This is a genomic window from Streptomyces sp. NPDC047085, assembly GCF_040643735.1.
Lineage (GTDB): Bacteria > Actinomycetota > Actinomycetes > Streptomycetales > Streptomycetaceae > Streptomyces.
The window spans coordinates 110989-168244 of sequence record NZ_JBEYUW010000013.1 but is presented as its reverse complement, the minus strand read 5'-3'; the positions used below and the strand labels follow the sequence as shown (position 1 = coordinate 168244).

Annotated in this window: 47 protein-coding genes and 6 pseudogenes (2 of these 53 running past the window's edge); 29 read left to right on the top strand and 24 right to left on the bottom strand. The window is 69.9% G+C overall.

Annotation, left to right across the window (positions count from 1 at the left end):
• From fabG to ABZ865_RS34200, 6 genes are all read left to right on the top strand, one after another.
• Positions 1-531, top strand: the 3' portion of a protein-coding gene (gene fabG / locus ABZ865_RS34225) for a 3-oxoacyl-ACP reductase FabG (protein ID WP_361239168.1). The gene continues 231 nt to the left of window position 1, outside the view; the window shows 531 of its 762 coding nt (coding positions 232-762); its start codon lies beyond the left edge, outside the window; the stop codon is at positions 529-531.
• Between the two features lie 322 nt (positions 532-853).
• Positions 854-2806: a long-chain fatty acid--CoA ligase gene (locus ABZ865_RS34220; protein WP_361239166.1), complete on the top strand. Its 1953-nt coding sequence runs from the start codon at positions 854-856 to the stop codon at positions 2804-2806.
• Between the two features lie 70 nt (positions 2807-2876).
• Positions 2877-4034 (top strand): acyl-CoA dehydrogenase family protein, encoded by a 1158-nt coding sequence (locus ABZ865_RS34215; protein WP_361239164.1) that lies wholly within the window; start codon positions 2877-2879, stop codon positions 4032-4034.
• Positions 4035-4104: 70 nt separating this feature from the next.
• Positions 4105-4557, top strand: a complete 453-nt coding sequence (locus ABZ865_RS34210) for a MaoC family dehydratase (RefSeq protein WP_361239162.1) — start codon at positions 4105-4107, stop codon at positions 4555-4557.
• 213 nt (positions 4558-4770) lie between these two features.
• Positions 4771-5919: a serine hydrolase domain-containing protein gene (locus ABZ865_RS34205; RefSeq protein ID WP_361239160.1), complete on the top strand. Its 1149-nt coding sequence runs from the start codon at positions 4771-4773 to the stop codon at positions 5917-5919.
• Positions 5920-6146: 227 nt separating this feature from the next.
• Positions 6147-6575: an ATP-binding protein gene (locus tag ABZ865_RS34200; RefSeq protein WP_361239158.1), complete on the top strand. Its 429-nt coding sequence runs from the start codon at positions 6147-6149 to the stop codon at positions 6573-6575.
• 131 nt (positions 6576-6706) lie between these two features.
• Here the strand turns inward: ABZ865_RS34200 and ABZ865_RS34195 are convergent, their stop codons facing one another.
• Positions 6707-7852 carry a serine hydrolase domain-containing protein gene (locus ABZ865_RS34195; RefSeq protein WP_361239156.1) on the bottom strand — a complete coding sequence of 382 codons (1146 nt, stop codon included), beginning with the start codon at positions 7850-7852 and terminating at the stop codon, positions 6707-6709.
• Between the two features lie 423 nt (positions 7853-8275).
• Here ABZ865_RS34195 and ABZ865_RS34190 point away from each other — a divergent pair, with 423 nt between their 5' ends.
• From ABZ865_RS34190 to ABZ865_RS34180, 3 genes are read left to right on the top strand one after another with little or no spacing between them, the layout of a single operon-like run.
• Positions 8276-9508, top strand: coding sequence for an acyl-CoA dehydrogenase family protein (locus ABZ865_RS34190; RefSeq protein WP_361239154.1), 1233 nt, complete (start codon positions 8276-8278; stop codon positions 9506-9508).
• Complete coding sequence (locus tag ABZ865_RS34185; protein ID WP_361239152.1) at positions 9487-10656, top strand: acyl-CoA dehydrogenase family protein; 1170 nt, start codon at positions 9487-9489, stop codon at positions 10654-10656. Before ABZ865_RS34190 ends, ABZ865_RS34185 begins: the two co-directional genes overlap by 22 nt.
• Entirely contained in the window at positions 10653-10796 is a 144-nt protein-coding gene (locus ABZ865_RS34180) for a hypothetical protein (protein WP_361239150.1), read from the top strand. The genes ABZ865_RS34185 and ABZ865_RS34180 overlap by 4 nt, the downstream gene beginning before the upstream one ends.
• 68 nt (positions 10797-10864) lie before the next feature.
• Here the strand turns inward: ABZ865_RS34180 and ABZ865_RS34175 are convergent, their stop codons facing one another.
• The 6 genes from ABZ865_RS34175 to ABZ865_RS34150 form a co-directional block, all read right to left on the bottom strand.
• Complete coding sequence (locus ABZ865_RS34175; RefSeq protein WP_361239148.1) at positions 10865-13699, bottom strand: AAA family ATPase; 2835 nt, start codon at positions 13697-13699, stop codon at positions 10865-10867.
• A gap of 245 nt (positions 13700-13944) precedes the next feature.
• Positions 13945-14715 (bottom strand): ABC transporter ATP-binding protein, encoded by a 771-nt coding sequence (locus ABZ865_RS34170; protein ID WP_361239146.1) that lies wholly within the window; start codon positions 14713-14715, stop codon positions 13945-13947.
• A complete protein-coding gene (locus ABZ865_RS34165) occupies positions 14712-15557 on the bottom strand; it encodes an ABC transporter ATP-binding protein (protein WP_361239144.1) in 846 nt (281 codons plus the stop codon). Before ABZ865_RS34165 ends, ABZ865_RS34170 begins: the two co-directional genes overlap by 4 nt.
• Entirely contained in the window at positions 15557-17551 is a 1995-nt protein-coding gene (locus ABZ865_RS34160) for an ABC transporter permease (protein WP_361239142.1), read from the bottom strand. The genes ABZ865_RS34165 and ABZ865_RS34160 overlap by 1 nt, the downstream gene beginning before the upstream one ends.
• A gap of 18 nt (positions 17552-17569) precedes the next feature.
• Complete coding sequence (locus ABZ865_RS34155) at positions 17570-18805, bottom strand: ABC transporter substrate-binding protein (protein ID WP_361239140.1); 1236 nt, start codon at positions 18803-18805, stop codon at positions 17570-17572.
• A 538-nt stretch (positions 18806-19343) separates the two neighbouring features.
• Positions 19344-20429: a dispase autolysis-inducing protein gene (locus ABZ865_RS34150; protein WP_361239138.1), complete on the bottom strand. Its 1086-nt coding sequence runs from the start codon at positions 20427-20429 to the stop codon at positions 19344-19346.
• A gap of 871 nt (positions 20430-21300) precedes the next feature.
• Between ABZ865_RS34150 and ABZ865_RS34145 the strand changes: the two genes are divergently transcribed.
• The 4 genes from ABZ865_RS34145 (at position 21301) to ABZ865_RS34130 (ending at position 23485) form a co-directional block, all read left to right on the top strand.
• Positions 21301-21495, top strand: coding sequence for a hypothetical protein (locus ABZ865_RS34145; protein ID WP_361239136.1), 195 nt, complete (start codon positions 21301-21303; stop codon positions 21493-21495).
• A 104-nt stretch (positions 21496-21599) separates the two neighbouring features.
• The gene (locus ABZ865_RS34140) at positions 21600-22028 is read left to right on the top strand and encodes a MaoC/PaaZ C-terminal domain-containing protein (RefSeq protein ID WP_361239134.1); all 429 of its coding nucleotides are present in this window, start codon (positions 21600-21602) and stop codon (positions 22026-22028) included.
• A gap of 222 nt (positions 22029-22250) precedes the next feature.
• Positions 22251-23282 (top strand): NAD(P)-dependent oxidoreductase, encoded by a 1032-nt coding sequence (locus tag ABZ865_RS34135; RefSeq protein ID WP_361239132.1) that lies wholly within the window; start codon positions 22251-22253, stop codon positions 23280-23282.
• A 59-nt stretch (positions 23283-23341) separates the two neighbouring features.
• Complete coding sequence (locus tag ABZ865_RS34130; protein ID WP_361239130.1) at positions 23342-23485, top strand: hypothetical protein; 144 nt, start codon at positions 23342-23344, stop codon at positions 23483-23485.
• A 55-nt stretch (positions 23486-23540) separates the two neighbouring features.
• Here ABZ865_RS34130 and ABZ865_RS34125 read toward each other — a convergent pair whose 3' ends face one another.
• Positions 23541-24173, bottom strand: a complete 633-nt coding sequence (locus ABZ865_RS34125) for a LysE family transporter (protein WP_361239128.1) — start codon at positions 24171-24173, stop codon at positions 23541-23543.
• Positions 24174-24655: 482 nt separating this feature from the next.
• On the opposite strand from ABZ865_RS34125, the gene ABZ865_RS34120 reads away from it, so the two are divergent.
• Entirely contained in the window at positions 24656-25252 is a 597-nt protein-coding gene (locus ABZ865_RS34120) for a hypothetical protein (protein WP_361239126.1), read from the top strand.
• Between the two features lie 358 nt (positions 25253-25610).
• Positions 25611-26174 carry a dihydrofolate reductase family protein gene (locus ABZ865_RS34115; protein WP_361239124.1) on the top strand — a complete coding sequence of 188 codons (564 nt, stop codon included), beginning with the start codon at positions 25611-25613 and terminating at the stop codon, positions 26172-26174.
• 207 nt (positions 26175-26381) lie between these two features.
• On the opposite strand, the gene ABZ865_RS34110 is transcribed toward ABZ865_RS34115, so the two are convergent.
• Positions 26382-27176 (bottom strand): dienelactone hydrolase family protein, encoded by a 795-nt coding sequence (locus ABZ865_RS34110; protein WP_361239122.1) that lies wholly within the window; start codon positions 27174-27176, stop codon positions 26382-26384.
• A gap of 130 nt (positions 27177-27306) precedes the next feature.
• On the opposite strand from ABZ865_RS34110, the gene ABZ865_RS34105 reads away from it, so the two are divergent.
• Positions 27307-28305: a helix-turn-helix domain-containing protein gene (locus ABZ865_RS34105; protein ID WP_361239120.1), complete on the top strand. Its 999-nt coding sequence runs from the start codon at positions 27307-27309 to the stop codon at positions 28303-28305.
• Positions 28306-28341: 36 nt separating this feature from the next.
• On the opposite strand, the pseudogene ABZ865_RS34100 reads toward ABZ865_RS34105, so the two are convergent.
• Positions 28342-28524 (bottom strand): annotated as a pseudogene (locus tag ABZ865_RS34100) (transposase); the annotation flags it as partial.
• Positions 28525-28554: 30 nt separating this feature from the next.
• Complete coding sequence (locus ABZ865_RS34095) at positions 28555-29280, bottom strand: SDR family NAD(P)-dependent oxidoreductase (protein ID WP_361239118.1); 726 nt, start codon at positions 29278-29280, stop codon at positions 28555-28557.
• Positions 29281-29385: 105 nt separating this feature from the next.
• Between ABZ865_RS34095 and ABZ865_RS34090 the strand changes: the two genes are divergently transcribed.
• Positions 29386-30225, top strand: coding sequence for a LysR family transcriptional regulator (locus ABZ865_RS34090; RefSeq protein WP_361239116.1), 840 nt, complete (start codon positions 29386-29388; stop codon positions 30223-30225).
• Positions 30226-30271: 46 nt separating this feature from the next.
• Here the strand turns inward: ABZ865_RS34090 and ABZ865_RS34085 are convergent, their stop codons facing one another.
• On the bottom strand, positions 30272-31264 hold the full coding sequence (locus ABZ865_RS34085) for a GNAT family N-acetyltransferase (RefSeq protein ID WP_361239114.1): 993 nt from the start codon (positions 31262-31264) through the stop codon (positions 30272-30274).
• 241 nt (positions 31265-31505) lie between these two features.
• On the opposite strand from ABZ865_RS34085, the gene pepN reads away from it, so the two are divergent.
• Positions 31506-34265: an aminopeptidase N gene (gene pepN, locus ABZ865_RS34080; protein ID WP_361239112.1), complete on the top strand. Its 2760-nt coding sequence runs from the start codon at positions 31506-31508 to the stop codon at positions 34263-34265.
• On the opposite strand, the gene ABZ865_RS34075 is transcribed toward pepN, so the two are convergent.
• Together ABZ865_RS34075 and ABZ865_RS34070 are read right to left on the bottom strand one after the other, a co-directional pair.
• Positions 34240-34923 (bottom strand): ABC transporter ATP-binding protein, encoded by a 684-nt coding sequence (locus ABZ865_RS34075; RefSeq protein ID WP_361239110.1) that lies wholly within the window; start codon positions 34921-34923, stop codon positions 34240-34242. The two genes, pepN and ABZ865_RS34075, sit on opposite strands and share 26 nt — an antisense overlap.
• Positions 34920-35577: pseudogene (locus ABZ865_RS34070) on the bottom strand (ABC transporter permease); the annotation flags it as partial. The pseudogene ABZ865_RS34070 and the gene ABZ865_RS34075, both read right to left, overlap by 4 nt.
• On the opposite strand from ABZ865_RS34070, the pseudogene ABZ865_RS34065 reads away from it, so the two are divergent.
• From ABZ865_RS34065 to ABZ865_RS34050, 4 genes and pseudogenes are all read left to right on the top strand, one after another.
• Positions 35569-36303: pseudogene (locus ABZ865_RS34065) on the top strand (sensor histidine kinase); the annotation flags it as partial. The pseudogenes ABZ865_RS34070 and ABZ865_RS34065 overlap by 9 nt on opposite strands.
• Positions 36300-36469, top strand: a pseudogene (locus ABZ865_RS34060) (response regulator); the annotation flags it as partial. The pseudogenes ABZ865_RS34065 and ABZ865_RS34060, both read left to right, overlap by 4 nt.
• 154 nt (positions 36470-36623) lie before the next feature.
• Positions 36624-37820 carry an RNA-guided endonuclease TnpB family protein gene (locus ABZ865_RS34055; RefSeq protein WP_361239108.1) on the top strand — a complete coding sequence of 399 codons (1197 nt, stop codon included), beginning with the start codon at positions 36624-36626 and terminating at the stop codon, positions 37818-37820.
• Between the two features lie 2 nt (positions 37821-37822).
• The gene (locus tag ABZ865_RS34050; protein WP_361239336.1) at positions 37823-38320 is read left to right on the top strand and encodes a response regulator transcription factor; all 498 of its coding nucleotides are present in this window, start codon (positions 37823-37825) and stop codon (positions 38318-38320) included.
• Between the two features lie 181 nt (positions 38321-38501).
• Here ABZ865_RS34050 and ABZ865_RS34045 read toward each other — a convergent pair whose 3' ends face one another.
• Positions 38502-39905: an MFS transporter gene (locus ABZ865_RS34045; protein WP_361239106.1), complete on the bottom strand. Its 1404-nt coding sequence runs from the start codon at positions 39903-39905 to the stop codon at positions 38502-38504.
• Positions 39906-40034: 129 nt separating this feature from the next.
• Here ABZ865_RS34045 and ABZ865_RS34040 point away from each other — a divergent pair, with 129 nt between their 5' ends.
• Together ABZ865_RS34040 and ABZ865_RS34035 are read left to right on the top strand one after the other, a co-directional pair.
• Positions 40035-40640 (top strand): XRE family transcriptional regulator, encoded by a 606-nt coding sequence (locus ABZ865_RS34040; RefSeq protein WP_361239104.1) that lies wholly within the window; start codon positions 40035-40037, stop codon positions 40638-40640.
• A gap of 86 nt (positions 40641-40726) precedes the next feature.
• On the top strand, positions 40727-41428 hold the full coding sequence (locus tag ABZ865_RS34035; protein WP_361239102.1) for a hypothetical protein: 702 nt from the start codon (positions 40727-40729) through the stop codon (positions 41426-41428).
• Positions 41429-41611: 183 nt separating this feature from the next.
• Here the strand turns inward: ABZ865_RS34035 and infA are convergent, their stop codons facing one another.
• The 3 genes from infA to ABZ865_RS34020 all read right to left on the bottom strand — a co-directional run bounded on the left by infA (position 41612) and on the right by ABZ865_RS34020 (position 44255).
• Positions 41612-41836 (bottom strand): translation initiation factor IF-1, encoded by a 225-nt coding sequence (infA, locus tag ABZ865_RS34030; protein WP_275773170.1) that lies wholly within the window; start codon positions 41834-41836, stop codon positions 41612-41614.
• A 64-nt stretch (positions 41837-41900) separates the two neighbouring features.
• Positions 41901-42707 (bottom strand): GNAT family N-acetyltransferase, encoded by an 807-nt coding sequence (locus ABZ865_RS34025; protein ID WP_361239100.1) that lies wholly within the window; start codon positions 42705-42707, stop codon positions 41901-41903.
• A gap of 321 nt (positions 42708-43028) precedes the next feature.
• Positions 43029-44255, bottom strand: a complete 1227-nt coding sequence (locus ABZ865_RS34020; protein ID WP_361239098.1) for a PP2C family protein-serine/threonine phosphatase — start codon at positions 44253-44255, stop codon at positions 43029-43031.
• Positions 44256-44516: 261 nt separating this feature from the next.
• On the opposite strand from ABZ865_RS34020, the gene ABZ865_RS34015 reads away from it, so the two are divergent.
• Positions 44517-45365 (top strand): GNAT family N-acetyltransferase, encoded by an 849-nt coding sequence (locus ABZ865_RS34015; protein WP_361239096.1) that lies wholly within the window; start codon positions 44517-44519, stop codon positions 45363-45365.
• Between the two features lie 194 nt (positions 45366-45559).
• On the opposite strand, the gene ABZ865_RS34010 is transcribed toward ABZ865_RS34015, so the two are convergent.
• The 3 genes from ABZ865_RS34010 to ABZ865_RS34000 all read right to left on the bottom strand — a co-directional run bounded on the left by ABZ865_RS34010 (position 45560) and on the right by ABZ865_RS34000 (position 51752).
• Complete coding sequence (locus ABZ865_RS34010; RefSeq protein WP_361239094.1) at positions 45560-50074, bottom strand: hypothetical protein; 4515 nt, start codon at positions 50072-50074, stop codon at positions 45560-45562.
• Positions 50071-50481: a hypothetical protein gene (locus ABZ865_RS34005; protein ID WP_361239092.1), complete on the bottom strand. Its 411-nt coding sequence runs from the start codon at positions 50479-50481 to the stop codon at positions 50071-50073. Before ABZ865_RS34005 ends, ABZ865_RS34010 begins: the two co-directional genes overlap by 4 nt.
• An 854-nt stretch (positions 50482-51335) precedes the next feature.
• Complete coding sequence (locus ABZ865_RS34000; protein ID WP_361239090.1) at positions 51336-51752, bottom strand: hypothetical protein; 417 nt, start codon at positions 51750-51752, stop codon at positions 51336-51338.
• 166 nt (positions 51753-51918) lie between these two features.
• On the opposite strand from ABZ865_RS34000, the gene ABZ865_RS33995 reads away from it, so the two are divergent.
• The 3 genes and pseudogenes from ABZ865_RS33995 to ABZ865_RS33985 all read left to right on the top strand — a co-directional run bounded on the left by ABZ865_RS33995 (position 51919) and on the right by ABZ865_RS33985 (position 53563).
• Positions 51919-52386, top strand: a complete 468-nt coding sequence (locus ABZ865_RS33995) for a pyridoxamine 5'-phosphate oxidase family protein (protein WP_361239088.1) — start codon at positions 51919-51921, stop codon at positions 52384-52386.
• 107 nt (positions 52387-52493) lie between these two features.
• Positions 52494-53000: pseudogene (locus ABZ865_RS33990) on the top strand (transposase); the annotation flags it as partial.
• Positions 53001-53011: 11 nt separating this feature from the next.
• Complete coding sequence (locus ABZ865_RS33985) at positions 53012-53563, top strand: hypothetical protein (RefSeq protein WP_361239086.1); 552 nt, start codon at positions 53012-53014, stop codon at positions 53561-53563.
• Between the two features lie 91 nt (positions 53564-53654).
• Here ABZ865_RS33985 and ABZ865_RS33980 read toward each other — a convergent pair whose 3' ends face one another.
• On the bottom strand, positions 53655-54320 hold the full coding sequence (locus tag ABZ865_RS33980) for a response regulator transcription factor (RefSeq protein ID WP_361239085.1): 666 nt from the start codon (positions 54318-54320) through the stop codon (positions 53655-53657).
• The gene (locus ABZ865_RS33975; protein ID WP_361239083.1) at positions 54311-55567 is read right to left on the bottom strand and encodes a histidine kinase; all 1257 of its coding nucleotides are present in this window, start codon (positions 55565-55567) and stop codon (positions 54311-54313) included. Before ABZ865_RS33975 ends, ABZ865_RS33980 begins: the two co-directional genes overlap by 10 nt.
• Before the next feature lie 66 nt (positions 55568-55633).
• Here ABZ865_RS33975 and ABZ865_RS33970 point away from each other — a divergent pair, with 66 nt between their 5' ends.
• Complete coding sequence (locus tag ABZ865_RS33970; RefSeq protein WP_361239081.1) at positions 55634-56890, top strand: serine hydrolase domain-containing protein; 1257 nt, start codon at positions 55634-55636, stop codon at positions 56888-56890.
• Between the two features lie 111 nt (positions 56891-57001).
• Here ABZ865_RS33970 and ABZ865_RS33965 read toward each other — a convergent pair.
• A pseudogene (locus ABZ865_RS33965) lies at positions 57002-57256 on the bottom strand (hypothetical protein) (its annotated part continues 111 nt past the right edge of the window); the annotation flags it as partial.

Here is a 57256-nt window from a genome sequence, read left to right as displayed (position 1 = left end):
GCCGCCGAACTGGGTCCGCCCACCGTCCTGGTCAACAACGCCGGCGTGCTGCGCGACAACCTGCTGTTCAAGATGAGCGAGTCGGACTGGGACACGGTCATGGACGTGCACCTGCGCGGGGCGTTCCTGATGAGCAAGGCCGTCCAGGCTCACATGACCGCCCAGCGTTTCGGCCGCATCGTCAACCTGTCCTCCACCTCCGCCCTCGGCAACCGCGGCCAGGCCAACTACTCGGCGGCCAAGGCGGGCCTGCAGGGCTTCACCAAGACCCTCGCCATCGAACTCGGCCCGTTCGGTGTCACCGTCAACGCGATCGGCCCCGGCTTCATCGTCACCGAGATGACCAAGACGACCGCGGAGCGGGTGGGTGTCGACTTCGAGCAGGCCAAGGCCCAGATCGCCGCGGAGATCCCGGTCCGTCGGCCGGGCATGCCCGAGGACATCGCGCACACGGTGTCGTTCCTGGCGAGCGAAGGCGCCGGCTATGTCTCGGGGCAGGTGATCTACGTGGCAGGCGGCCCGAAGGCCTGACCGCCGCCGCGGCCGCCCCCGGGAAGCCGCGCCCTGGCCCGCTCTGGCGGTCCGGGTGCCGACTCGCTCTGCCGGTCCGTGTGCCGACTCGCCCTCGTGGCCCGTGCGCCGGCCCGCCCCATGCGACCGGCGCCTCGGCCTACCCCAGCGACTGGCGCCTCGGCTCGCCCGGCAGCCCGGCGCGCCGCACGCTCCGCGGCCCATCTCCCGACCCCCGGAGGGAGACGGGCCGCGGGCACCACGAACCGGCCTCCGGGCCGCACCACCGGCCCGCGCCCCGAGGCCGGCCGACCTGTCCGCTGCTCGGCTTCCAGAGGTAACCGTGACCCATGCTCAGCCCTCGACCTCCGCGACCTCCTCGACCTCTGCGATCCCCTCGGTCGACGACCGCCCGGCGTCCGTGGCGCACCTGCTCCTGGACCGGGTGCGTTCGACGCCCGATGCCGAGGCCTACCGATTTCCCGTGCCCTCCGGTGCGGACACCGACGAGTGGCGCTCGCTGTCCTGGGCGCAGGCGGGAGAGCGGGTCAAGGCCCTGGCCGCCGGACTGATGGCGCTGGGCGTGCGCCCGGAGCAACGGGTCGCGATCGCCTCGGGCACCCGGGTGGAGTGGGTCCTCGCCGACCTCGGCATCATGTGCGCCGGCGCCGCCACCACCACCGTCTATCCCTCGACCGACGTCGACGAGACGGCGTACATCCTCGCCGACTCCGGCAGCCGGGTGCTGTTCGCCGAGGACGCCGGCCAGGTGGCCAAGGTCGCCGAGCGGCGTGGCAGTCTCCCCGAACTGACCGCCGTGGTCACCTTCGAACCGGTTCCCCCACAGGCATCGGACGACGGCTGGGTGATGTCCCTGGCCAGGCTGGAACAGCTCGGTGAGGAGGAGCTGCGGCGCCGCCCCGACTGCGTCGACAAGACGGTGGAGAACATCGACCGGGAACACCTGGCCACCCTCATCTACACCTCCGGCACCACCGGCCGCCCCAAAGGCGTACGGCTCGTCCACGACTGTTGGTCGTTCCAGGCCATGAGCTCGCTCCACCTGGACAAGGCCGGGCCCGACGGCCAGGACAGAATGGGACCCGACGGCCTGGAGTACCTGTGGCTGCCGCTGGCCCACGCCTTCGGCAAGAACCAGATCTCCGGCCAGATCGCGATCGGCCACACCCTGGCGATCGACGGCCGCATGGACCGCGTCGCCGCCAACATGCGGCTCCTCGAGCCCTCCCTCATGGCGGCGGTGCCGCGGCTCTTCGAGAAGATCTACACCGCGATCGCCGCCGACGCCCGCAGCCGCGGCGCGCTGCGCCACCGCGTCTTCCGCTGGGCCGAACAGGTAGCGCGCGAGTACACCCGCGTCGCCCAGGCCAAGGGCGCCGAGCTGGGCGCCGGCATGGAGACCGGCAAGTCCCGCGTCCCGCGCGGCCTGGCCGTCCGGCACGCGATCGCCGACCGGCTGGTCTACAGGGGCGTCCGGGCCGCGTTCGGCGGCCGGATCCTGGGCTGCCTGTCCGGGGGTGCCCCACTGGCCCCGGACATCGGCCAGTTCTTCAGCGGTGCCGGCGTGCCCGTCCTGGAGGGCTACGGCCTGACCGAGACCGCCTCCGGAGCGGTGATCACCCTCGAGGAGTTCCGCACCGGCAGCGTGGGCAGGCCGATGCCCGGTGTCGAGGTACGCATCGCCGACAACGGCGAAGTGCTGCTGCGCGGCCCGAACATCATGCGTGGCTACCACAACCTGCCCGAGCAGACCGCGGCCGTCCTGGAACCCGACGGCTGGTTCCACACCGGTGATCTCGGCGAGCTGACCGAGGACGGCTATCTGCGGATCACCGGCCGGATCAAGGAGCTGATCAAGACCTCCGGCGGGAAGTACGTCGCCCCGCTGGAGATCGAGAGCCGCTTCAAGGGCGCCTGTCCCTTCGCCGCCAACATCGTCGTCATCGGCGACGGCCGCAGCTACTGCACCGCCCTGATCACCCTGGACGAGCCCGCCGTCATGGCCTGGGCCGCCGGCAACCCGGCCCTGGCCGGCCGGTCGTACGCCGAGGTGTGCGCCGCTCCCGAGACGCGGCGGCTCGTCGCCGGCTACGTCGACCAGGTCAACGAGGGCCTGCAGCGCTGGCAGACCATCAAGAAATTCGCCGTACTCACGCGGGACTTCGACCTCGCCCACGGCGAGGTGACCCCCAGTCTGAAGGTCAAGCGCCCGGTGATCCAGCAGGCGTACGCCGAGCTGATCGAGTCCCTCTACGAGGGCACCCGCGAGCAGTAGGCCGCCGATCCCCACCCCACTTCTTCGACACCCACGCGCGGATGCCCCGCACCGAGAAAGCGAGACCACCATGCGCCGCAGCCTGTTCACCGAGGACCACGAGACCTTCCGGGCCATGATCCGCGACTTCATCGCCAAGGAGGTCGCCCCCGTCTGCCACGAGTGGGAGAGGGACGGCCACCCACCGCGCGACTTCTACCGCCGCCTGGGCGAGCTGGGAGTGCTCGGCATCCAGGTGCCCGAGGAGTACGGCGGCGCCGGCGAGACCAGCTTCACGTACAGCCTCGTCATCGACGAGGAACTCGCCCACGCCGGCGCCACCTTCGGCAACGCCGCCGTGCACACCGGCCTGATCCTGCCCTACCTGCTGAAGTACGGCACCGAGGAGCAGAAGAAGCGCTGGCTGCCGGGCTTCGTCACCGGCGACATCATGACCGCCATCGCCATGACCGAGCCGGGCACCGGCTCCGACCTGGCGGGCATCACCACCACCGCCGGGCTCTCGGAGGACGGCACCCACTACGTCCTCAACGGCGCCAAGACCTTCATCTCCGGCGGCGCCCTGGCCGACCTCGTGCTCGTCGTCTGCCGCACCTCCCCGCCCGACGAGCAGGACCGCCGCGCGGGCCTGACCATCCTGTGCGTGGACGCGGCCGCCGAGGGCTTCGCGGTGGGCCGCAAGCTGGAGAAGATCGGCCTGAAGAGCAGCGACACGGTCGAACTGTCCTTCACCGACGTCAAGGTGCCGGTGGAGAACCTGCTCGGAGAGGAAGGCCGGGCGTTCGAGTACCTCACCCACAACCTGGCCAAGGAGCGCATGACCATCGCCTCCAGCAGCTGTGCGATGGCCGCGGGCGCGCTGAAGTTCACCGTCGACTACGTCAGGGAACGCAAGGTCTTCGGCCGGCCCGTCGCGTCCTTCCAGAACACCAAGTTCGTGCTCGCCGAGTGCGCCACCGAGGTCGAGGCCGCCCAGATCATGGTGGACCGGGCCGTCGAACTCCTCGACGCGGGCGAACTCACCGTCGCCGACGCCGCGAAGGTCAAGCTGTTCACCACCGAGACCGCGAGCCGCGTCATCGACAAGTGCCTGCAGCTGCACGGCGGTTACGGCTACATGATGGAGTACCCCATCGCCCAGCTGTACACGGCCATCCGCGTCGCCCGGATCTACGGCGGCACGTCCGAGGTCATGAAGACCATCATCGCCAAGTCCGTGGGCCTGTGAGCCGCACCCGCACCGCGCCCCCACCGCACCCGCACCGCACGGCCGCACCGGACGACAAGGACATGAAGCCATGAAGATCTTCTCCACTCCCGCCGAGCTGGCCGCTTACGCCGGCGGCCACGTCGGCACCAGCCAGTGGCACACCCTCGACCAGAAGCACATCGACCTGTTCGCCGAGGCCACCGGCGACCACCAGTGGATACACACCGACCCCGAGCGTGCCGCCGACGGCCCATACGGGGCGACGATCGCCCACGGGTATCTGACGCTCTCGCTGGTGGCCTCCCTGACCGGTCAGGCCTACTACGTCGACGGCACACGGATGATCATCAACTACGGCCTGAACAAGGTCCGTTTCCCCTCCGCCGTGACGTCAGGCTCACAGATCCGCGCCTCGGTCGACTTCGTCACCGTCGAGGAGATCACCGGGGGATACCAACTCGTCTCCGCGGTCACCGTCGAGGTCGCCGGATCCGACAAGCCCGCCTGCGTCGCCGAGACCGTGCTGCGCTTCTACCTGTGACGCATCCGTCCGGACCAGAAGAAATACGCCGTGAAATCCGTCCGGAAATTCACCGGGTGCGCACCGCGATGGAGCAGCGACTACTCGAATACCGGAGAATCGGTGCATTCTGGATTTCGGTCTTCTAGATTCGGTCATATCGGCGGACGGTTCTGATCGGTCAGCACCGGACCGGCCGTCCCCCCATTTTCCAACGGAAGGCCTTATCCCCCCATGGCTGAGATCCAGGGCACGTACAGCGAACAGTTCAGCGCGGTCCGCGACCTCCTCGCGTCCTCCCTCGACAGTGGCACCGACCTCGGCGCGTCGGTCGCCGTCTACATCGACGGCAAGCCGGTCGTGGACATCTGGGGCGGCCATGCCGACGCCGCCCGCACCCGGCCCTGGGAGCGGGACACGATCGTCAACGTCTATTCCTTCACCAAGACGATGACGGCGCTGTGTGCGCTCATCCTCATCGACCGCGGCCTGCTCGACCTGGACGCCCCGGTCGCCCGCTACTGGCCGGAGTTCGCCCAGAACGGCAAGGACGGCGTCACGGTCCGGCACGTCCTGCAGCACACCTCCGGGCTGCCCGCCTGGACGGAGCGGATCACCGCGCAGGACATGTGCGACCTGGAGAAGTCCACGGACCTGCTGGCCCGCCAGGCCCCCTGGTGGGCCCCCGGCACCGTCCTCGCCTACCACACCTACACCACCGGCCACATGGTCAATGTGCTCACCCAGCGCGTCACCGGCCTCACCCTGGGCCGGTTCCTCGCCCAGGAGGTGTGCGCCCCCCTCGGGCCCGACGCCGACTTCCACATCGGCACCGGCCCCGAGTGCGACGACCGCGTGGCGCTCCTGACGCCGGGAGGCCCCGTTCCGGCGCTGGACGAGGACATGTCGCCCGTCGGTGCCAGGATCACCCGCCACCCGTACGTCACCCCCGACGTCTCCCACCACCTGTGGTGGCGCCGCGCCGAGGTCGGCGGCGCCAACGGGCACGGCAACGCCCGCGCCGGAGCACTCCTGCAGTCCGTCCTGGCCTGCGGCGGCGAGGTCGGAGGCGTCCGGCTGCTGTCGGAGGAAGGCTGCCGCCGGGTGCTGGACCGGCCCTTCTCCGGCATAGATGTCGCGATGTCCCTCCCGTTCACCTGGGGCAACGGCTACTGCCTGAACAGCGACCTCGCCACGGTCATGTTCGGCCCCGGCGCCAAGGACCACCGCCTCGCGTTCTGGGGAGGCAACGGCGGCTCCCTCGTCCTCGCCGACCTCGACGCCCGGATGACCGTCGCCTACGTCCCGAACCTGTGGAAGGGCGGCGTCGACGACCGCGCGTACCCCTTCGTCCAGGCCGCGTACGCCTCGCTCACGGCCTGACCGTCCTGCGGCGGTGCGACGGCCGGCTCCACCGGACCACTCCGGCGGAGCCGGCCGTCGCGCTGCCCGCGTCCGGTGCCCCGGTGACAGGGGCGGCTCGAGACCGGACCGGATCCAGGGGGGCGCCCCCAGTCCCGCAGCGCGGCTGGTCCATGTCACTGGAAAAGAACAGGACTTGCGCCCTCGAACCGACCGGATCCCGTCTCTCATCGACATGAGGACTTGAGATGTGCACCGCCCGCTCTCCACTCTTCAAGACGCTCGTCCGCGCCACCGCGGTGCGGGAACTCCCCACGTCCGCGGCCGCGGCCAAGATGGCCCGTGACGACGTCGCCGTCCGGCTTCAGAACTGGGGGCTGGGTGCTCTCAACGACGCGGCCGCCCTGGTCGTTTCCGAACTGGTGACCAACGCGGTCCGCGCCGGCGGCCCCGTCCGCCTGGCACTGTGCGTCGTCCTCGGCGCCGGGCGCCGGGTCCTGCGCATCGAGGTGGCCGACCAGGGGCCGGGCATGCCGCCGGTCACGACGGACCGCCCCCTGCCCGACACCGCCGCCACCAGCGGCCGCGGCCTGCCCCTGATCGACATCCTGGCCCGGCGCTGGGGAAACGAGCGGTGTTGCGGAGTGCACCGGGTGTGGGTGCACCTGGCCACATGACCTGCCGTCGCCCGCCGTCGGCACGGCCCGGCACACACATGCGGCCCACCCCGCGGCCGGGACCGCGCGTCACATGCGCGCAGTCCCGGCCGCGGGGTGGGCCGGAGCTTTCCCTCCTCGCCGGGCGGACGTCAGCCGATGGCCTCGTACGCGGCCTGGACGATGCCGCAGGAGCGAGCGTCGAAGGAGCCGGCCAGCCAGCGGTTCATCACATAGGCGACGGTCATCCGGGCGTCGAGGTCGGCGACGACCATGGAACCGCCCCCGCCTCCCCAGAACGCGATGCGGTGGCCCACGATCCGCGGGCCGAAGAGCTGTTCCAGCAGGGGGCTTCCGGTGCAGTAGCCCATCCCCCAGCTCAGCGGGGCATCCATGATCAGGTCCATGCCGCTGCCCTGCTCCTGAACGGCCAGCGCACACGTCTTCTCCGACAGCAGCCGTACGCCGCCGACCTCGCCTCCGTTGGCCACGACCGACTGGATCAGGGCGGCCGCGCGGGCGTTGCCGTGCCCGTTGGCGCCGCCGATCTCGGCGCGCCGCCACGGGACGGTCCGTGAGATCACCGGCGTGATCAGGGGGTTGAACAGCGCCATCCGGGCGAGGTCGTTGTGCTGCGAGGGGTCGGCCGCCGGATTTCCCATGATCAGCGGGGAGATGCGGTCGTCGCACTCGGGTCCGGTGCCGATGTGGAAGTCGGCGTCCGGGCCCAGAGGGGCGCAGATCTCCTCGGCGAAGAACTGCCCCAGGGTCCGGCCGGTGATCCGTGAGGTGAGGGCGTTGACCATGTGGCCGGTGGAGAAGGCGTGGTAACCCAGCGCGGTGCCCGGCTTCCACCACGGGGCCTGCCGGGCGAGCATCGCGGTGGACTTCTCCAGGTCGCACAGGTCCTCGACGGACAGCGGCTCGCTCCACCCCGCGACACCGGAGGTGTGCCCGAGGACATGCCGGACCAGGACGTCCTCCTTGCCGTTCTGGGCGAATTCCGGCCAGTAGCGGGCGACGGGCGCGTCCGGGTCGAGTTCGCCGCGGTCGATGAGGACCAGCGCGCTGATCGCGGTCATCGTCTTGGTCAGGGAGAAGACATGGGTGATGGTGTCGCGCTCCCACGGCTTGGTGAAGTCCGGGTCGGCGAAGCCTCCCCAGATGTCCACCACGGGCTCGCCCTCGACGAACACCGCCGCGGACGCCCCGATGTCGGCACCGGAGTCGAGGTACTGGGACAGGACGTCGCGCACTCCGCTGAACCGGTCGGAGCAGGTGCCGTGGATCTCGGCCATGTCGGAAAGCCTTTCTCGTCGGACGGAAAACGCGCGGGAGTGTTGCCCGAGCTGGACGGCCGGACGATGCCCGGCCATTCCGTGGCCATATGGTCGAGAGTAGAACGACCCACACCGCGGAAAAGCTCCTCCGTACGCCAGAACTCGCGGAATTGAGTAATCGTTACTCAACCGGTCCGGCGTCCGTCGAAAACATCGCAGGTCGGCCCGTGAGTGTTCACTGCGTCACCTGGCCGGACCGGATTCCGTGCCACTAAGGTGAATTCCACCCCGCCGGTGCACACTGCCCAGCGGAAATTCCCGCACGAATGCGTGGCAGAGCAGACGCCGGCTCCCACCGCACCACGCCTGGCACCGCCGCCCGCACCGCGCACGCCGCCCACGGCGAGCCGCGAGCAGACCCCACCCCGAGAGGCAGTCCGCATGGCACAGGCACAACCCGGGCTCCGCCCGGCAGCCGCGACGCCCTGGACGGCGGACGCGATACGCGCCCGCGTCCGCGCGTTCCTCGCCGAGCACGCCCCCGCGTCGCTCGACCCGGCCGTGTTCTGGGGCGCCCGTTACGACGCCGGGCTGGCGTGGATCCACTTCCCGCCCGGCTACGGCGGACTGGGCGCACCGCGCGCCCTGCAGGCCGTCGCCGACGCCGAGCTGGCCGCTGCCGGCGCCCCCGCCCACAGCATGGCCCGCTTCACCATCGGCCTGGGCATGGCCGCGCCCACCGTCCTCGCCTTCGGCACCGAGGAGCAGAAGAGGCGGTGGCTGCGCCCGATGTTCACCGGTGAGCAGGTGTGGTGCCAGCTGTTCAGCGAGCCCGGCGCCGGATCCGACCTCGCCGCCCTGGCCACCCGCGCCGTCCTCGACCCCGCGAGCAACGAATGGGTCGTCAACGGGCAGAAGGTGTGGACCTCCATCGCCCACGAGGCCCACTGGGCCATCCTCGTCGCCCGCACCGACCCGGCGGCACCCAAGCACAAGGGCCTGTCCTACTTCGCGGTCGACATGACCGGCCCCGGCGTCGAGGTCCGGCCGCTGCGCCAGGTCACCGGCGAGGCGGAGTTCAACGAGGTCTTCCTCACCGACGTACGCATCCCCGACGCGCAGCGCATCGGCGCCGTCGGCGACGGCTGGAAGGTCGCCAACGCCACACTGATGAACGAGCGCGTCGCCATCGGCGCTCACGCCCTGCCCCGCGAGGGTGGCGTGATCGGCGCGGTGGCCCGCCTGTGGCGCGACCGCCCCGAGCTGCGCACCCCCGGAAGCCACGAGACACTGCTGCGCCTGTGGGTGGAGGCCGAGGCGCTGCGCCTGACCGCCGAACGGCTCCGCCAGCAACTCGCCGCAGGACAACCCGGGCCCGAAGGCTCGGCAGCCAAGGTCGTCTTCGGCCACCTCAACCAGGCCGCCTCCGGCTTCGCGCTCGACCTGCTCGCGGAAGAAGGCCTGCGCTACGACGACTGGACCTTCCGCCGCCCCGACCTCGACACGGACCCCGTCACCCGCCCGCTCGGCTTCCACTACCTGCGGGCCAAGGGCAACACCATCGAAGGCGGCACCTCGGAGGTCCTGCGCAACATCATCGCCGAGCGGGTCCTCGGCCTGCCGCAGGAGATCCGCACCGACAAGGACACTCCGTGGAAGGACCTCCCCAGGTGACCACCCACCCCGCACCCCGCCCCGACGCCACCGACGCGAACCTGCTCTACAGCGACATCGAGGAAGAGCTGCGCACCCAGGTGCGTGCCCTGCTCGCCGACCGCTGCCCGCCCCAGCACCTCCTCGCCCGTGTCGAGACCGACCAGGTCCACGACCCGAAACTGTGGCACGCCCTCGCGAAAGAACTGGGCGTGACCGCCCTGAGCGTGCCCGAGGAACTCGGCGGAGCGGGCGCCACCTGGCGGGAGACCGCCCTGGTCCTGGAGGAACTCGGCCGCGCCGCCGCCCCCGTGCCCTACCTCGGCAGCAGCGTCCTGGCCACCGCCGCACTGCTCGCCGCCCAGGACACCGAACTGCTTCCGGCCATCGCCTCCGGCGAACGCACAGCCACGCTCGCCGTGCCCTTCTCCACCTGGCCCCAGGCCGCCTACCCGGGCACCGTCCACATCACCCGAGACGGGCTGCTCAACGGCACGGTCACCAGCGTCGCCGACGCGCTGTCCGCCGACACCCTCCTCGTCCCGGCCACCGGACCGGACGGCCCCGCCCTCCACGCCGTCGACCTCACCGCCGCCGGCGACACCGTCACCCGGCGGGCCGTGGTCTCACTGGACCTCACCCGGCCGCTGGCCGACCTCGATCTGCGGTCCGCACCGGGCACCGTGCTGGCCACCGGTGAGGACGCCGAGCGGGTGCTGCGACAGGCGCTCACCGCAGGGGCCGCGCTGCTGGCCTCCGAGCAGCTGGGTGTCGCGGAGTGGTGCCTCGCCACGACCACCGCCTATGTGAAGGACCGCCACCAGTTCGGGCGGCCGGTCGGCTCCTTCCAGGCGGTCAAGCACCGCCTGGCCGACATGTGGATCGCCGTCACACAGGCACGCGCCATGGCCCGCAACGCCGTCGCCGCGCTGGCCGACGCCTCCCCGCAGCAGGCACTGGAGACCGCGCTGGCCCAGGCGTACGCCTCCGAGACGGTCGTCATGGTCGCCGAGGCCGCGCTGCAGTTGCACGGCGGCATCGGTTTCACCTGGGAGCACCCGGTCCACCTCTACCTCAAGCGGGCCAAGAGCACCTCGATCGCGCTGGGCACCGCGGACCGGCACCGCGCGGCCCTGGCCCGCCTCGCGGACCTGCCTTCCACGCAGTGACAGAGCTGGCCCATGTCGTCGGCGCCAGGCCCACGGAAGGGCGCGCCGGCGCACAGGTCCGCTTCGAGACCTTCCGGGGCGACGGCGAGACGCTGCCCGTCTTCCGACTGGACACCGCCCTGGCTCCGCTGCCGTACTGACTCCGCGTCAGGCAGGCCGGGAGGCCCGGTCGGGCGGCCGCTCAGCCGGTTCCGGTACGGACGGCTGCTCAGCCCGTGCCGGTGCGGGCGGCCGACAGCTGGGTGCGCCGGGTGATGCCGAGTTTGCGGTAGGCGGCGGAGAGGTGGACCTCGACGGTCTTGACGGTGACATAGAGCCGCTGGGCGATCTGACGGTTGGTCAGCCCTTGTGCGGCGAGGTCGGCGACACGGGCTTCGCTGGGGGTCAGGGATTCGGGCCCGGTCATCCGGGGGCTGCGGATCCTGGTGCCGGTCGCCTGGAGTTCGGTGCGGGCGTGCGCGACGAGCGGCATGGCGCCGCACTGCATGGCGAGTTCCAGGCCGCGGGTGAGCGCGGGGCGCGCCTCGCTGCGCGCGTTGGCGCGGCGCAGCGCGGCCCCCAGGTCGATGAGTGCCTTGGCGTGCTCCAGACGGGCGGACGAACCCTCCAAGATGTCCACGGCCTCCCGCAGGGCGTCGATGCCCGCGGGGCCGGGGGTGAGCAACCCGGTCAGGCGCAGGCCGCGGCCCAGGGTGTACGGGGCACCCCATCGGCGGGCCAGAGCGAGGTTTTCGTCCGCGTACCGGCGGGCCTCGGCGGTCCGGCCGAGTGCGTGCAGGCTCGTTGCGGCGAGGTAGCGCCACGGGATGATCGCGGGATTGGTGCTGCCGACGGCGGCCGCCCGCCGTCCGGCGGCCAGCACGGTCTCCAGGGCCTGCTCGTGGTCGCCTTGGGCGCTCGACACCGCGGCGCGTGCCACCAGTACGTCCCCGACGGGTCCGGTGTCGCGTTCCGGGTCCTGTGGGCCGCCCTCGTCCAGAACGGCACCGGCCTCTCGCACCCGGCCCTGCTCGAGCAGGGCCGCGGCCAGATTGGCCAGCGCGGTGGGCCTTACCAGGGGCACCCGGATCGTGGTCATCAGTCTCAGGGACTCGCGCAGGTCGCTCTCGGCGTCGGCGAGGGCACCATGCAGCAGCCAGCCCCAGCCGCGGTAGGCGTACAGGCTGCCCAGCGACAGCGCGGAGCCGGTGGCGCGGGCGTGGGCCATGAGCGCGTCGCACACCGTGATGCCGTCGTCCGGGTCGGCTGAGAAAAGGACGAAACAGGCGCTGGAGAGCAGGAAGGCGGTGTGGGCGGGGGCTCTGCGCACGGCGGTTCCGGTCAGGACCCGGCGGGCGCGTTCCAGGCAGCCGCGGTCGCCGGTCAGGGCGTCGCACATGGCGATCACGCCGTCGAGCGATGCCGCGCCGGGGGAATCGGCGGGCGGCAGGTTCCGCAGCTCGGGAAGCCTGGCGCGCACCTCGTCGACGCCGGGCGTGAGCAGCGCTACGGACAGCAGGATCGCTTCCAGGCCGCGCCGCAGGTCGTCGTGGCCGTCCGGGAGACCGTCCAGGGCCCGGGTGAGGCCCGCGACCGCGTGGTCGGCGTCCTTGCCGAGCAGATGCGCCGTCTCGCACATGCCGGCCAGGCGGGCCCGCTCCACGGGGTCCTCGGCGAGTTCGGTGGCGGCGTCGAGGTAACCGATGGCGGCCGGGCCGTCGATGAGAAAGGCCGCGGCGCCGGCCTCGGCGAGCACGGCGGCTCTGTCCGGCGCGTCGGGCGGCTCCGCGGCGGCCCGCCGCAGGTAGGCCAGGGCCGCCTCGGCGGCGCCGGAGGCCATGGCCTGGGCGGCGGCCCGGCGCAGGACGTCCACGGTTTCCTGATCACCGGTCGGCGGCAGGTGCAGCAGGTGCGCGGCGACCTGTTCCAGCCGGGCTCCGCCGTTCAGCAGAAGGCCGGCGGCCCGCCGGTGCAGTGCGGCCTGCCGCCCGGGGTCGATGCCCCGGTACACGGTGGCGCGCACCAGCGGGTGGACGTAGTCCAGCTCCCCGTCGGGCGGTCCGTCGGCCGCGGGTCGCAGCAGATGGGCGGCCCGCAGCTCGGCGGCATGCCGCCCCGCCGACTCCACATCCAGGCCGGCCAGCGCCGCCGCCGGGGCGAGGCCGGCACCGGGGCCGAGCACGGCGGCCGCCTGCGCCAGGTGCATGGCACCGGGCTCCAGCCGCCGTAGTTCCACGGCCACCCGCCGGGCCATCGCAGCCGAGCCCAGCCTCTCCACCTGCGTCACGGTGTCCGCTGCCGGCTCGACTCCCTCGGCCACCAGCGCCCGCGCGAGCTCGCTCAGCAGCAGCGGGTTGCCGCCGGTGGCCTGGTGGCAGGCCCTGACGAACACGGCGTCGACATCGTCCCTGCCCAGCCACGCCCCCAGCGCCTGTGCGGTCGCCGCGACGCTCAGCGGGGGTGGCAGCAGCGTGTGCACCTGCCGGTCCGACAGCAGAAGGTCCAACAGCTGTGTCGCGGCCATGGGCTCCTCGGGCCGCATCGACGCGACCACCAGCAGCCGCAGGTCCTCCAGCCGGGGCAGCAGATAGGTCAGGAAACGCAGCGAGGGCTCGTCCGCCCAGTGCAGATCGTCCATCAGCAGGGCCAGCGGCCCGTCGTGGCAGAGGTTCGACGTCAGCCAGAACAGCGCGTGCAGCATGGCGAACTCGCCCGGCGCCTGATCCTGCGCCACGTCCTTCAGACCCAGGGTGGCGCCCGCCGCGTCCGCGGCACCGCCCAGCCACCGCTCCCGCTCCTCCGGGGAGGCGGAACGCAGCAGGGACTCGAACAGCTGCCGCACCAGCCCGGAGGCGTACTCCCGCTCCAGCTCGGACCCGCGCGCGGTGAGCACCCGCAGCCCCGCCGCACCGGCCCGTCGGCCGGCTTCCGCCAGCAGCCGGGTCTTGCCCACGCCCGCCGGCCCGTACACGACCGCGAACCAGCTGCCCCCCTCCCGCACCCGCGTCACACCCGCCCCGATCCGTTCCAGTTCCCCCTCCCGGTTCAGCAGCAGGTCACTCATACCGGACATTTTCGTACAGGGAGGGGGAACGAGGGAGGCGGCGCCGGAAACGATCAAGACCGGACCAGAGGTCTGCCGGCCAAAGGACCCACCCGACGTCCGGCCGTAGCGATACGGGCCGGGAGAGAGGGGGGACGGACGTAGCCGTCACGAGCCGCGCCGGCTGCAGGGACCGTACCCGGCAATGTGCCGGCGGCCGGGATCCAGCCCGGCCGACGGCACATCAGATGGACAGCACCCGGCGGTCAGTCCAGGGCCGAACCGCCCAGGTAGGTGCTGGCCAGCACCTCGCGGCGCCCGGCCAGGTCGGCGGCCGCGCCTTCCATCACCAGGGCGCCGTGGCTGAGCACATAGCCGCGGTCGGCGACACCGAGCGCCATGTGGACGTGCTGTTCCACGAGAAGGACCGCCAGGTCCTGCTCGACGGCGATCTGCCGCAGCACCTCCAGCAGCCGCTCGACGATCTTCGGCGCGAGTCCCAGGCTCATCTCGTCGACCATCAGCACCCTCGGCGAGGTCACCAGCGCCCGGCACACGGCCATGATCTGCTGCTCGCCACCCGAGAGCAGCCCGCACCGGCGTCCCATGAGCCGCTTGAGCTCGGGGAAGTAGCCCAGGGCCCGCTCCAGGGCCTCGCCCTGCGCCTCGCCCTCCCGGCGCCGGGCGAGCCGGAAGTGCTCGGCCACGGTCAGACCGGGGAACAGCCCGCGGCCTTCGGGTACGAGTGCCACGCCCCTGCGCGCCAGGGTGTGCACCTTGCGGCCGTGCACCGGCTCGCCCAGCAGCGTCACCTCGCCGGCGATGGGGGGCAGCAGACCCGCCAGGGTCATCAGCGTCGTCGTCTTGCCGGCACCGTTGGGTCCGAGCAGAGCCACGATCTCGCCGGCCGCGACGTGCAGCGTGAGATCCCGTACCACCGGCAGCCCCCGGTACCCGGCGACCAGGCCCCGCGTCGCGACGACCGGCCCGCTCCTCTGCTGTGCGGGGACGGCCCCCGCCGTGCTCTCCAGGCTCACCTGTGGCCTTCCTTCTGCCGCCCGGCGGCCTCCGCGGCCGGCCGCGGCCCCTCGACCGCGCCCTCGGCGACTTCGGTGTTGTGCGGCTTGGCGCTGTCGCCCAGGTAGGCGGCGACGACCTGCTCGTCGGCGCGGATCTCGGCGGGCGTGCCGTGCGCGATCACCCGACCGAACTCCAGGACGTACACGTCGTCGCAGACGTCCAGCACCAGGCCCATGTCATGGTCGATGAGCAGGATGCCGGTGCCCTGGTCGGCGATGCCCCGCAGTCGTCGGCCGAGCTCCTCGCTCTCGCCGGTGTCCAGGCCCGCCGCTGGTTCGTCCAGCAGCAGCACCTGAGGCCCGGCGGCGAGCGCCCGGGCGACCCCGAGCAGCTTGCGCCGGCCCAGCGGCAACTCGCCCGGACGACGGTCCGCGACATCGCCGAGACCGACCCGGTCCAAAGCGGTGGCCACCGCCGGTTCCGCCGCGGAGCGCCGGGGGCGCCACAGGTCGGCGAAGACCGAGCCGACGGTCAGCCGGCGGGCCGCCACCAGCACGTTCTGGGCGACCGTCAGATCGTCGAACAGCTCGAGCGACTGCCAGGTGCGGGCCAGGCCCGCACGGGAGCGGCGGTGCGCGGGCCACCGGTGCGCGGGCGCACCGCCCAGCAGCACTTCGCCGCTGCTGGGCGTGAAGCCGGTGACCGCGTCCACGAGGCTGGTCTTGCCCGCCCCGTTGGGGCCGATCAGTCCGGTGATCCGGCCCTTCGACACCCGCAGCGAGGCGTCGTCGACCGCGAGCACCCCTCCATAGCGGACCGTCAGGCCCCTCGTCTCCAACAGGATGTCGTCGGCGGGCATCAGGAGTCTCCCTCGTGCGAGGCGGGCATGAGCGGTGCGCCCACCGCGGCGTTGGGCCTCGGCCTTGCGACCAGGCGCCGCACGGGCTTCGGCAGCGGTCCCGGCCGCAGCTTGTCGGCGATGCCGTTCGGGTTGAGCACGGCTGTCAGGACCAGACCCAGTCCGGACACCAGCAGGTAGTACTCGCCCATGTCGACGGCGCGGTCGAAGAACACGAAGAACAACCCGCCCGGGGCCAGCAGCCCGGCCACGACGGCGCCGCTGATGCTGGTGATACCGCCGAGATAGGCGAAGGCGAGGAAGGCCAGCCCGGAGGTCACACCGAAGGACTCCACCGACAACTGCCCGCGGCTGTAGCCGATCAGGCAGCCGCCGATTCCGGCGAGGAACGAGGCGATCGCGAAGGCCAGCAGCTTCGTCGCGGCCACGTTCACGCCCGCCGCGGCAGCGGCCCGCTCGTTGGAGCGCACCGCCAGGAACGCCCGCCCGGTGTCACCGCGGACCAGGTTGCCCACCGCGAGGACCACCAGCAGCAGTACGACGAGCACCATCACCGCGAACGGCAGGCGCAGCAGGTCCTCCCCCTTGCGCACGGCCAGGTCCAGGCCGAACAGCGAGGCGTCCTGGACGGGTTCGCCGCCGGGCGCCGAGAAGGACGGGTTGCGGAACAGGAACCGCTCGATCGTCAGGGCCCCGGCGAGGGTCACCAGCGCCAGCTGCGCCCCGCGGATGCGCAGGGCCGGCAGGCCGACGAGCACCCCGAGGACAGCTGCGACGAGTCCGGCGAGCAACAGCGACAGCGGAAAGGGGACATGGGCGTTCGTGCTCAGCTTCGAGAGTGCGAAGCCTGCGGCGCCGGCGAACGCCGCCTGGGCGAGCGAGATCTGCCCGACCAGACCGGTCAGCACCACCAGGGACAGCGCGACCACCGCCATGATCATGGTGGTGACCACGCCGAACCGGTAGCTTCCGCTGGTCACCAGGAGCAGTGCCAGGCCCACCCCCGTCCACAGTGCGACCACCACGGGCCGCATCCGCGGCAGTCGGACCTCGGGCAGGGAGTCCGTCTCACCGCCTCCTCGACCGGGGATGCTCCGGCCGAAGACGAACAGGCAGACGACGATGACCACGAACGGCAGGGTGTCGGCCGCGCCGGAGCGTGCCCACTGCGGCCACCACGTCTGCGAGGAGAGGAAGACGATCTCGGACTGGACGGCGCCGAGCGCGAGGCCCGCCGCACAGGCCGCTCCGAGCGACTGCAGCCGGGCCATGAGCGCCACCGCGAGAGCCGGCACGACGTACAGCGTGTAGTTGGTCGGGTTCAGGCCCGTGGTCGGCGCCGCCATGATCGCCGCGAACGCGGTGACCGTGCCGGCCAGCGCCCAGGTGATGCCCGCCAGCAGGTCGGGGGAGTACCCGAACAGTGCAGCCGCGGTCTCGTTCTCCGAGGCCGCACGGGTGGCCAGGCCGATCCGGGTGAACCGGTAGTAGGCCCACACCGCCACTGCGGCCAGCCCCGCGATCGCCGACAGGTACAGGCGATCGCGGGAGAAGGCCACGCCACCCCACCTCAGCGCGTCGCTGGGCAGCAGGGCGGCCACCGTGCGCGGCTGGGAGGAGAACCGGAGCACGACCAGCGCCTGCATCGAGATCATGATGCCGATCGTGGCCACGACCTTCGCCAGCTGAGGCGCGTGCCGCAGCGGGCGGAAGACCAGCACGTGCACCAGTCCGCCCAGCCCGGCGGCGGACAGCAGCGCCACGGTCAGGGCCGTGGCGAACGCGTCCCCGACCGGGACGCTGCCCACCGGCAGGATCCAGGTGCCGGTCTTGCGGATCTCGTCGAAGGTGTAGACGCTCCACATCGCCATCGCCCCCTGGGCGAAGTTGACGATGCCCGTGCCCTTGTGGATCGCCACGAGCCCGGTCGCCAGGGCCGCGTAGACCGCGCCGACACCCAGCCCCACGACGAGCATGCTGAGGTAGGAGTTCATCGCCGGATCCCTCGGCGTCTACTTGGCCGGGGCCAGGTCGGCCGGCGTCAGCCGCAGGTATCCGTCGGAGACGACCTTCACTCCGCCCTCGGGCTGGTTCTCGTAGAAGAGGATGGAGTTGCCGCAGTTGCTCTGCCCCGGCCAGGCCGTGCCGTCGCACGTGACGACCGGGCCCAGGAACAGGTCGAAGTCCTTGGTCTTCTTCAGCGCGTCGAGGACCGCGGGGCCGGTGATCTCACCCTTGATCGTCGACAGGATCCGCGCGAGGTTCACGGCGTCGGAGAACGGCGCCTCGGCGAAGACATTGAGCGTGTCCGGCTTGCCGGCGGCCTTCATGCCCTTCTCGAAGACCTTGATCTCCTTCTGCTTGGCCGCCGGAGCGGACTCCGCCCCGTCGGCCCGCCACATGTCGGAGAACGTCACCACCCCGGCGGCGGCCTCGTTCCCGATCGCCTTGGCGAAGGCGGAGGTGCAGGTCCCGCCGAAGACCTTCCCCCTGTAGCCGGCGTTCTTCAGCGCCCCGACGAAACCGGCACACTGCTCGTCCGTCAGCACCGGCCCGCCGATCATGTCCGGCTTCCCGGCCATGGCCGTGGCGACCAGGGAACTCCAGTCCGGGTTCGCCGCATCGGTGAACAGCACCTTGGGCTTCATCCCCAGGGCCGCCGACGCCGGCTTGAGGACCTTGTCGGCGATCGCATGACCCCACGGCGCCTCCGGCAGCACGAAGGCGTACGACCGGACACCCTGCTGCGAGTAGAACTTGAGCGGCGCACTCAGGCTCGCCGGAGCCGCCGTACCGAACGCCATCGCGTTCGCGTCGGCCTGCTGCCCGGGCGCGTCGGCGCTGTGCCCGGTGATCGGTATGCCGGCCGACTTCAGGATCGGCAGCATCGCGTCCACGCCCGGGTCGATGCCCTGGAACACGAAGGCCACCTTGGCCTCGACGAACTTGTTGGCACAGTCGATCGACTTCTCGGGCGTGCCGTCCACATCGCAGCGCATCAGCTTGAGCGGGCGGCCGTTCACGCCGTTCAGCTCGGTGTTGACGTAGCGGACACCTGCCTCCGCCCCGATACGGACATCGGGGAACGACAGGGCACCGCCTTCCATGTTGACGTACCCCACGGTGATCGGCTTGCCGCTCGCGCCGGCCGCGGGGGCATCCGACGTGGAGTCACTCCCACTGCTGCCACACGCGGTCATGGTCAGCGCGAGTGCGGAGAGGGCCGCACCCATCAAAGGCCTGCGCAAGGTGAACCTCCAGGAGGGAATCTGAATATGAGTTCGGTGCGTGGATCGGCGCGGACCGCCCGCGGGTGCAGGCCGCCATGGCCGGGAGCCGGCCGGCGGTCTCGGCAGCACCCGGCCGTCCGTCGGCGCCTGCCATCGCTGGATGCGGGACTGGGGGCCGACTCCACGCCCGAGTCAGCCTGAGGGACCGGGCGCATCAGTTACAGGAGGGCACGCCCTACTAATAAGCGCCTGCGCCCATGCCACCGCCCCGGCCCCACGCAGGGCCGTGTCCGTCACCCGCACCCACCGAGTACGTCCTACTCATGCCGGTGCCACCACGGCTCAGGTGCAATGGCCGCAGGTCACCCCCGGGCCTGGCCCACCCTCGGGCAACCGAGGGTGGGTCTTTCTCACCAGGGCGCCGCCGGCGGACCCGGAGGGGAGGCACCCACACGCGGGGCACCTACCTGCTCGGCCGCCGAGGAGGCGACCGCACCGGCGCCGACCGGCCCGGGCCCGGGTCGTGAAGGCCGGGCCCGGGAACGGGCACACCCGCTCAGCCCTCCTCGGCCAGGCCGAGGTACATCACCGAGTCGCCGGCGGGGTTGAACGCGATCGACATGACCCGGTCGTTGGAGTTGTGGGTCGTCGCCACTGTCCCCTTGCCCGCGTCGTATCGGTAGATGTCCGTGCCGAACTGCTGGAAATACGTGCCGTACACGAAGTAGGCCACGTTCGGGTCGCTCGGATGGGGGACCAGGACCGGACCGTTCTGGAGAATCACCGAAGGACTCTGGTCCACGACCGGGGCGAACGTGAGTCCGCCGTCCGTCGAGCGGTAGATGTGCCGGCCCTGGGACGCCGCTCCGGAATCCATCTCGGCGATGTCCAGGCCCATGGCCCACACCACGTCCGGCGTGGTCGGCGAGACCGCGAGACTGAAGGCGTTCACCTTGCCGCCCTTGACCTGGCTCAGCCCGTCGGACGCGGTCCAGGACCGCCCGCCGTCGAAGGTCACGCGCGCACCGGTGGTCATGCCGCCGAGGACGATGTGGTCCGGGTCGGAGGGGTCGAAGGCGGCCGCGTATCCGGCGGTCAGGGAGCCCGCCGGGGTACCGGACTTCATCCAGGTACGGCCACCGTCACGCGAGTCGTACACGCCGCCGGAGCTGTTCACCAGCCGCACGTGCAGCGGGTCGTCCGGGTCGGTGCCCAGCCCGGCGATCTGAGCCGTCGGCGAGACCAACGGCTTGACGCCGGTCGGCGTGACGATGGCGAGGGCGCCGCCCTCCAGGTCCCACGCGTAGGCGGCCCCGCCGGCGGCCTTGGTGAGCTGGATGAAGTGACCGTTCACGGTCCCCACCGCCGCCCACGTGCACCCCGCGTCGCCCGACGTGAGCAGCGTGTTGTTCGACACGGCGAGCAGCGTGTCCGGCTGATCGAGTGCGATCAGGGCGGTCGTGTACGCGACCGGCTGCAGTCGCTGGGCGGTGGGCACCAGCCGCTTGCCCTCGTCACGGGTGAACGTCACCGACCCGTCACCGGCGACCGTGTGACACTTCGGCACCGTCCAGCCGGACGCGTCGTGTCGGCCGCCATCGGCGGCCACGGCGGGAGCAGTGGTGAGTGCGAGCAGTCCCACCGCCGCCGCGATTCCAACGGTGAATGGCTTCCGCAAAGATGCCTCCTCGATGTCATGCCTCCTGGGCATGCAGGGCTTCAGCGCTTTCCGGGTCACCTGAACGTGCAGGTCCGCATCCGGAGGAGCGCACAGGACTTCGGCTGCCATGTGGCGTCAGGACCGCTCTTGCCAAAGAGTCGTTACTGGCGGCAGCCGCGGTCATTCAACATCGTTTGCGCCGTCGGGCTGATGAGCAGTTCCTACTCTGCCGCCGCATACCGGCAGGGCAGGTGGCGTGCACGAGCGCGTGCCCTCGCCCGGCGCCGTGGTTCCGCGGGCGGACTCTTCTAAGCTGTGACCTGCGGCCGCTGTCTGATCGTCTGAGTTCGTGGTTTCCCTCGACCGACTCGGATCCCGCGAGACATCCGGAACCGCCGACGACTACACCGTCGGCCAATTCATCACCGACTGGGATGCTGCTCGGCGACTGGCCCGCGCCCGACGCGTCATCAGAGAACGCCGAGATCGACGTCATATGCGATCAGGGCCGCTTCTACGGCACGGAGAACGCCATCGGCCCCTCCACCGACCAGTCCACCTCAGGCGGCGAGCGAATCGGATGGGGATCAGTTGGGCCCGGGACCTACTGCCCGACGTCCTCGTCGGCACAACATTCGGGCCCCGCATTGGGGTGACCCCTCATGCCCGCACGCATCGAGCGCAGTGCACTGGTGACGGCAGAAAGACTGCCACCAGCACACGGGAAGAGGACCCGATGGACACTGCTCGCAAAGCCGCCGCCAGTCATCGACAGGACGAACAGACCTTTCTTGCACGCACGCCCCAGGAATGGCGCGAGATAGGAGTGCCGGACCACAGGATTCCGGCACTGATGATGGTGCCGGCGCTCAGCGGAGCCGTACTCGCGCTTCGTAGCGCGCTCTCCGACAGTGAACTCGCCGAGCTGCGCCGTATAGCACGGGGAAACGGTCTGCGCCTGCGGATCCGGCCGCAGCAGGCGGCCAAGATGGTGAAGGTCCAGCTGCGTCGGTCCGGACCGGCCCGCATCACGTGCGCGGACAAGTAGCTGCTACTCATGCGCGAAAACAAGTCCCGTCGTTACGGTGGGCCGGTTTCCGTAACAGCCGACACCCGATGCGTGCCGGCGCGGCCGTCGGGAAGGACAGGCACATGCGCAGATATGAAGACTTCTTCATCGGCCAGGTGTTCAACCTGGAGAAGGCTTCGCTGAGTGCGGAGGAGATCAAAGAATTCGCAGGCAGGTGGGACCCTCAACCGTTTCACGTGGATGACGACGCTGCTCGCGGCTCGATATACGGGGGTCTGATAGCCAGCGGCATGCACACGCTCTGCAGTGTGATGGGGAACTTCACTCGGGAAGTCCTCGTCGGATCCACCTGTATGGGATCTCCCGGGATGCGAGACCTGCGGTTCCACGCCCCTGTACGCCCAGGTGACGAAATCAAGAGCCAGGCCGAGGTCACCGCGCTGCGCCGCTCCGAATCCCGGCCGGAACTGGGAATCGTTGAATTCCTGTGGACCTCGCACAACGGCGACACCACCGTGATGACCGCATCCTTCACACTGCTGTTCACGTAAGCGCGCACAGGAGGAATGGAGTAAGGATTACTGGCCCCCGATTCTGCCCTCGGTGTCTACATTCTTCCGAGATCCTCGTGAGGCCGACCGAGCTGCATCAGACGCTCCGAAGGCTCCCGAACCACGGATTCAGCACCGACAGGAGAATGTGTGATGGTCGATTTCCCCTCCGCCTGGCAGAGCGTCCCTCTGCCACAACGACACACCTGGGCCCGCCGGCACATGTGGCTCACCGGCGCGGTCGCACGCCAACTGCCCGCCCTGGACGGGACACGGATCGCCGCGGCGGTCCACGTCGACGTCAAGACCGCCGTATATCTGGAAACCCTGGCCGATGCGGGCGCCGACATCGCGGTCGTGCCCGCCAACCCGGAAACCACCCGGAGTGACGTCGCGGAATTTTTGTCCAAACGCATGACGATCCTGAGCGCAGACACCGCCGCCGACGAAGCCGTGGACTGGCAGCCCACCCACACCCTGGAAATGGGAGCCGACATCAGTGCCGCCGCAGCGGCGCGCGGCCACGTCGGAATCAAGGCCGCCGTCGAAGTGACCAGAACCGGCATCAACCGTCTGCGCGACATCAATCTTCCCCACCCCGTTTTCGATCTCGACCGGGTGCCTCTGAAGAACAACATCCACAACCGGTACGCAGTGGGGCTCAGTACCTGGAACGCGTTCATGAGCCGTACCAATCTGTCACTCCACGGCAACGTAGTAGTGGTCGTCGGGTACGGCGAAGTGGGATCCGGCCTGGCCTCCGCGGCCAAATCCTTCGGCGCCCGGGTGCTTGTCGCGGAGGAGTCCGCCGAGCGCCGCGTGATCGCAGAGTTCGAGGGCTACGAAGTGGGCGCACTGTCCGTCCTGGCCCCCCACGCAGACGTCCTCGTCACGGCCACCGGCCACGAAAAGGTGATCTCGGCCGATGTCATGTGCCGCCTCCAGGACGGCTGCTTCCTGCTGAACGCCGGCCACTCGTCCAAGGAGATCGACCGTGACCTGCTCGGCGCGGGGGAGGAGATCCTGCCCCAGGTCACCAGCCATCGTCCCTTCGGCGGCGACATCTTCCTCGTGGCCGGCGGCCACATCGCCAACCTGGTCGCGGGAGACGGAGACAGCCTCAACGCGTTCGACCTGACAGCGGCATTGATGGTCGCCTCCGTCGGCTGGGCGACCCGGCACGGAGCCGACCACACACCGGGAATCCACCCACTGCCCACCGAAGCATGGCAACCGGCCATCCAGTACTACTGAACCGGTTCCTGCGCACAGCGACGACACCATCGGGTTCACCGATGGTGTCGCAAAGCTGGATGGTGGAGCACACGTACGCGCTGCTGCTGCCGCCGCCGCTGCCACGCTCGCACAGCCTGGCCTGCGGCTACGCTCCCGGCGCCCCCGCTGATGGGACAACGACCCACCCCATCACTGCCGCATGGCAGCCGAACTGCGCCTGACCAGCGGAAACGCAGTGGTCAGGCGCAGACAACGGCTTCTCGCACCGGCCTCCTGTCACAAGGCGGATATGAGCAGGCGGACGGCGAGAACCGTGATCAGGGCGCTGGAGGCCAAGGCGGTGACGAGCCGTCCCCGCCTGCCCGTGAGGACCCGGCCGAGCAGCGCGCCGCCGCTGGCGAGGAGCAGCTGCCAGCTGGCAGACGCGGCAAACGCGGCAAGGGTAAAGACCGCTTGATCCGTGAGGGCGGAGTTCACCGTCGAGTCGCTGCCGAGCACCAGTGCCGTGAAGTAGATCACGGTGGTCGGGTTCATGATCGTGATTCCCACGAGACCCAGATACGCGCGACGCGGGTTCATCGGCGCAGGGTCCGCACCAGTGACCGACCGGCGCTTGCGGTACTCGTCCACGGCGGTGGCGCTGCCCCGGACGGCCAGGGCGACGAGTACGAGGACCGAGGCCCAACGCAACGGAGCCATGACGGGCTGGAGAACGCCGGTGAGTGCTGTGCCCCCGGCCACCGCAGCCAGGGCGTAGATTCCGTCGGCCGTCGCAACCCCGAGTGCGGCGCTGGCTCCGATCTTGAGTGAGGTGCGTGCCGTGAGGGCCACCAGATAGGTCGCGACCGCTCCGACCGGAATGGCGATGCCATAGCCGGCGAGGAGCCCGGCGACCAGGGCCGCCGTCACGAGCGGACGAGGGTCGGCCTCCACGGGGAGCAGGGCTGTCGCTGGGTCAGGGCCGGTCGTGCGGTGGCGTTGAGTGACAGGAAGACATAAGCGATGTTCATGAGGGTGACTATGGTTTTCCGGCACCATCGCGAGACAGAGTAACCGGTACTCATCTCTCCCGTAACAGATGCAAGTGCGTGCCGGGAAGGGAGTACGGATTGCTCTCGGGGCGGGACCAAAGGGCGGCCATTATGTGAGTCACATCCGACTTTGCACGAAAAAGCACCGGGAGTGAGTTGATGGCTGGAGTACGTGGCCGACGGTTCGGCAGTCGCGGTCGCCGGCGTATGATCACAGGCATTGTGGGGGCCACTGCGCTGGCGTCCCTTTCTCCGTCCCTGACTCATGCAGCCGATTTCGGTGAGTCGGGGCGCCCTGACCAGGCTGTCGGGCACGGGGACCACGGGAGTCGAGGCCATTCCGGCGGGTCTGCCGGCCAGGTGCAGATCGTCGGCGAGAAGGACGGTCGCGGCGCGCGCTGGGTCGAGGAATCCTTTTTCGCCGAGGTCCCCAAGGACGGCGTGTTCGAAACACACCGCGGTGACCTGCCGCTGGCGGTGTTCCCCGAGGGAATCGCAAAGTTCACCGAGCCGAACCTCCAGAAAGCATTCGCGCTGGGCGGCAAGCTGCGAGACAAGAACGGCACCGTGGTCGGTTTCTCCACCGAGATCGAGGAAGTACTCCCCGAGACTGACTTCGAGAGTGGAAAACTGCTCACCCATACGGTGTGGACGCTGTTCTTTCCCGGGCGGGGCACCATCGTCCTCGACCAGATCGAGAACTCCTCCGAGGTCGCCACCAAGGTGTTCAAGCCCGCCTTCGAAAGCGGCCAGCCGTGGACGGGGGCACTGAACGCGGTGACGACCGCAGGGCCCAGTAAGGACGGCAAGGGCGTCATCCTGGGCGGGACGGGCGACTTCGCGGGCATCCGTGGGACGGGCGCCGAGATCGCGAACCTACGGCGCTTCGACCCTGCGACCGGCGTCCTTGAAGGAACCTTCGAGCTCCGCTTCCGTTACCACGTGCCGGGCCGCTGACCAGTAGGCTGCGGACCGGCGCGCGGTAGAGCGTCGTACAGCCCGACGCGGCCGCGTCGATGTTCACCCACCAGCGACAGCGCCATCAGCGACCGCACCGAGCCATCCGCACCTTCCGTAAACGACTCCTGCCGGACAGGATGATGCACCACACTCATCCCCACGGCCTTCGGTTGCCAACGCGAGCGATCAAGCACGAGGCGCTGTCCGAGGCCCGAGGTTGAATATCAGGTCGAGTGAGGTTTTCTCGACGAAATGATCTCGTGAGGTGACTCGGCCCAGGGTATCCCGCGAGCCGCGATGAGCCCGCGGCGTCCGGCGGTCGTACTGTCGAACCCGTTACCGAGGAGGACTTCCGATGCGCAGCGTGACCTATTCGATGGGCGTCTCACTTGACGGCTACATTGTCGGGCCGGACGGCGACTTCGACTGGACGGCGCCCGACGACGATGTCTTTCGTTTCTGGATCGACGAGATTCGACAGGTCGGCGTCCACCTGTTGGGACGACGGCTGTACGAGACGATGCTGTACTGGGAGACCGCCGACCAGGATCCAACGCTCGACGACTCAATGCTCGAGTGGGCCGCGCTCTGGAAGCCGCTCCCCAAGGTGGTGTTCTCCACCACGCTGTCGGCGGTACAGGGCAATGCCCGCCTGGCTTCCGGTGGCCTGGCGGAGGAGATCGAGCGGTTGCGGGCCGAGCCGGGGGAGGGTGAAATCGCGATCGGCGGCGCGACTCTTGCCGCCGAAGCGGCCGCGCTGGGTCTGATCGACGAGTACCGGACCATCGTCTACCCGGTGCTGGTCGGCGGTGGCATTCCGTTCTTCCCCCGACGCGAGCGCCGGGTGGATCTCGAACTCGTCGAGACCCGCACCTTCAGCTCGAGAGTCGTCTACCTCCGCTACCGCGTGTCGCGCTAGCCGACTCGTCGCGGCGTAAGAGGAGCCCGGCGAGACGGTTCATGGAATCGGCACGATGATCGGAGCCACCTGTCAGGGCGTCCGGCGGCTTCTGTCATGCGTGGCCGAGGGGGGCCTGGCCGCAACAGCCCCCGGAGGTCGACGACCGGATCGCATCGGGAAGCGGCGGTGCTGCGTCGCGTCGTCACGTGCGGGAGCGTCACGCGCTCATTGCGGCTGCGCGTTGAGCCGTTCGGCCAGGAAGGCGATGATCTCGTCGCGGGCCTGCATGGTGGGGTGACCGTCCTGGTCGACGAGGTGCGCCGTGACGACGCTGTGTGCGCAACCGACGACGTCACGGAAGAAGGGCGGAGGGTCCGTGTTCGCCGTGTCGGAGTTGAGTACGCGGCCGTCGAACGCGTCCCCGAGCAGCGCCCGGTAGGCCGCGAAGCGCCGGCCGGTGCACCATCTGTCGTTGTCGAAGCGGTAGGCGAGCACCTGCAGTCCGTCTCGGGCTACACGTTGTGCCACGGCGGCAGCGTCTTCCGGGCTCATCTCCAGGGCGCCGGGGTCGTCGAGCGGCAGGGAGGGATGGTTGACCACGGGGGCGATGACGGCGGGTTCGAGCGCCATGGTCAGGGCGAAGTTGCCGGTGAAGCACAGACCGACGGCGCCGACACCAGGCCCGCCACACTCGGCGTGCGCCAGGCGGGCCAGTCCGCGCAGCCACGTGACGACGGGGCTGGTGCCACCGCCGGTAAACGCCCGGAACTCGGCGCTGACGCACGCGCGCCGGACGATGGTCTCGCGCGCCTCGACGAGCGGATAGGCACCGTCGACACCGAACAGCGAAGGCATGTACACGCAGAAACCGGCATCGCGCACCCAGCGCGCGAACCGCGCCACGTCGGGGCTGATGCCCGGCATCTCGGGCATGAGGATGACTGCCGGTCCTGACCCGGCAACGTACACGGTCTTGTCGGCATCATCGACGCGGACGGTTCTGCGCGCGAAGTCGTCCAAGGGGTCGTTCTGTCCTCGCATGATGGTCATGACCGAAAGGATGATCAGCGGTCACCCCTGCTGAGAAGCGGCGGCATCGCCACGTATCCCGGTAATATCGCCACCCGTTCACCGGCGCCCGAGGAGCCGCATGAGTCCGCTGCGAGTCGGTGTCCTGGCCTACCCCGGCTGCTTCGCGTCGGAGGTGTTCGGAGTCCCCGACCTCCTGGCCATGGCAGCGCACGTCGCCGCGGCGCAGGGGTCGGTCCGGCCCGCCCATGAGGTGACGGTCATCTCGCCCCGGCGGCGTGTGATCGCGTCCGGCGGCTCGGTCCTCGACGTCTCGGCCCTTCGCCCGGTGGACGTCCTGATCGTGCCGGGCTTCGAGCTGTCACCCACGCTCGATCTCGGCCGGGCACTCGCACACCTGGGACCGGAAGTAGCGTCGATCCGGTCGCAAGCGGCGTCGGGGACCGCTGTCGTGTCGATCTGCGTGGGCGCGTTCCTGGTCGCTGAAGCCGGGCTGCTCGACGGGCGCGAAGCGACCACGTCCTGGTTGTTCGCGGATCGGTTCGCCCGCCGGTACACCGGCGTGCGCCTTCGCCCGGACAGCCTGGTCGTGACGGACCGGGGGGTGACCACGACGGCGGCCTTCAGCGCCATGTACGACTTCGCGCTGCAGTTCATCCGCGAGCATCACGGCCCGGGCGTCGCCCGGAGCACCGCGCGCATCGCGCTGGTCGATGACGCACGCTCCACGCAGGCCCCCTATGTCGACTCTCGGCTCATACCCACTGTGGGCAGGGAGTTCTCACTCGGGGTCAAGCGGTGGCTCGACCAGAACCTCAGCGCTCCCTATGACCTGCCCGCCCTCGCCCAGGAGTTCCACGTCAGCACGAGAACCATGCTCCGCCGCTTCGGTGACGAAGCGGGCCAGTCGCCTCTGGCGTACCTGCACTCGGCCCGGGTGCGTCGAGCCGGACACCTGCTGGAGACCACCGACAGGACCGTCACCAGCATCGCCGCCGCCGTCGGGTACCGCGACGCCGGCGCGTTCAGCGACATCTTCGCCAGACACACGGGCCAGCGGCCGAGGGAGTACCGCGCGAAATTCCGTCGTCGCTGCGACGAGAACGGATCAACCGGATGACGCAGACGTGAGACCGCCCGCGACGGCAACAAGCCCCTGCCGCTGCACACCGACGGTGTGCACGCCCTTCTTCACATCCCCGGTCTCGTCCAGCACCAGCGTTCCGCCGCCGCCCAGATGCTCGACGACCATGTCCCGCACGTCGTCCCGGACCCCGTCGTGATCCCACGCGCCGCGCGACAAGAACGACTGCATCACCGCCGGGGAGGCGTCTCCGGCAAACCACGATGAACAGCGGTGGTGAGTCTGTCACCAGGGCACTGTTCCACCGTCGTCGAAGAATCCGCCGGTCGGTCCGTCGTCGGGCAGGGTCGCGAGGTGAATCGCGATCGCCGCGCCCTGGCGGGGAGTGCGGACGCCCTGGAAGCCGTTGAGGTCGGTGGCGGTGAAGCCGGGACAGCCGGAGTTGATCAGGATGTTGGTGTCGCTCAGTTCCTTGGCATATTGGACGGTGAGGGCGTTGAGGAAGGTCTTGGACGCCAAGTACGCAGCGGGAATCGGGCCCATGTCGATGCCGGGCGTGGTCTGCAGGATGAGCGAGCCGACGCTGCTGGACATGTTCACGATCCGCGGCGATGCCGAGCCGCGCAGCATGGGCAGCATCGCGTTGGTGACGCGGATGACCCCGATCACGTTGGTTTCCACGACGACTCGTACGGTCGCGGGATCGACCGTGGTGGGCGTCTGCGGTATACCGCCGGTGATCGCGGCGTTGTTGACCAGGACGTCGAGCCCTCCGGCGCGGTCGGCAATCAGCTCGGCCGCAGCGGCCACACTTGCGTCGTCTGCCACGTCGAGCGGAACGCCGAACGCGTCGGTCCCGGCTGCGCGCAGCTTCTCCACCGCGGTGTCGCGGCGCTGTTGATCCCGCGCGCCCACGCCGATTCGCCAGCCGAGGGAGCCCAGGCCCGCCGCGATCTCGTACCCGATTCCTTTGTTCGCACCGGTCACCAGCGCGATCGTCTGTTCACTCATGTCATCAAGCGTGGTGCGAACCCGGGTGGGACGTCCAAGACCGACCGGGTGGGCGGTGATACCGCACGGATATCGGTCGTGGTGAGCGCCGGATACGATGACGCGGTGGAGACGCGGGAGCTACGGTACTTCGTCGCCGTCGCGGAGGAGTTGCACTTCGGGCGGGCGGCGCAGCGGCTCGCCATGGCGCAACCACCGCTGTCGCGGGCGATCCAGCAGCTCGAGCGGCGGCTCGGAGTGGTTCTGCTGCACCGCACTGCTCGCGCAGTCGCCTTGACCGAGGCCGGGTCGGTGCTTCTGCGGGAGGCCCGGGCCGCACTCGACGCGGTCGAAGCCGCCGAGCGCCGCACCCGCCGCGCAGCTGTCGAACCGCCCGGTGTGGTGCTGGCCACGAAAGCCGGAGCGTCCAGCGAACTGTTGTCGAAGCTGCTGGACGCCTACGCCGCCGAGCCCGGCGCGGTCGCCGTCGAGGTAATGCTGTGCGGGCCCGGCGAGCAGGAAAGGCTGCTGCGCGACGGGCGTGCCGACGTTGCTCTGCTCCAGCGGCCCTTCGACACGACGGCCGGACTCGACACCGAGGACCTGCACACCGAACAGCAGGTCGTGGTCCTGCCCGCGGGGCACCCCTTGGCCAACCGACCCCATATGTCGATGGCCGAGGTCACCACCCTGACGGACCTGCCCCTGCCACGCTGGCCTCGACGGGGCGGGGGCTATCCGGACGGACCTGGCCCGCAGGTGCGCGACCACACCCAGTTGTTCCAGCTGATCGCGCTCGGACGGGCCTGCGCGGTCGTGCCCGAGTCCCTCCGAGCCCACCTGCGCGACGATCATGCGACGGTGCCGGTGCCGGACGCACCGGCTGTCACGACCGTCATCGCCTGGCCACCACACAGCAGATCCAAAGCCGTCGCCGACCTCGTCCGCACCGCGACCCGCCTCTAGCCAACGGCAAGCGCGGGTAGCCAGAGGATTGGCCTCAGCTGGAGTACTAGGAAGCCTGCACGAATTTTCGCTGGAGCGCGTACGTCTTGTCGGGTTGGTAGCCGAGGCGTTCGTAGAGGCCGAGGGCGCCTGTTGGGGAGCTCGCGTCGACTTCGAGGGATGTGGTGTCGTAGCCGTCCTCGCCCGCCACGCGGAGCGTGTGCGCGAGCAAGGCGGAGGCGATACCCCGGCCGCGGCCCGCGCGGGCGGTGCCGACGACGGAGACGTACAGGTCTCGCTGTCCGGTGATCTTCTGGTGCGCCTCGAACTCCTCGCACAGCACGATCGCCAGCGGCTCGCCGCGCTCGCAAGCGATGAAACTGTTGGCAGCGCGGAAGGCCGGGCCACCGGTGAACTGCGCCCAGGTCTCCTCCGTGGCGGGCGTGCTGCCGAAGTGGTCCCGGAAAGAGTCGTTGCGGACAGCACGCGCGTCCTCCGAGCGCTCCGGGCTGACCGCGTGAAACGCCACGACCGCCGGTGCCGGAGACGCCGGCATCGCGGCGAGCGCTGCGCGCAGCTCGGGCACGACCATGTGATGCGTCCAGCGCACCTGCTCATAGCCGTGTGCCCGGAACAACTCGACAGCCGTTGCGTTGTCCATTGAGCAGCTGTCCATCAGCGCCAGCGGCGCGCCAGGGAAACGCTCCTTGTGCAGAAGCGAGGCCGCCTGCTCCGCCCAGTCGAGCAGTCGCGTACCGATGCCCAGGCCCCGGTACTCCGGGTCCACACCGCCCAGTTGCCAGAAGTCGTGAAAGGGCTCTGCCGAGGTCCGCGCTTTCATCCAGTGGTGGCCGACCATACGCTCGCCGTCCCATGCGGCCATGCTGCCGCGCGCCATGTCGACGTAGGAGTCTGTGAAGCGCTGCGCCAGCTCCGCCTCGGACGGGGGCCTTCCGTCGTTGTCCACCGCCTCGAGCGCCTGACGCAGGCGCAGCCAAGCGGGCAGGTCAGATCGGTCGATCGGACGCCAGGTGAACCCCGGCGCAGCCTCGGTACTCATCTCGGCATTATGACTGAACCGGCGCGCCATGCCAGGCTCCACGGCATCCGATGAGTAGGAGCTACTCAATGCAGCAGGGAGGTGATCATTTACCGTTTCCGGGTGCTCTGTCCTCCAAGGTCTGGGAGGAAGCCGCCGATCAGCCGATGGGCGACGCGATGGACACACCCGATTCACGTGGGCCTCTTGCTGCTGAGCGGGTGGTTCGCAGCGAATGAATGAATCTCCGAGAGGGAAAGAAATGATCGGCAGGAGTCTGACCCAAACCGAGGCTGAGGGGCGCGCGAGCCTGCTGACGGTCGAGCGGTATGACGTTGCCGTCGACCTTACGGATCTGATGACCGGCTCGCGGGTCCGGTGCGAATCGACCATCACCTTTATGTGTCACAAGCCCGGGGCCGAGACCTTTGTCGATTGTCCGGCGGCGGTGGAGAGCGCCACGCTCAACGGGGTCGCGCTGCGGTCGGCTGTCGAGGGCCGGATCGCGCTGACCGATCTTGCCGAACGCAACGTCCTCACGGTGGTCTCGGTGACGGAGTGCTCGGCCGATGGCTGGGGCGTGCACAAGGCGGTCGATCCCGCCGACGGCGAGACGTACTTCTACACCGACTTTGCTCCCGACTACGCCCACCATGTGCTGGCCTGCTTCGATCAGCCGGACCTCAAGGCGCCGTGGGCGTTCACCGTGACCGCTCCTGTCGGCTGGCGGGTGTTGAGCAACAGCGGTGACCCGCAGATCGAAGATCTGGGCTCCGTGCGACGCTGGAGCTTCCCGCCGACGCCGCCGCTGGCGGCGTACAACACCGTGATCAACGCGGGCCCGTACTACGAGTTGCGTCGTCACGGAGCCGGTCATGATCTCGGGCTCTTCGCTCGCCAGTCGCTGGCCTCCATCCTGGACCGGGACGCCGACGAACTGTTCACCCTGACCACCCAGGGGCTCGAGTTCTTCGCCGACAAGTTCGGCATGCCGTTTCCGCAGCACAAGTACGACCAGGTCTTCACGCCCGAGTACCCCGGCGCGATGGAGAACTTCGGCTGCGTCACCTGGATGGACTGGTTCCTGCGCAGGAGCACGCCGACCAGAGCGGAGTGGGACATCTTCTCGCGGTACCTGTTGCACGAGCTCGCGCACATGTGGTTCGGCAACATCGTCACGATGCGCTGGTGGGACGACCTGTGGCTGAACGAGGCATTCGCGGAGTTCGCGAGCAACTGGGCCGCCGTGAGCGTGACGTCGTACACCGACGCCTGGACGGCACATCTGGCCGGCGAGAAGCTCAAAGCCTATTTCATGGACCAGGGACCGACGACGCACCCGATCCGCCAGCAGGTCCGCGACGTCTCCGAGGCCGCAGCGACGTTCGACGCCATCACCTACCCCAAGGGCGCATCCGTACTGCACCAGCTGATGACGTACGTCGGCGAGGCAAACTTCTCCGCCGGTCTCACCAGCTACTTCGCCACGCATGCCTGGGGCAACACCACGCTGCATGACCTGATCGACGCGGTCGCCGACGCCAGCGGACGTGACCTGGGCCAGTGGCGCGCGGGATGGTTGGAAACAGCGGGCACCGACCGGCTGACTCTCGACCACGACGCAGACGGGTTCACCCTGGTCGCTCAGGGTCCGGGTGGCCGGCCACGCCCGCATGTGCTTGCCGTCGGCGCCTACGAGCGTTCCGGGGACCACCTTGAGCGCATGGCACTCGTCGAAGTCGAGGTGGCGGGCGAACGAACCCGGCTCGACCTACCAGCAGGAGCCGACCTGTATCTGGTCAACGATGAAGACCTGACCTTCGCCTCGACGAGACCTGACGTCACGACCAGAGACGCGTTCTTCCGCAACGTCGCCCGCCTGCCCACTGCGACCGCGCGGGGTGTCGCCGTCACCACGGCCTGGGACATGCTGATCAACGGCGAAGCGAGCGCCGCCGAAGCCGTGCAGTGCCTGACCGGAGTGCTTGCTGTCGAGACGTCCGCGTCGGTGATCGAGCCGTATCTGAACCTGGCTGTCGAGGCCGCAGATCTGTGGAGCCCGGAGTCGGAGCGGGACGAGTTGCTGCGAACAGTGGCTGCGGCGTGCCGCAGCCTCTCCGGTGTCGGCGCCTACCGCAAAGCGGCGTTGCGCGGCTTCGCTCGCACCGCGGGCGGACCGGAGGATGTTGCGTGGCTCCAGGCCGAGGCCGGGGACGACATCGACCTCCAGTGGCGAGCCCTGGTTCGCAAGGCTCAGCTCGGAAGCCCGACCGCAGCCGAAGCACAGGCTCTGCTCGACCGCGACCCGGACCCCGAAGCGTGGGTCAGCAGGCTCCAGGTCCGCGCTGCGACCCCGGACGCGGCCGAGAAGAAAGCGGTGTGGCAGACGCTGGCGACGGACCGCGCGGTGCCTATCGCTTCGGTCCACTCAGTTGCGACGCCGTTCTGGAGCGCCGGCCAGAACGACTTGCTGAGGCCCTACGCGGAGGCCTACCTGGATCACGTCGCAACCATCCACCACAGCGGAACCATGCCGGCGACGACCTACACCAAATGGCTCTTCCCGCTGTTCGGTATCGACCTGACCTACGTGAAACGAGCGGAAGACCTGGCGGCACAGGCTGTCCCGGTCGTCCGCACATCTCCTGGACCGGGCCGACCGGATGCGCCGCATACTGCGCTCCCGCGGCTGAAGGCTTTCCAGCCCGGTCCACAGCTCGATCTGCAATTCCTCGATCGCACCACCCGGCGCGGGCCGAAGCGTCGGGGTCCTGCGTCGGCTGCGGAACCCCGGCCCGGCGATGCGCCCAGAGTCCACCCCATACCACCTGCATCACCAGACACCGAGCCAACAAGGCCGATTCCGGCCCCTATTGCGGCCCATCGTGCCCGGCTTCACCGACCGGGCCGCCATCCAGGCCGACCGGTCGTCAGCCGCGTTCGCAGTCGCGGTGCTCGCGCCGCCTGGTGCGCGATGGCGAGACAGTCGGAACGGGTCAGTGGGCCCGTGCCGGGAGGGTGAGCCGTCCGTCGTGAACCTCGGCGATGTGGTCGACGGCGGTGAGGTGGGTGCGGTCGTGGGTGACCAGGACCGTGGCGGTGGCCCGCTGGCGGGTGAGCCGGGTGATCAGGTCGATGACGGCGGCACCGCGTTCGTGGTCGAGGGCGCTGGTGGGCTCGTCGACCAGGAGGACCGTGGGGTCGTTCATCAGGGCGCGGGCGATGTTGACGCGCTGGCGCTGACCGCCGGAGAGCTGGTGGGGCCGCCGGCCGGCGTGGTCGGCCAGCCCCACGGCTTCGAGCAGTTCCATGGCACGGGGGCGGGCCTTGGCCGGCGGGCGGCCGTCGATCTGGGCCATGACCTGCAGTTGTTCGGCCGCGGTGAGCGAGGCGATGAGGTTGGGCTGCTGGAAGACGATGCCGATTGTGTGGCGGCGCAGTTCGGTCCGCTCGCCGCGGGTCATGCCGGTAGTGACGGTCCCGTCCACAGTGACCGTGCCTGAGTCGGGCGTGATCAGGGTGGCGGCGACGGCCAGGAGGCTGGACTTGCCGGAGCCGGAGGGTCCGACCACGGCGGTCAGGCTGCCCTTGGGGACCTCCAGGCTGACCTTGTCGAGGGCGGTCAACCGGGTGTCGCCGTCGGGGTAGGCGAGGGTGATGTCGGTCAGGTGCAGGCTCATCGGGCGCTCCCCAGGGCGGTCAGCGGGTCGACGGAGGTGATGCGGCGGATGGACAGGCCGGCTCCGAGAGCGCCGAGGAGGATCATCACGGCGGCCGGGAGCAGGACGGTGGCTGGAGTGAGGATGAATGGCACGGCCGAGCCGGCCACGAGCGCCCCCATGCCGGCGGCGATGCCGGTGCCGAGCAGGGTGCCGCCGACGAGAAGGACGACGGCCTGGCCGAGGGCGTCCTTGAGAAGGTCGGCGGTGGAGGCGCCGAGTGCCTTGAGGACGGCGAGGTCGCCGCTGCGCTGGATGGTCCAGACGGGCGCCGATGACGAGTGCGGAGATGGCGAACAAGAAGCCGCGCATCAACTGCAGGGAGCCATTTTCGGAGGTGTTGGAGCCGATCGCGGACAGCGAGTCGTAGGTGGAGACCGTCTGGGTGCCGACCTGGTGGTCGGTGGCCGCCACATCGGCCTTGGAGGTGGTGTTCAGGGCGACGACGGTGGCGGTCGGGCCGTCACCGCTGCCGGTGGGCGGCGCGGTCTTCTGCCAGGTGTCCAGGCTGGTCCAGACGACCGGGGTGTGGCTGAAGTAGGCATCGCCCTGTACGGCGGTCACCTTCAGCTTCTGTCCGGCCAGAGTGAGCCAGTCGCCGGCCTTGAGACCGAGCAGCGCAGGCGACTGATCGAGGAGCTCACCACCACCCGCGCGGACCTGGCCCGTGCCCAGCACACCGCGGGCGTGCTGGCTGAACGGGAGCGTCTGGCGCGCGAGATCCACGACACCCTCGCCCAGGGGCTTTCCAGCATCCAGTTGCTGCTGCGCGCCGCCGAACGTGCCCTGCCGGGCCGACCCGACACCGCCGCCCGCCATGTCGACCAGGCCCGCCAGGCCGCCGTGGACAACCTCGCCGAGGCCCGCCGCTTCGTCGCCGCCCTGACCCCGCCGGCCCTGGAAGGCACCACTCTGGTAGGCGCCCTGGAACGGTTGTGCGCCACCACCAGTGCCCGCCACCGCCTCACCGCACGCTCCCACCTCACCGGCGACCCCGCACCGATGCCGACCGCGCACGAGGTCGCCCTGCTGCGCATCGCCCAGTCCGCGCTGGCCAACACTGTCCGCCACGCCGAGGCCACCACCGCCGATGTCACCCTCAGCTACCTGGGCGACCACATCGCCCTCGATGTCGTCGACAACGGGCGCGGCTTCGACCCCGGCCGGCTGCCCGCGCCCGACCCCGAGAGCGGCGGCTTCGGCCTGGCGGCGATGCGCGCTCGTATGAACGCCCTCGGCGGCACCCTGGCCATCGATTCCGCTCCCGGCCACGGCACCGCCCTGGTCGCACAGCTGGCCCTCACCCCGCCCACCGAGACCGAGCCCGAGGCCCATCCGTGACCGACGCCCCCATCCGACTCCTCCTGGCCGACGACCACCCGTCGTGCGAGCCGGACTGCGCGCCGTGCTGGAAACCGAACCCGGCCTCGTCGTCGTGGCCGAAGCCGCCACCGCCGAGGACGCCGTCACCCGCGCCGCTGAAGGCGACATCGACGTCGTCCTCATCGGAATACCTCCGTGGATACCCCCGCCTTCAGGCGGGGGAGGAAGCGGACTCCTGCGGAGCAGGGCAGGGAAAGCTGATTCGCCCTGCGGGCGGATCAGCGTCCACCATCAACTACCTCAGCACGGTCACAAGTTGCCATGCTAGTTTGTGAACCATGGCCACTCACGTGAAGCGGGCATTCAAGTACCGCTTCTATCCGACCGATGCGCAGGCAGCCGAGCTGTCGCGCACGTTCGGATGCGTGCGCAAGGTCTACAATATGGCGCTCGCGGCCCGTACCGAGGCCTGGGCGCGGCAGGAGCGGGTCAACTACAACCAGACCTCGGCCATGCTGACGGCGTGGAAGAAGACCGAGGAACTGGCCTACCTCAACGACGTCTCCTCCGTTCCACTGCAGCAGGCGCTGCGGCACCTGCAGGCCGCATTCGCGCACTTCTTCGCCAAACGCGCCAAGTACCCGCGCTTCAAGGTGAAGAAGAAGTCCCGTGCGAGCGCGGAGTACACCTCCTCGGCGTTCCGGTACCGTGACGGCTCTCTGACGCTGGCGAAGATGACCGACCCGCTGAACATCGTCTGGTCCCGCCCCCTGCCCGAGGGGGCATCGCCGAGCACGGTGAGCGTGAGCCGGGATGGCGCGGGACGCTGGTTCGTCTCGCTGCTGTGCGAGGATGCGCGGGTGAAGCCGCTCGCGGCAACCGAAACGGCCGTCGGCATCGACGTCGGCCTGGACCACCTGCTCACCCTCTCGACCGGGGAGAAGATCGCCAACCCCCGGCACGAGCGCCGTGACCGCGAGCGCCTGGCCAAGGCTCAGCGGGAGTTGTCCCGCAAAGCCAAGGGGGACGGCGCCAACCGGCGCAAGGCCCGGGCGAAGGTCGCGAAGATCCACGCTCGGATCGCCGACCGCAGGCGCGATGTGCTGCACAAACTGACCACTCGACTCGTGCGTGAGAACCAAACGCTCGTGATCGAGGATCTGACCGTACGCACCATGGTCAAGAACCGGAGCCTGGCCCGCGCCATCAGCGATGCCGCGTGGTCGCAGTTCCGGAGCATGCTGGAGTACAAGGCCTGCTGGTACGGCCGGGAAGTGGTCGCGGTGGACCGCTTCTTCCCCTCCTCCAAGCTGTGCTCCCACTGCGGCACCCTCCAGCCGGAGATGCCGCTGAACGTCCGCACGTGGACGTGTGACAGCTGTGGCACGGCCCATGACCGGGACGTGAACGCGGCGAAGAACCTTCTGGCCGCCGGGCTGGCGGTGTCTGTCTGTGGAGCCGGTGTAAGACCTCAACGGAGAACTCCGGGCGGGCAGTCGGCAGTGAAGCAGAAAACCCCACGGCGCGAGCCGTAGGAATCCCCCTCGTTCACGAGGGGGAGGAAGTCAAGGACCTGCAGTTCGGCAAGGGCATGGGCGGCGCCGAAGCCACCGCCCAGATCACCGCCCGACCGGACGCCCCCCGCGTACTGATCGTCACCACCTACGACTCCGATGCCGACACCCTTCCCGCCATCGAGGCCGGCGCCACCGGCTACCTCCTCAAGGACGCCCCACCCGAAGACCTGGCCGCCGCCGTGCGCACCGCTGCCACCGGGCGCACCACCCTCGCCCCCACGGTCGCCGAAAGGCTCATGAACCGGCTGCGTACGCCCGGCACCGCCCTGACCCGGCGCGAGACCGAAGTCCTCGCCCTGGTCGCCGACGGCCTGTCCAACCAGGCCATCGGCCAACGCCTCCACCTCACCGAGGGCACTGTCAAATCCCACCTCGCCCGCGTCTACGCCAAACTCGGCGTGGACTCACGCACCGCCGCCGTCGCCACCGCCACCGACCTCGGCCTCATCCGCCGCTGACCAGGCCCGCGGCCCCAGCACCCCCTCGCGGGGCCGCACCGAGGATCTGCCGTCCAAGGCGTCCGTCACCCGCACGAACCCGTCACCGCCCCTCTCCTGGGGGCGCGGCGGCAGGCCGGAGTCGTCGTACGCCGGCACCGCCGTGTGAGCCACCGGCGATCACCTCTGCAGGCCGGCCGATTCATGAGTTGAGGGAAGTCTTCCTCGGCCGCGAGGCGTGGGCGATGAGGAACAGCAGGACTCCGCACGCGGCGACCAGGATCCAGCCCGGGCGGGACGCGTGGGCCAGCCCTGCCGGGGTGCTGTTCGCCACCAGGCCGCCGGCGAGGGCGATACCGAGTGCGGAGCCGACCTGGCGCGCGGTGGACGTGATTGCTCCGGCCACGCCGGCCCGGGCGGGAGGCAGCCCGCTGACCGCGGTGTTGGTGATCGGCGCGTTGGCGAAGCCGAATCCGATGCCGATCAGCAGGTAGGCAAGGAGAAGGAGGGGCAGGCTCGTGTGCTGGTCGAGTCGCACCAGGCACAGTCCGCCGACCGTGATGAAGGCACCGGCCAGGGTCAGGGGCAGCCGCGATCCGCTGCGCCCGATCAGACGGCCCGACCACGGCGCGCAGACGGTCGCTCCGACAGCCATGGGCAGGGTCGCGACCCCGGCGGCCATCGGTGTGAACCCTCTGGTGTGCTGCAGATAGAGGGTGTTGAGCAGCAGCGTCACGTTCAGGGCGACGAAGACCGCCACGGCCCCCAGGACCGCACCGGTGAACACGGGACCGCGGAAGAGCCGCAGATCCATCAGCGGCTCGTGCCGGCGGGACTCCACCCACACGAATCCGGCCGTCGCCGCAGCGGCGAACCCGTAGGCGGCCAGTGCCGCCGCCGACGTCCAGCCGATGCGCGGCCCTTCAATGAGGACACCGACCCAGACAGCGGTGAGTGCGGTGAGGAGAACCTGCCCCGGAACGTCAAGTCGCCGCACCCGGGCCCCCCGGGACTCGGGCACGAACACCGCGCTGAGCACCAGGGCGGCCGCGATGACCGGCGCATTGATCCAGAACAACGACCGCCATCCGAGTGCCGAGACGAGGGCGCCGCCCGTGACCGGGCCGACGGCCATGCTGAGCCCGAAGACCGATGCCCAGACACCGATCGCCTGCGCTCGCTCCCGCGGATCGGGCATCGCGTTCACCACGATCGCCAGAGCCACAGGACTGAGCATCGAGGCACCGATGCCCTGCACCGCGCGGGCCGCGACGAGGGCGCCCGCCGACGGAGCCATCGCACAGACCAGTGAGGCCGTGCCGAACACGGCCAACCCCGTCTGGAACACCCGCCGGCGCCCGAACCGGTCCGCCAGCGCACCGGAGGAGATCAGCAGCCCGGCCAGGACGATGGTGTAGGCATCAACGGTCCACTCGAGGCCCCGGGTCCCGACATCCAGGCCGCGCCCGATGGCCGGCAGGCCCACGTTGACGATGGTGGTGTCCAGGCCCACCAGAAACATGCTCAGACAGCAGACGGCCAGCACCGTCCAGCGTCTGCGCGCACTCAGAACGGGCTGAACAGGATGAGTGGTTGTGGCGGTCATGGTCTGCCTTTCGCATCGGGTGGCACGGCCCGGTCAGGCTCGAGCAGGACGACGACCACTGCCCAGCACTTTTGCGAGGACCGCAAAAGATCAGACACTGAACGGTCAGAAGATCAGACACTGAACGGTATGGACACGGAACTGGAGCGGATCCTGGATGCCATCGGGCCGAGACTGCGCACGCTGCGGCGGGAACGCGGACTCACGCTGGAGGCACTGGCGACGGCTACCGGACTTTCGGTGAGCACGCTGTCCCGTCTCGAATCAGGAAAACGGCGCCCGACCCTGGACCTGCTCATCCCGCTGGCGCGTGCGCACCGCATCGCACTCGACGAACTGGTGGGTGCACCGGCCACCGGTGACCCTCGGGTGCATCTCACGCCCCTGCGCAAAGGTCTCGGCAGCGTCCTCGTGCCGCTGACGCAGTACCCGGGCCGCGTACAGGTCTTCAAGCACGTACTGGCCCCCCGCGAGCCGAAACTGGTGACCCACGAAGGCCACGAGTGGCTCTACGTCCTCGCCGGAGAGCTACGCCTCATGCTCGGGGACCGCGAATGCACCCTCCGCCCCGGCGAAATCGCCGAGTTCGACACCAGTGAACCGCACTGGTTCGGTCCGGCCGACACGCGTCCTGTGGAGATCCTGCACCTGTTCGGACCCCGAGGCGACCAAGCGGTCGTGCGCACGAGCCCAGAAGAGCAGCGCGACGCTGCTGGAGAGGTCTGCCCGAGATGATCAACGTTCCGGAACCCGAAGCCGACTGGGCGCCCGCCACGTCCTCGACTCCAGCGGATGATGGCAATGCGGCGCGGCAATGCTCGATGTTCCAAGCCGCAACGGAACCGCTGATTTCGCTGGCGCTGCTCGCGGTGGATCTGGACTCGGTGGCCCGGCGACTTCGGTTGACGATCGAGGAGTCATGGGACGAACACGGAACTGTGCGTGCCGCGTTCTTCACCCTTGAGGGAACGGACTTCGTCGTCACCCATCACGAGCGTGATCCGTCGGGAACGTGTGTCTGGGTCAGGAAGTCCGGACCTGTCGATCCCGCCGAGCGGACGGCCGTTCTCCTCACGGCCCTCGGCGTGGGCTCGGACGCGGTCTCGTACTCCACCTGGGGCATGGGCACCGACCTTTCCCGGGTGCCGGCCGCCTGGGGCCGCAGGAGGGGAAGACCGGTCGAGTCACATCAGAGGTTCTGGGAGAACTTCAGGAAGCGGCCGGGCATGTACGTCGGCCGCGTCACCTACGACGGGGTGACGGCGTACCTCAACGGTTACGACCATGCCGGCGGCGGAGTGCTGCTGAACGGACTGCGGCAGTGGCTCGCGGACACGTACCAGGTCGGTGCGAACCTCGTATGGTCCGCCCAGGTTGTCCAGGTCGTCTTTCCCGAGGGTCGCCCAGCTGAGCCGTGGTCACAAGACCAGCACCGGCAGGCTGTCGACGGGCTCTTCGCCCTGCTGGACGGATTCTTCGAGCACCTCGCAAGCCGCCACGGCGCCACACCGGAATCCGGCTGACGCGCCACGCGTCGGTCTGCGCAGTGGCCCTGCGAGGGCGGGTACACCAGTCAGTAGTCGGCCCTGCCGGTCGGTGCGACGACCTGCCGGCAGGGCTGACCTCAGGAGTCACCGGCCAGCGAAAACGCGCTCTCGTTCCTGGGCTTCACTGCAGGGAGTTCGGCGCGCTGGCGGTGGTCGGGCTCATGTCCGGTACCGGTAGAGGATCCGGCCCCGGGTGAGGTCGTAGGGGCTCAGTTCCACGAGCACCCGGTCGTACGGGAGGATCTTGATGTAGTTCTTCCGGATCTTCCCGCTGATGTGCGCGAGCACCTTGTGCCCGTTCTGCAGCTCCACCGTGAAGGTGGCGTTGCGCAGGCATTCGACGACGGTTCCCTCGAATTCGAGACCGCCCGATGTTTTCGGCAAATCACTCATTCCTAGAGTCGATGACGGTGAAAGACATGGGGACGCGCTGAGATGCGGCGGCGCCTCAACGGCGCACCAGCTCCAGGTTTCCGCCCGTGCACCGGGCGCCGGCGCCCTCGAAGAGCGCTGTGGCCGCGGCATTGGATTCGTCCACCTCGGCCCATGCCGATGCGGACCCGGAGCGGTGCAGCGAACCCAGCGAGTGCGCCAGCAGCGCCCGCGCGATGCCCCGGCGCCGCTCATCGGCCAGGACCGCGATCAGTCCGATCCGCGGCCTGCGGGGGACCGGCGCCACCCGGATCAACCCCACGTATCGGCCGGACAGTTCCGCGACCGCGTACTTCGACGGGTCCACGATCGTGACCCCGGCAGGGCGAGGCAACACCTCGGCCGGCATCGTCCGCCAGCCGACCGTGGCCTCGACCTCGTCGCGAATCGCCCGGTCCAGCACGCGCAGCAGGTCCTCCTGCGCCTCGCCGGCGGGCACGATCGTCACGGACGACGGCGGTCGCACCGCGTCGAGCCCGGTGACCCGTGGGTCGGTGGGTACGGCGTACTCCCGCTCACGGCGCCCTGTCGTGAAACCGGCCCGCTCCCAACCTGCCCTGACCTCGCGGTCGGTCTCGTCGACCACCACGTACAGCGGCGTCGGCAGGTCCGCCACCATCGCAGCGGCGAGCCGGTCGAAGACCGCGCCCTGCCACGCGTCGATGCTGACGAACATCCGCCCGTCGGGCCTGCGCACAGCGTCGCCGCGCCCGACCTCCCGGTCGTCCTCGACGGCGAGCCAATGGGTCTCCGCGACCCGTGTGATCGTCACCGGGCCCTCCCCGGTGTCCCCGGTGCCCGAAGAGAAATGCGATGTGTTCATGGTGATGGCCTTTCAAGAGTGCCTTGTCGGTCGAGGCACTCCCGAGGACACCTATGTCACTCGCGCACCGTGCGGGAAAGGGGGAGCACCCACTTCAGAACAGCGTTCACGGGTCTCACCTCCTAGCGGCCTGTCACGGTGTTGCGCACGCTACCAAGCGAGCGATGTCCCGCCCAACTCATTTTCCGCGGACGCTCCCCGGCGCGCCGGGCAACGCGGCCCCGGGACGGCCGGGTGGTGCCGACGGGCGCTCTCGAAGACCGACGCACGCATGGGGACTCGACGCAGGACCTCTGGAACGTGAGGTTGGCGTTGTCGCGTTCAGCCGAAGGCCGCGGAGTGCTCGGTGCTGTCCCCGTGCCATTCGATCATGAACAGGGTGGCGTCGTCGCTGGTGCGTCCGCCCCGTTCTCTTTTCAGGGTGTGGGAGAGGCGGCGCAGGTCGGCTCGCACGCCCTGTGACGGTTCTTCTGCCAGGTGGTTGACGCAGTGGATGAGGCGTTGCTCGCCGAATGGTTCTCCGCCGGCGATGTGTTCCTCGATGATGCCGTCGGTGTAGCACAGCACCCGGTCGCCCGGCAGGAGCGTGTGTTCTCTGATGCGGGGCACTTCACCGCCGAAGCCGACGGGCAGTGTTGTCGCGCTTTCCAGTTGCTGTACGACGCGGCCGGCGCGGATCAGCAGCGGAGCAGGGTGGCCGGCGTTGACCAGTTCCAGCTCGCCGGTGGCGATGTTCACGTGCATCAGCTGTGCCGTGACGAAGTGGTCGGGGCCGAACTGTCGGGAAATGGCGTCGTCCATGAAGGCGTACTTCTCGGCGAGGCTGATGAACACGCGACGGGCGTGCCGGTAGGCGCCGATGGCCACGGTGGCCATCACGGCGGCGTCCAGGCCGTGGCCCATCGCGTCGATCACGGCCATGTGCAGGATGCCGTTGTTGAGGGCGTAGTCGAAGCTGTCGCCGGCGACGCGGTAAGCCGGCTCCAGGATGCCGGCCACCTCGACCTGCGGCACCGTCATGGACAGCGGCGGCAGCAGGTTCCACTGGATCTCCGCGGACACACTCATCGGTTCCCGGCGCCGGGCCAGGAAGAACAGATCGGTGTAGGCGCTCTTGGTGACCAGAATGTCGGCGACCAGGCCGGCGAGCCTGCGCAGCAGGCGCCGGTCGTCGTCGCCGACGGTGTCCAGGGTCAGGGCCATCACGCCCACCTGATCGCTGCCGTCCAACAGCGGCAGATACATCCGCACGCCCCCGTGGGCCTGCGGCACCTCGACGGTGTCCGAGCTCAGAAAGGCCCTGCCCGCAGGAGAGCCGGCCATCGGCTCAGGCTCGCCGACGCGCAGCTTCCTGCCCGGCAGTGGCACCAGCAGTTCCTGCGCGTAGTCCTGGAGCAGGATGGAGACGTCCCGACCGCCGATCCTTGCCACTTCCTCCGCGACCAGCGGGGCGATCATCTGCGGTGCCATCTGCCGGGCCCTGTCCAGCAGCAGGCCGAGCAATTGCTCCCCGAACCCCTCCGACCGGTCCACACTTTCTTCGCCCATGCCCGGGTTCGCCACCTTCTTCCTGCCCGCCACACCCGCTGTCTCTGCACAACGTGACCCGGGGCGCCGCCGCAACGGCCCATTACGCCATGCGCGGCATGTCGGCCATGAGGAAGGCACTTCGAGCGTCGCCGTCGGCCGGGGACAGCGCCCCAGCACATCATCGGTCGAGACGGGCCGGGAGACTGCCACACGGCCGTCCTTCGGCCGGTGGCAATATCCGGGTGTGGCGCGGCGCGGCACCGTGATGGGATGCGCCGCATGAGCACCCCATCGCTGCGCGCCCGTATCGAGCAGTTCTACGCCACCGTCCCGCTGCTGTTCGCCGATGCTGAAGAGTTCGGCCCGTTGCGATTGTTTGTGCGAAAGGGGCCGGGCGCCCCCTATTACGGCGGTCCAAGCCACGCTCAGCCAAGCACCGAGCGCTCAGCGGCTATTGCTGCCACTGACATCGCCCGGGTACGAGCCCGCCAGCGCGAACTGGGAGTGCCGGAGGCTTTCGAGTGGCTGGCCGAGGCAGTGCCGACGCTGCGCGCCCGTATCGAGGCCGCCGGCCTCCCGGTGCAAGAACGACCTTTGATGGTGCTCGACCCCGGCCACCCGCTGCCCCCGCACCTCCTGCCGGACGGCGTCACGCTTCGCGTACTGACGGCCGACGACGCGGCTCTGCCCGCAGTGCTCGCCCTGCCCCGCTGGGCCTTCGCCGAGACGGGCACCGCGGTGGGCTCGGCCGGCCGCAAGGAGCTGGCGACGGTGGCCGAGGAACTGGCCGCGGACGGAACGGTCGAAGCGACTCGGCCCGCGCTCCGCGCCGGACACAAGACACTCATCGCTGCGTTCGCCCCCGACGGCACCCCGCTCGCCGTCGGCCACTACCACCCGGCAGACGGCACGACCGAGATCGGCGGCATCGGCACCCTCCCCACCGCCCGCCGTCAGGGACTCGCTGCCGCTGTCACCGCGGCCCTGGCCGCCCACGCCCGCGACCATGGAGTGGACACGGTCTTCCTCGCCTACGCGGAGCACGCCGTCGCCCGCATCTATGCCCGCCTGGGCTTTCGCCCCGCCGGCACCACCCTTCTGATCGCCAATCAACCGGCACGGTCGTAACGCGCCGACCCGGGGAACACATCTGGGCTCCCACGGCATCCCTCAGCGTCATGGAGATCGCGACGACGACCGTGATGACGCCCGAAGCCCGCCGCACAGCGGCCGGCTGCAAACCGAGTGCGGTTGGAGATCACCAGCCGAGGCAGTCGACCCTTCATGCCGTGCAGCGATTTTGTCGGCTGTATGCGCGGGGGTCACGGGCAGGTCCGCTGGAAGCCCAGCCCGGTCGCGTATGTGTCCCACTGATCGCGGGTCAGCCCGCCGCCCGCGATACGGCAGGCCGTCCGGATCGGGTCGGCGCTGATCGCCGGCAGATCGCCGAGGTCCCACACCAGCGCGGTGTCGTCGGAGCTTGCGGTGATCAGGCGGCGGCCGTCGGGGCTGAAGGCCAGGTCGGTGACGCTGTCGTGGTGCCCGGAGAGGACGGCGGCGGGGTGCGGCCGGGTACGGTCGCCGACGTCCCAGAGGGTGGTGCGTCCGTCCTCGCCCGCGGCGGCGAGCAGGTTGCCGCCGGGGTGGAACGCCAACTGGTGCATGTAGGTCCGGCGGCCGTCGGCGGGCACCGCGCCGACCCGGTGGGGATGGGCGCCATCGGACACGTCCCACAGCAGGACGGCCTGGTCGGAATCGCCGCCGGTGGCCAGGGTCTTTCCGTCGGGGGCGAACGCCGACTCAGAGTCTCCGTCCGGCAGTTCGACCGGCTTGGCGTGCCGTTGCCGGTCCCACAGCACCGTCCGGATTCCGCCCGGCAGAGCCAGCAGCCGTCCGTCCGGGCTGAAGCGGGCCGCGCCCAGCGTGCCCAGGCCCGAGAAGCCTCCGAGGTCGCGGGGGCGGCTGGGTCGGGTGACGTTCCACAAGCGTGCCCAAGCCGGTGAGAACAGAGTGGTGGCACCTGTGGCCACCAGAGTGGAGCCGTCGGCGGAGAAGCCGACCGAGAGGACGATGTTGCCGGGGCGGGCGAGAGCGGCCGCTCGGCGGGGGTGGGATCGGTCTGTGATGTCCCACAGCATGATGCGGCCGTCGTCGCCTCCGCTGGCCAGGCTCTTTCCGTCAGGGCTGATCGCGAGCGCGCGGACCGTCTTGGTGTGTCCGGTCAGCGTCGCCGTCCGCCGTCGGCGAGCGGGATCGGTGAGGTCCCACAGGCCGATGGTTTCCTGAACGCCGCCGATCGCCAGGGTGCGGCTGTCCGGGGTGATGGCGGTCGCGTCGAGCGAGCTGTCCGGAGCCAGTGTCGCGGCGACGGTGGGCCGGCCTCGGGCGGTGACGTACCAGCGGTTCACCGATTTGTCGGTCGCCGAGACCACGGCATGACCGTCTGGAGCGAAGGCCAGGGCTTTGACCGACCCGGTGTTTCCGGAGAACGTCCGAATTCGCTCCGGGCGGCTGGGGTGGTCGAGGTTCCACAGGTTCACGTCGTCGTCGAGGCCGCCGGTGACCAGTCGGCGGCCGTCGGGACTGAATGCGATCGCGGTGACCAGATCTGTGTGGGCGGTCCAGGAGGCCAGCAGCCTGGGCCGGGCCGGTGCGGAGAGATCCCACAGCAGAACGGTGCGGTTGCGTTGGGCGGCGAACAGCCGGCTGTCCGGGCTGAACGCCATGGTTTCGTTCAGCAGGTCCTGCCGGGTGAGCCGCCGCGGCCGGGCCGGGTCGGCGACGTCCCAGAACGTCGCGCCGGAGCGGTGCACGATCGAGTCCTTGTCGACCGGCTCCTGCCGCGCGGTGATCCGGCCGGTGGAGCTGACCAGGGTGCGGCCGTCCGGGCTGAAGACCAGCGCGCTGTTGTCGTACACGTGTCCGCGGATGGTGAGCTGCCGCGGGTGGGCCGGATCGCGGAGGCTCCACAGGGCGAGCGATCCGTCGAGGGTGTCCCTGTTCCACCAACCTGTTGCCGCCAGGGTGCGGCCGTCCGGGCTGAAGGCCACGGCGTCCGGAGAGCCGGGCAGCGACGGCAGGCGCAATGTTGCGAGTCGGCGCGGGTGGTCCCGGTCGGCCAGGGTCCACAGGTTGACCGAGCCGTCCCGGCAAGCCGTGGCGAGCAGCCGGGCGTCATGGCTGAAGGCGAGCCCGTCGACGTAGTCGCGGCAGCGGGGAAGGACCGTCGTCCGGGTCAGGTGCGCGGTGCCCTGGGCATCCCACACGATGATCCGGTTCTCCCGGTCGGTGGTGGCCACGAGCCTGCCGTCGGGGCTGATCCCGGCCACCTGTTGCGAGCCCTCTTTCGTCCGCCAGTCGGGCAGCGGCGCGCTGCCGCCGAACGGTGTCTGTGCCAGCGTGTCGAACACCGCCTTCCGCGCCTCGGCCGTCGGGCGGATCCGGTACGCGGCGAGTCCCAGACGCAGCGACGTCTGCGGGTCGGACTGGCGCAGGTTCCCGGCTTCCGCGGTCAACGCCCGGTACGTCGCGAGCCGCCGCTGGTCCTGCGCCGTACGCTGCTGCTGGAACGCCACTCCTGCGGCGATCAGCGCCAGGCACAGCGCCAGCACGACCCCGCCCAGTGCCTGCTTCAGCCGCCGGGTGCGGCGCGCGTCACGTTGCCGTTCCGCGCGTACTGCCGCGCCGCTGGCCACCAGGAACTCCAGGTCCCTGCGGCGCAGCGGCTGCCGGCGGAGCCTCGCCCGGCGGTCCAGGTCCTCCGCGGCGTCCAGACGGGTGCCGCGCAGCAGGAAGGACGGGTCGCGGCCGGCCGCCTGCCAGGCGTCAGCAGCCTCCGCCAGTTGCTGGCGCAGCAACAGGTCTGTCCGGTCCTCGTCGATCCAGCGGCGCAACTGGGGCCAGGCGCGCAGCAGCGCCTCGTGGGAGATCTGGGCTGTCGTCCGGTCCATGGTGATCAGCCGGGCGTTTGCCAGCCGGTCGCAGATCTCGGTGATCAGCCGCCGCTGCTGCGGCGATCTGCCGTCCAGCAGCTCCGTGAGCCGCATCCGGCGGCGCACCACCGTGCCAGTGCCGTCGCCGGTGAGGTGAATCATGCTCAGCAGCAGGTCGCGCAGTGCCCGGCGGCCGGGCTCGTCGAGGGACTCGTACAGCTCCATGGTGGTCTTGGTGACGGACTGCCAGATGCCGCCGGTGCGTTGGTATCCGGCCAGGGTGAGGACCGCGCCGCTGCGGGTGCGCCAGGTCTCGCGCAGCGCGTGCGCGAGGAACGGGAGGGCGGCGGTGTCGTCCGGGCCGGCCGCGGCTGCGGGCCCGAGGACGTCGCCGTGCCGCAGGTCGTGCAGCAGCCGGTCGGTCAGGCCGGGCTCCAAGGTCAGGCCGACGGCCTCCGCGGGCCGCTCGATGGCGGCGCGCAGGGCGTCCTCGTCCATCGGCGATACGGTGAGTTGCCCACGAGCGAGGGCCCGGACCAGTGGCGGGTGCGCGAGGCAGCTGCCGTAGTGATCGGCGCGCAGTCCCAGGACGACACGCGGGGCTTGACCCTGGGCTCCGGCGGTGAGCAGGCCGATGAACCGGGCGCGCTGCTCGGTGTCCCGGCAGCGGGTGAAGACCTCCTCGAACTGGTCGACCACCAGCAGCCGGCAGGCTCTGCGGCCGGGCAGCGGCTCAGGGAACCCGTCGCCGTTGGTGAAGGCGGCCAGTACCTCGTCTGTCCGCCGCGCGGTGGCCTGCGCCCACAACTCGGCCAGCGACCGGAGCGGCTGCGGTCCCGGCGCGGGCAACAGCAGCGCGGGCCAGGGCACGTGGTCGGGTGAGCCGCCGCTCCCGGCTGCCTCGTGGAGCTGCTCCAGCCCGGCCAGCAGCCCGGCCCGTAACAGCGAGGACTTGCCCACCCCGGAAGCGCCGACCAAGATCACCGGGGGTTGGTCCGGCGAGCGGCCGATGCTGCCGCTGACGGCGTCCAGCAACCGGGTGGTGACCTCCTCCCGCCCGAAGAAGTGCCGGCTGTCCTCCGCCCGGAAGGCTTGCAACCCGGGGTACGGGCACGGTACGTCGGCGGGTGGGATGTGCCCGGGCCCCGGCACCGGGCGGTAGCCGCGGTTGCGGGCGACGAGCAGCTCGCCCAGCCGCCCTTCGCTCTGCTGGTGCGGACGCGTGGGCGAGCCCTCGAACTCGCGCTCCAGCAGCGCGTACACCCGATCGATGGTCAGCCACGGCGGCCCGGCCGGGTCGCCCCTCTCCAGCAGCCGCAGCAGCCGACCGCTGAACAGGGTGTGGCGCTCGCCCTCCGGCGCGAAGGACAACGCGAAGTGCGAGGCCGAGCTGAGCAGAACGCTCCCACCGGGCCGTGCCGAGGCGAACGGCTCGCGGGACCGACCGCTCACCGGCACGGCGGCACGCCCGGAGAAACAGCAGTCCAGGACGACGATGCCATCGCCTGGGGCGTCGCTCAGCAGATCTTTGAGGGTGCGATACGGCACCGTGTGGGAGACACGATCCGCGGACTCGGTGCCGTATGTGGCCAGGTACAGCTCGTCCCCGGGGCCGAGCAGCCCGTGGCCGACGTAGTACAGCAGCACCACACCGGGTGCATCGGCGACCGCCCGCTCCACCGCTTCGATCACATCCGGCGGGCCGGCGTGCGCCGGAACCCGATGGATCGCCTCGTCCGGCATGCCGCACACGTCGCGCAGGACGCGCTGCAGATCGTCCAGTGTGGTGTCGACCGACGGCAGCCCCGGCAACTCCGACCCGGAGACATGCCTGCCGGTGCCGACCAGGATCGCCCGCGCCCCCGGCATCGCCAGTCCCGCCTCCGCGATGGTGCCGCCGTTCACGGCCTGGGCGGGGTGGCGCTGTCCGGTTCGGCCCGGTGCTCGGGCGCGGGCGGGTCGGTGATGGTGGCGGCCAGCCGCTCCACCAGCTCTGCGGCTTGCGCTGCGTCCGCCCTGACCTGTGTGGACTCGATGCTGATCTGCGTGCCGTCGGGCCTGGTGACGGTGATGGTCTGGCTGCTGCGGCGGCTGGTTGCCCAAGCAACCACGGCCCCGGCGAACACCGTCGCCACCCCGCCCGGCTCCAGGATCGCGATGAGCGCGTCCATCGCCCCGCTGCCCATCGCCCCGGGCGGCGGAGGCTGCGTGTCCAGCCGGATCCGCCCCCGCAACCGCGGCTCCGCGGTCAGCCAACGGCGCAGCTCGGCGCTGCCGTCCCGGCCACCGTCGACGGTGATGACGATACGCATGGTCCCCTGGCACCCCAATTGGCCGTCGTCTCCAGGCTTTTGACGGCACGTAGCGTACCCATGACCCGTGCCCTGAGGGAGACCGGATGCCGACGGCCGGAGACCGTCGGACAACTCGGCGTGCGCGAACGGAGCGAGGGTCGGCGGGATCGAGGAGGTCACCACGAGCGTGAACTCCCGCGACTGCGCCGGTCCAGGGCACTTCGAGGTCGGCGTCGCCGCCGGGCTGCGGGCATGGCCACTCACCACCCGCACCGTGCTTGACCTGAGTGGACATGGCGAATGTGAGTGGATACCGTCGAAAGGTGGGCGCCACAGCCGACAGCGGTCGGCAATTCAAACACGTGGCGCCGAAGGCGGAACCCGCCGCCACATGGTCGCCCGGACGGCTGATGCAGCCGAGCGTTCGCCTGGCCGGTTGTCGCAGGAATTCGCTCCTGGCCGGGACAAGGCACCAGATACTCGTCCCCATCTCTGGAATGGGAAGCTCCATGCGCGCGAAGCGATTCCTCGTCCTGCTCATAGCCCCACTCGCCGCTGGGAGCCTGACATTCGTGTCAGGAGTGGGAGCGCAGGCCGTAGCTGCCCCGCCCAGCTCGGCAGCGCTCACAGCACAGACTGCGGGTACTCTCGTTCCTCAGTCACGCGCTGATTACCGGCGCGGTTACAGCGACGGTCGCTACGACGCTCGAAATTGCGAAGACTACAGTCCGTCGAGCCGTAACAGTGATTACCGTCGGGGCTACAATGCGGGGTATTACGCATACTACGACGAAAGCGAATGCTGACCGGCAAAGCAAGTCGTGGCCCCCGGCGACCCCCGGCGGGCTTCGGCTGCCGGGGGCCCGCGAGGACTACTTGCCCGTTCCGCTGAGGTGGGCCGCCCACGGGTAGTACACGTAGTCGAACGCTGCCGGCGCCCCAGTGATCTTGCTTCCGAGCCACACGTCGTTCGTCAGCTGGATGCCGGAGAACATCGGATTCATCTCGTCGTGCAGCTTCCGCTCCATCCGCACGACCAGCTTGGCGCGGGCCTGTCGTTGCCCGTTGAGCCGACTGCCGCGCACCTTTTGGAGCCAAGGGCGGTACTCGTGGGCCGGCCTCCCGTTCAAGAGCAACCAGCCACCCAGCTCGACCCAGGTCTCGGGATCGTCGCCCTGCGCCTCGCGCCGAAGAATCACCTCACGGTCCGGCACGTCGCTCTCGCCCGCCGGGGGAGTGGGCGCAGCGATCAGCCGCTCGGCCCGCGCGTGCCGGGCGGTACCGGCCACCCGTCTGCGGCACCGGCGAAGAACTCGTCATGGCTGCGTGTCCGCCGGCCACCCCGAGCACCGAAGTTGGTCACCCCGAGTCAGAAGCTCAGGGGTTCATCGGTCGCTGGGAGTAGGTCCTGCGCCTCAGGCGCGCTTCGCGCCCGCTTGGCTAGGGTCGGTCCTCATGGAGACCGAGACCACAGGAATCGTTCGTCGCCAGACGGCGGAGCGTGTGCGCGATGCTCTGGAGCGGCTCGTTACCGAGCGGGATGTATGGGTGTCGACGGCTCACCCCGATCACGGGCCGCACCAGGTGCCGCTGTGGTTCTTGTGGGATGGGCGAGCGATGTGGATGTGCACCAGCGCCACTTCCGTGACTGCGCGGAACGTCCGCGAAGAGCCGCGCGTGCGCCTGGCGCTACCGGACACCTTCGACGTGGTGCTCCTCCAGGGTGAGGCGGAGTGCTTCCCGGACCAGGAGGTGCCCGGAGCCGCAGCGGAGGCGTTCGCCGACAAGTTCGGGTGGGATCCACGCCTGGAAGAGGGTTCCTTTCTGTATGTACGCGTGGTCCCGAGGACTGTGCGCGCTTGGCGCGGCGAGCCGGAACTACGCGGGAGAGTCATCATGCGCGACGGGAGTTGGCTGGAATAGCAGTCGTCCCTCGCCGACGCGCCTCCCTCGGACCACGACCTACAGCTGGAGCACTAGCCTGCACCAGTCGGTGCTGTCGCGAAAATGCCGGAAGTGGCGGGCACGAACTGCCAGCCGCGCCGGTACGACCCCAAGGTGGCGGCCGGCGGCGGTACGGCGACCGAACCGTACTGGCCGCGATCTTGTTCGTGGCGACCTCCGGCTGTACGTGGAGACAGACGCCGGAAGTCGATCGGCAACTCTTTGCCAAACCCCCACGGCAGTCTGGGACTTGAGTCGTTGGTGCGGGCCATACCGCCGATCCGCTCCCGCCGAAGCCCCCGACGGCGCCGTCCCGTCAAGCTCCATGCCGACAAGGGATAGGACGACGACCACCTGCGTCAATGGCTCCGCAGTCGCCGTATCATGCCTCGGACAGCCCGTAAGGGCGTCGACTCATCGGCCAGGCTGGGCCGACACCGTGGACAGTCGAACGGGCGTTGAGCCGGCTCGGCGGCATCCACCGACTCCACTGCCGCTACGAACGCAAGGCCGACCACTTCCTGGCCTTCGCGGGCATCGCCGCAATCCGTATCTGCCACGGCCGTCCGACCAGGGAGCGCGCTGCTCGCTAGCATCGCCCCTCATGATCGCAGTGGTTGTCACCATCGGGCTGGCGTTCGTCGGCTATGTCGTCACCTACCTCAACGGCTTGCGTCTGTCGCAGCGTCAAGAACGCCTCGCTCGCGTGAATCGCCAGCTCAGCGACTTCTACGGGCCCCTGTTCGCCCTCACGGAAGCCAACAGCCGCACGTTCAGCGCGTTCGTGGAACGTCATGCCCGCCCCGGCGGAAAGTCGCCGTTCGCTCATGAGCCTCCGCCCACTCCTGAAGAGCTCACCGAGTGGCGGCTGTGGGTCACTACCGTCTTTCTTCCGAACATCCAGGCTATGCGCGACCTGGTCATCAAACACGCGGACCTGTTGAGCGAACCAGAGATGCCGCCGCTTCTGCTCCAACTGTGCGCGCATGTGTCGGGCTATGAGATCACAGCCGCCCGGTGGGCGCAGGGAAAGCATGACCAGCACCTCTCGGTGGTGTCGTTCCCCAGCGAGGAGCTCGCCGCCTACGCGCGCCAGGGATTCTCCGCGCTGAAGAAGGAACAGGCCCGCCTGTTGGGGCAACGGCAGGCGACCTGATCCATGACAACGACGTCCTATGGGCATGATCCGGCGTTGATCAGGTCGCGATCCGCCGCCTGCTGATCTTGCTCGTCAACCGGTCGATCACTCAACAGGGGCTGGGTTCGGTGCCGCCGTGGCGGCGGAGGTAGGCCAGGACGGCGCGGACCCGGCGGTGGCCGCTGTCGCCGACCGACAGGCCGAGTTTGAGGAAGACGCTGCCGATGTGCTTGTGGACGGCGTTGTCGGTGATGAAGAGCCGCTGGGCGATGGTGGTGTTGTCATGCCCTTCGGCCATCAGCGCCAGGACCTCGCGTTCGCGGGGGGTGAGGGCGTCGACGGGATCGCCACGGACGGCGAGGAGTTGGGCGATGACCTCGGGGTCCATGGCGGTGCCGCCGGCGGCCACGCGGCGCAGTGCGTCGGTGAACTCCGCGATCCGGCTCACCCGGTCTTTGAGCAGATAGCCGATGCCGCCGCGGGTGTCGGACAGGAGGCGGCCGGCGTATGCCTGCTCGACGTACTGGGACAGGACCAGGACGGGAAGTCCGGGGCGGTCGCGGCGGGCTTGGAGGGCGGCGCGGACACCCTCGTCGCGGAAGGTGGGGGGCAGTCGCACGTCGACGATGGTGACGTCCGGACGGTGGGTCTCGACGGCGGCGAGGAAGCCGGGGGCGTCATCCGTGATCGCGGCGACCTCGAAGCCCTGGGAGCCCAGCAGGAGTTCGAGTCCGGAGGACAGCAGGACGTTGTCCTCGGCGATGACTACACGCACGGAAGCTCCACGGTGATGGTGGTCGGCCCGCCCGGCGGGCTGCTGATCTTCATGATGCCGTCCAGGGCGGCGGCTCGGCGGCCGATACCGTCCAGGCCGCTGCCTCGAGATGCGTCCGCCCCGCCGGTCCCGTCATCGGTGATCGCCGCGGACAGCATTGCGCCGTTACGGGTGACGTGGACGGCAGCCTCGGTGGCTCGGCTGTGTCGGGCGATGTTCGCCAGCGCCTCGGTGACGGCGAAGTAGGCGACCGCTTCGACCGCGGCAGGGACCTCACCGAGCTCGCCGATGTCGATGCGGGTCGGTACGCCGGCCCTGGTGGCCAGGGTGCTGAGCGCGCCGACGAGGCCCTGGTCGGCCAGGACCGGAGGGTAGATGGTGCGGATGACCGAGCGCAGTTCGGTCATCGCCTCCTCGGTCTCGGCTCGGGCCTGACCTACGAGCGCGGCCGCCGCGTCCGGGTCCTGGGGAAGGCTCTCCCCGGCCACGGCAAGCCGCATGGCGATGGCCACCAGCCGGGCCTGGGTGCCGTCGTGCAGGTCGCGTTCGATCCGGCGGAGTTCCGCGCCGTGCGCCTGCAGGACGTCTGCGCGCGTCCGGGTCAACTCGGTGACACGCGCGGCCAGTTGTACCGCAGGCGATGGTGCCAGGACTGCCAGGCAGCACCGCGCGTGCACCCGGGCGAGCGGTGGCAGGGCGATGTCCGCCAGCACCGCAAGGAGCAAGAGCTGCGCCAGGTTGATCGTCAGCGCGGAGGCCCAGTTGTCGATAGGGACACCGAGCAGCAGCAGCCGTGGCGGATCCGACGCGGGAAAGGCCCACCACCCCACGGTGACGACAAGGGTGAGGAGCAGGTTACCCAGGCACAGCAGAGCGAATGTGCCCGCGGGTAGGCCGGTGGCCACCTGAGTCACGAGCCACGCGAGGTCGCGGCGCGGCGCGCGCGGGCGCGGCTGTACCGGTCGGCCCAGCAGCGCCCCGGCGCGTCGGCGGTGACGCTCCGCCCAGGGGGCTGCCAGCGACGGTACGCCCAGCAGTGGCGCCGCAACGAGCGTCATCGTCGCGGTCATCAGGGTGCCGAGCAGGTAGCGTCCGCTGCGCCCGGTCTCCACCAACCGTGCGCGGGCCTCGCCGATCACGCCGTGCACTGGTTCGCCTTCGTCCGTCTCGTCCGTCGTACGGGACCGGAAGCGGCCCCTTGGACGCGCCACTGTACGGGCCGGGCGCACCTGCGGCACTACAGCCACCTGTAGGTTTCCATCGGCAGCCTGTGGTAGCGACGCGCGATTCGACGCCTACCTAGCGTGGGATTCATGAAATCCACAACTCCGGCCTCCGCGCCGCAGCTCCACCCGTCCCAGCAGCGTCACCGCCGGATCGGCCGAGGGTGGCTGGCCGTCGCGGCGGTCGCACTCGGCACCGCGGGTGTGGGCATGGCCGTCCAGCCCTCGGACGGCGCGGCCACGACGTCCGCGCCCGGCTACCGACAAGACGACCTGCGCCGGGACACCGATGCCATCCAGGCGTTGGGGATCACCGGCGTCCAGGCGCGCGTGACCACCGCCTCCGGCCGGGATCTGGTCGCCACCGCCGGCGTCGCGGTGGCGGGCACGAACCGCCCGGTGCCCCGCGACGGCTACTTCCGGATCGCCAGCACCGGCAAGGCACTCATGGCCACAGTGATCCTGCAGTTGGCCGACGAGGGCAAGCTGTCACTGGACGACACGGTGGACCGCTGGCTGCCCGGTCTGATCGACGGCAACGGCAACGACGGACGGAAGATCACCGTGCGCCAGCTCCTGCAGAACACCAGCGGCCTCCACGACGACCTTCCCGGCTTCGACACCCCGCAGGAGTACTACCAGCACCGCTACGACACCTACACTCCCGAGCAGATCGTCGCCCGGGCGATGAAGCACCACCCGGAATTCCAGCCCGGCACCGGCTGGAGCTACTCCAACACCGGCTACGTCGTCCTCGGCATGATCGTCGAAAAGGCCGCCGGCCACCCATGGCAGGAGGAGGTCGCAAGCCGGATCCTGAAACCGCTCGGCATGAACCACACCTACCTGCCGGGCACCACGCCCACCCTTCGTCGCCCGCACGCCGACGGCTACCAGGTCTTCGCCCCCGGCGAACGGACCGACGTCACCGAACAGATCGTCCCCGACCTCGGCGGCTATGTCTCCACCACGGCGGACGTCAACCGTTTCTTGCAGGGGCTGCTGGGCGGCAAGCTGCTGTCCCGGGCGCGCATGGCCGAGATGCAGCACACCGTCCCGGTCCCCAAGCAGTACGAGGCATTCTGGCCCGGCGGACGCTACGGCCTCGGCTTGGTCAACCGCCCCCTGACCTGCGGCGGCAGCTACTGGAGCCACGAAGGAGGCGAAGCCGGCTACATCACCCTGAACGGCGCCACCGACAACGGCAGCCGCACCGTCACCGTCTCCCTGTCCACCAGCTTCAACGACCTCGATCGAACGCTCCGGCAGCAAAAGGCCGCCAGCGCCCTCGTCGACCGCGCGCTGTGCGACACCTCCAGCAACAGCCAGGGAAAGCAGGAAAAGTAAGCGCCCGGGGCGGTCCTGCCGGCTGCCGACGACCACAAGTTGCTCGCCGCAGCGAGGTTCAGGCGGGCGTTCGCGGCTGTAGGCCACGGCCGCAGGGAGTCGCTCCGTCTCTCATTGCGGTCTCATGAGGTCCAGGTCCTCGCCCCATGCATCCAGTACCTCGCTGTGTCCGGCCTCTCGGGCCGCCGCCTCGACCAGGGCGAACAGGTGCCGCTGCAGGGATGGGTCGCCTGTTGCCGGGATGCGGTCCACGGCACGGAGCAATACGTCGGTGTTCCAGCCCGGCAGTGGATATCGGGCGAGTTCCCACTCCAGGTACTTGTTGTAGGGGCGGGGACGGCGGTCGATGGCGAAGAGCAGCTCGAG

Excerpts from the sequence above, each read along its gene's own strand:
- ABZ865_RS34215 (WP_361239164.1), top strand. The coding sequence starts at position 2,877 with ATGCGCCGCAGCCTGTTCACCGAGGACCACGAGACCTTCCGGGCCATG.
- ABZ865_RS34210 (WP_361239162.1), top strand. The coding sequence starts at position 4,105 with ATGAAGATCTTCTCCACTCCCGCCGAGCTGGCCGCTTACGCCGGCGGC.
- ABZ865_RS34205 (WP_361239160.1), top strand. The coding sequence starts at position 4,771 with ATGGCTGAGATCCAGGGCACGTACAGCGAACAGTTCAGCGCGGTCCGC.
- ABZ865_RS34200 (WP_361239158.1), top strand. The coding sequence starts at position 6,147 with ATGTGCACCGCCCGCTCTCCACTCTTCAAGACGCTCGTCCGCGCCACC.
- ABZ865_RS34195 (WP_361239156.1), bottom strand. The coding sequence starts at position 7,852 with ATGGCCGAGATCCACGGCACCTGCTCCGACCGGTTCAGCGGAGTGCGC.
- ABZ865_RS34190 (WP_361239154.1), top strand. The coding sequence starts at position 8,276 with ATGGCACAGGCACAACCCGGGCTCCGCCCGGCAGCCGCGACGCCCTGG.
- ABZ865_RS34175 (WP_361239148.1), bottom strand. The coding sequence starts at position 13,699 with ATGAGTGACCTGCTGCTGAACCGGGAGGGGGAACTGGAACGGATCGGG.
- ABZ865_RS34165 (WP_361239144.1), bottom strand. The coding sequence starts at position 15,557 with ATGCCCGCCGACGACATCCTGTTGGAGACGAGGGGCCTGACGGTCCGC.
- ABZ865_RS34160 (WP_361239142.1), bottom strand. The coding sequence starts at position 17,551 with ATGAACTCCTACCTCAGCATGCTCGTCGTGGGGCTGGGTGTCGGCGCG.
- ABZ865_RS34145 (WP_361239136.1), top strand. The coding sequence starts at position 21,301 with ATGATGGTGCCGGCGCTCAGCGGAGCCGTACTCGCGCTTCGTAGCGCG.
- ABZ865_RS34140 (WP_361239134.1), top strand. The coding sequence starts at position 21,600 with ATGCGCAGATATGAAGACTTCTTCATCGGCCAGGTGTTCAACCTGGAG.
- ABZ865_RS34135 (WP_361239132.1), top strand. The coding sequence starts at position 22,251 with ATGTGGCTCACCGGCGCGGTCGCACGCCAACTGCCCGCCCTGGACGGG.
- ABZ865_RS34130 (WP_361239130.1), top strand. The coding sequence starts at position 23,342 with ATGGTGGAGCACACGTACGCGCTGCTGCTGCCGCCGCCGCTGCCACGC.
- ABZ865_RS34115 (WP_361239124.1), top strand. The coding sequence starts at position 25,611 with ATGCGCAGCGTGACCTATTCGATGGGCGTCTCACTTGACGGCTACATT.
- ABZ865_RS34105 (WP_361239120.1), top strand. The coding sequence starts at position 27,307 with ATGAGTCCGCTGCGAGTCGGTGTCCTGGCCTACCCCGGCTGCTTCGCG.
- ABZ865_RS34095 (WP_361239118.1), bottom strand. The coding sequence starts at position 29,280 with ATGAGTGAACAGACGATCGCGCTGGTGACCGGTGCGAACAAAGGAATC.
- ABZ865_RS34085 (WP_361239114.1), bottom strand. The coding sequence starts at position 31,264 with ATGAGTACCGAGGCTGCGCCGGGGTTCACCTGGCGTCCGATCGACCGA.
- pepN (WP_361239112.1), top strand. The coding sequence starts at position 31,506 with ATGATCGGCAGGAGTCTGACCCAAACCGAGGCTGAGGGGCGCGCGAGC.
- ABZ865_RS34075 (WP_361239110.1), bottom strand. The coding sequence starts at position 34,923 with ATGAGCCTGCACCTGACCGACATCACCCTCGCCTACCCCGACGGCGAC.
- ABZ865_RS34055 (WP_361239108.1), top strand. The coding sequence starts at position 36,624 with ATGGCCACTCACGTGAAGCGGGCATTCAAGTACCGCTTCTATCCGACC.
- ABZ865_RS34045 (WP_361239106.1), bottom strand. The coding sequence starts at position 39,905 with ATGACCGCCACAACCACTCATCCTGTTCAGCCCGTTCTGAGTGCGCGC.
- ABZ865_RS34040 (WP_361239104.1), top strand. The coding sequence starts at position 40,035 with ATGGACACGGAACTGGAGCGGATCCTGGATGCCATCGGGCCGAGACTG.
- ABZ865_RS34035 (WP_361239102.1), top strand. The coding sequence starts at position 40,727 with ATGTTCCAAGCCGCAACGGAACCGCTGATTTCGCTGGCGCTGCTCGCG.
- ABZ865_RS34025 (WP_361239100.1), bottom strand. The coding sequence starts at position 42,707 with ATGAACACATCGCATTTCTCTTCGGGCACCGGGGACACCGGGGAGGGC.
- ABZ865_RS34020 (WP_361239098.1), bottom strand. The coding sequence starts at position 44,255 with ATGGGCGAAGAAAGTGTGGACCGGTCGGAGGGGTTCGGGGAGCAATTG.
- ABZ865_RS34015 (WP_361239096.1), top strand. The coding sequence starts at position 44,517 with ATGAGCACCCCATCGCTGCGCGCCCGTATCGAGCAGTTCTACGCCACC.
- ABZ865_RS34005 (WP_361239092.1), bottom strand. The coding sequence starts at position 50,481 with ATGCGTATCGTCATCACCGTCGACGGTGGCCGGGACGGCAGCGCCGAG.
- ABZ865_RS33995 (WP_361239088.1), top strand. The coding sequence starts at position 51,919 with ATGGAGACCGAGACCACAGGAATCGTTCGTCGCCAGACGGCGGAGCGT.
- ABZ865_RS33985 (WP_361239086.1), top strand. The coding sequence starts at position 53,012 with ATGATCGCAGTGGTTGTCACCATCGGGCTGGCGTTCGTCGGCTATGTC.
- ABZ865_RS33970 (WP_361239081.1), top strand. The coding sequence starts at position 55,634 with ATGAAATCCACAACTCCGGCCTCCGCGCCGCAGCTCCACCCGTCCCAG.